The 53,189-nt window shown below is 40.4% G+C and carries 78 protein-coding genes, 2 tRNA genes and 1 pseudogene (1 of these 81 running past the window's edge); 27 read left to right on the top strand and 54 right to left on the bottom strand.

From position 1 onward, the window contains the following. The 6 genes from PR766_RS12465 to PR766_RS18460 form a co-directional block, all read right to left on the bottom strand. On the bottom strand, positions 1-151 hold a 151-nt coding region (locus tag PR766_RS12465; RefSeq protein WP_272518480.1), incomplete at its 3' end, for a phage tail protein. 38 nt (positions 152-189) lie between these two features. Beyond that, positions 190-3,195, bottom strand: coding sequence for a phage tail tape measure protein (locus PR766_RS12470; protein WP_154636531.1), 3,006 nt, complete (start codon positions 3,193-3,195; stop codon positions 190-192). 58 nt (positions 3,196-3,253) lie between these two features. Further along, positions 3,254-3,532, bottom strand: a complete 279-nt coding sequence (locus PR766_RS12475; RefSeq protein WP_154636530.1) for a hypothetical protein — start codon at positions 3,530-3,532, stop codon at positions 3,254-3,256. Between the two features lie 125 nt (positions 3,533-3,657). Beyond that, entirely contained in the window at positions 3,658-4,440 is a 783-nt protein-coding gene (locus tag PR766_RS12480) for an ORF6N domain-containing protein (RefSeq protein ID WP_154636529.1), read from the bottom strand. Between the two features lie 63 nt (positions 4,441-4,503). Continuing rightward, on the bottom strand, positions 4,504-5,319 hold the full coding sequence (locus PR766_RS18455; protein WP_230086848.1) for a BRO-N domain-containing protein: 816 nt from the start codon (positions 5,317-5,319) through the stop codon (positions 4,504-4,506). After that, entirely contained in the window at positions 5,309-5,440 is a 132-nt protein-coding gene (locus PR766_RS18460; protein WP_226693873.1) for an Arc family DNA-binding protein, read from the bottom strand. Before PR766_RS18460 ends, PR766_RS18455 begins: the two co-directional genes overlap by 11 nt. A gap of 166 nt (positions 5,441-5,606) precedes the next feature. Between PR766_RS18460 and PR766_RS12490 the strand changes: the two genes are divergently transcribed. Then, positions 5,607-6,005, top strand: coding sequence for an Arc family DNA-binding protein (locus tag PR766_RS12490; RefSeq protein ID WP_154636527.1), 399 nt, complete (start codon positions 5,607-5,609; stop codon positions 6,003-6,005). 114 nt (positions 6,006-6,119) lie between these two features. Here the strand turns inward: PR766_RS12490 and PR766_RS12495 are convergent, their stop codons facing one another. From PR766_RS12495 to umuD, 4 genes are all read right to left on the bottom strand, one after another. Further along, positions 6,120-7,649, bottom strand: coding sequence for a DUF4041 domain-containing protein (locus tag PR766_RS12495; protein WP_154636526.1), 1,530 nt, complete (start codon positions 7,647-7,649; stop codon positions 6,120-6,122). A gap of 187 nt (positions 7,650-7,836) precedes the next feature. Then, complete coding sequence (locus tag PR766_RS12500) at positions 7,837-8,274, bottom strand: hypothetical protein (protein WP_154636525.1); 438 nt, start codon at positions 8,272-8,274, stop codon at positions 7,837-7,839. 13 nt (positions 8,275-8,287) lie between these two features. After that, on the bottom strand, positions 8,288-9,244 hold the full coding sequence (locus PR766_RS12505; RefSeq protein WP_154636524.1) for a hypothetical protein: 957 nt from the start codon (positions 9,242-9,244) through the stop codon (positions 8,288-8,290). Between the two features lie 186 nt (positions 9,245-9,430). After that, positions 9,431-9,844: a translesion error-prone DNA polymerase V autoproteolytic subunit gene (umuD, locus tag PR766_RS12510; RefSeq protein WP_154636523.1), complete on the bottom strand. Its 414-nt coding sequence runs from the start codon at positions 9,842-9,844 to the stop codon at positions 9,431-9,433. 314 nt (positions 9,845-10,158) lie between these two features. Between umuD and PR766_RS12515 the strand changes: the two genes are divergently transcribed. Then, positions 10,159-10,491, top strand: coding sequence for a colicin E1 family microcin immunity protein (locus PR766_RS12515; protein ID WP_154636522.1), 333 nt, complete (start codon positions 10,159-10,161; stop codon positions 10,489-10,491). A gap of 14 nt (positions 10,492-10,505) precedes the next feature. Here PR766_RS12515 and PR766_RS12520 read toward each other — a convergent pair whose 3' ends face one another. From PR766_RS12520 to PR766_RS12690, 36 genes are all read right to left on the bottom strand, one after another. Continuing rightward, complete coding sequence (locus PR766_RS12520) at positions 10,506-12,350, bottom strand: colicin-like pore-forming protein (protein WP_154636521.1); 1,845 nt, start codon at positions 12,348-12,350, stop codon at positions 10,506-10,508. 114 nt (positions 12,351-12,464) lie between these two features. Further along, positions 12,465-12,767, bottom strand: a complete 303-nt coding sequence (locus tag PR766_RS12525; protein ID WP_154636520.1) for a DUF1799 domain-containing protein — start codon at positions 12,765-12,767, stop codon at positions 12,465-12,467. 17 nt (positions 12,768-12,784) lie between these two features. Next, entirely contained in the window at positions 12,785-13,087 is a 303-nt protein-coding gene (locus PR766_RS12530) for a phage tail assembly chaperone (protein ID WP_006660977.1), read from the bottom strand. A 38-nt stretch (positions 13,088-13,125) separates the two neighbouring features. Then, a complete protein-coding gene (locus tag PR766_RS12535; protein ID WP_039862503.1) occupies positions 13,126-13,779 on the bottom strand; it encodes a phage tail tube protein in 654 nt (217 codons plus the stop codon). 48 nt (positions 13,780-13,827) lie between these two features. Beyond that, the gene (locus tag PR766_RS12540) at positions 13,828-14,229 is read right to left on the bottom strand and encodes a phage tail terminator-like protein (protein WP_006660975.1); all 402 of its coding nucleotides are present in this window, start codon (positions 14,227-14,229) and stop codon (positions 13,828-13,830) included. Beyond that, positions 14,226-14,807, bottom strand: a complete 582-nt coding sequence (locus PR766_RS12545; protein WP_154636519.1) for a hypothetical protein — start codon at positions 14,805-14,807, stop codon at positions 14,226-14,228. The genes PR766_RS12540 and PR766_RS12545 overlap by 4 nt, the downstream gene beginning before the upstream one ends. Position 14,808: 1 nt before the next feature. Beyond that, complete coding sequence (locus tag PR766_RS12550; protein WP_154636518.1) at positions 14,809-15,162, bottom strand: hypothetical protein; 354 nt, start codon at positions 15,160-15,162, stop codon at positions 14,809-14,811. A gap of 2 nt (positions 15,163-15,164) precedes the next feature. Beyond that, positions 15,165-15,644, bottom strand: a complete 480-nt coding sequence (locus PR766_RS12555) for a DnaT-like ssDNA-binding protein (protein WP_154636517.1) — start codon at positions 15,642-15,644, stop codon at positions 15,165-15,167. A 47-nt stretch (positions 15,645-15,691) separates the two neighbouring features. Beyond that, positions 15,692-15,979: an Ig-like domain-containing protein gene (locus PR766_RS12560; RefSeq protein WP_117584532.1), complete on the bottom strand. Its 288-nt coding sequence runs from the start codon at positions 15,977-15,979 to the stop codon at positions 15,692-15,694. Between the two features lie 2 nt (positions 15,980-15,981). After that, the gene (locus PR766_RS12565; RefSeq protein ID WP_154636516.1) at positions 15,982-16,935 is read right to left on the bottom strand and encodes a major capsid protein; all 954 of its coding nucleotides are present in this window, start codon (positions 16,933-16,935) and stop codon (positions 15,982-15,984) included. A gap of 13 nt (positions 16,936-16,948) precedes the next feature. Continuing rightward, positions 16,949-17,722 carry a hypothetical protein gene (locus tag PR766_RS12570; RefSeq protein ID WP_154636515.1) on the bottom strand — a complete coding sequence of 258 codons (774 nt, stop codon included), beginning with the start codon at positions 17,720-17,722 and terminating at the stop codon, positions 16,949-16,951. Between the two features lie 115 nt (positions 17,723-17,837). Next, entirely contained in the window at positions 17,838-18,959 is a 1,122-nt protein-coding gene (locus PR766_RS12575) for a hypothetical protein (RefSeq protein WP_154636514.1), read from the bottom strand. Further along, positions 18,956-20,326 carry a DUF4055 domain-containing protein gene (locus PR766_RS12580; protein ID WP_154636513.1) on the bottom strand — a complete coding sequence of 457 codons (1,371 nt, stop codon included), beginning with the start codon at positions 20,324-20,326 and terminating at the stop codon, positions 18,956-18,958. Before PR766_RS12580 ends, PR766_RS12575 begins: the two co-directional genes overlap by 4 nt. After that, positions 20,326-21,813 carry a terminase gene (locus tag PR766_RS12585; RefSeq protein ID WP_154636512.1) on the bottom strand — a complete coding sequence of 496 codons (1,488 nt, stop codon included), beginning with the start codon at positions 21,811-21,813 and terminating at the stop codon, positions 20,326-20,328. Before PR766_RS12585 ends, PR766_RS12580 begins: the two co-directional genes overlap by 1 nt. A 2-nt stretch (positions 21,814-21,815) precedes the next feature. Beyond that, positions 21,816-22,418, bottom strand: a complete 603-nt coding sequence (locus PR766_RS12590; RefSeq protein WP_154636511.1) for a hypothetical protein — start codon at positions 22,416-22,418, stop codon at positions 21,816-21,818. 60 nt (positions 22,419-22,478) lie between these two features. Continuing rightward, complete coding sequence (locus PR766_RS12595) at positions 22,479-22,613, bottom strand: hypothetical protein (protein WP_268243984.1); 135 nt, start codon at positions 22,611-22,613, stop codon at positions 22,479-22,481. 90 nt (positions 22,614-22,703) lie between these two features. Then, a complete protein-coding gene (locus PR766_RS12600) occupies positions 22,704-22,976 on the bottom strand; it encodes a hypothetical protein (protein ID WP_006659518.1) in 273 nt (90 codons plus the stop codon). Between the two features lie 92 nt (positions 22,977-23,068). Continuing rightward, the gene (locus PR766_RS12605; RefSeq protein ID WP_006659517.1) at positions 23,069-23,425 is read right to left on the bottom strand and encodes a hypothetical protein; all 357 of its coding nucleotides are present in this window, start codon (positions 23,423-23,425) and stop codon (positions 23,069-23,071) included. Further along, positions 23,406-24,188: a KilA-N domain-containing protein gene (locus PR766_RS12610; protein ID WP_154636510.1), complete on the bottom strand. Its 783-nt coding sequence runs from the start codon at positions 24,186-24,188 to the stop codon at positions 23,406-23,408. The genes PR766_RS12605 and PR766_RS12610 overlap by 20 nt, the downstream gene beginning before the upstream one ends. Before the next feature lie 740 nt (positions 24,189-24,928). Then, the gene (locus tag PR766_RS12615; RefSeq protein ID WP_154636509.1) at positions 24,929-25,378 is read right to left on the bottom strand and encodes a lysis protein; all 450 of its coding nucleotides are present in this window, start codon (positions 25,376-25,378) and stop codon (positions 24,929-24,931) included. Next, positions 25,375-25,806: a M15 family metallopeptidase gene (locus PR766_RS12620; protein ID WP_154636508.1), complete on the bottom strand. Its 432-nt coding sequence runs from the start codon at positions 25,804-25,806 to the stop codon at positions 25,375-25,377. The genes PR766_RS12615 and PR766_RS12620 overlap by 4 nt, the downstream gene beginning before the upstream one ends. Further along, entirely contained in the window at positions 25,799-26,116 is a 318-nt protein-coding gene (locus tag PR766_RS12625) for a phage holin, lambda family (RefSeq protein ID WP_154636507.1), read from the bottom strand. The genes PR766_RS12620 and PR766_RS12625 overlap by 8 nt, the downstream gene beginning before the upstream one ends. A 100-nt stretch (positions 26,117-26,216) precedes the next feature. Beyond that, positions 26,217-26,292: transfer RNA gene (locus PR766_RS12630), tRNA-Ile, on the bottom strand. Between the two features lie 35 nt (positions 26,293-26,327). Beyond that, positions 26,328-26,402 (bottom strand) — tRNA-Asn (locus PR766_RS12635). Between the two features lie 110 nt (positions 26,403-26,512). Beyond that, positions 26,513-27,016: an antiterminator Q family protein gene (locus tag PR766_RS12640; RefSeq protein WP_154636506.1), complete on the bottom strand. Its 504-nt coding sequence runs from the start codon at positions 27,014-27,016 to the stop codon at positions 26,513-26,515. Further along, the gene (locus PR766_RS12645; protein WP_154636505.1) at positions 27,013-27,228 is read right to left on the bottom strand and encodes a protein ninH; all 216 of its coding nucleotides are present in this window, start codon (positions 27,226-27,228) and stop codon (positions 27,013-27,015) included. Before PR766_RS12645 ends, PR766_RS12640 begins: the two co-directional genes overlap by 4 nt. Next, on the bottom strand, positions 27,218-27,811 hold the full coding sequence (locus PR766_RS12650; protein ID WP_154636504.1) for a recombination protein NinG: 594 nt from the start codon (positions 27,809-27,811) through the stop codon (positions 27,218-27,220). The genes PR766_RS12645 and PR766_RS12650 overlap by 11 nt, the downstream gene beginning before the upstream one ends. Positions 27,812-27,871: 60 nt before the next feature. Continuing rightward, positions 27,872-28,246 carry a hypothetical protein gene (locus PR766_RS12655; protein ID WP_154636503.1) on the bottom strand — a complete coding sequence of 125 codons (375 nt, stop codon included), beginning with the start codon at positions 28,244-28,246 and terminating at the stop codon, positions 27,872-27,874. A 285-nt stretch (positions 28,247-28,531) separates the two neighbouring features. Further along, positions 28,532-28,975: a YbcN family protein gene (locus PR766_RS12660; RefSeq protein WP_154636502.1), complete on the bottom strand. Its 444-nt coding sequence runs from the start codon at positions 28,973-28,975 to the stop codon at positions 28,532-28,534. Positions 28,976-28,984: 9 nt separating this feature from the next. Then, positions 28,985-29,278, bottom strand: coding sequence for a DUF4752 family protein (locus tag PR766_RS12665; RefSeq protein WP_154636501.1), 294 nt, complete (start codon positions 29,276-29,278; stop codon positions 28,985-28,987). Next, a complete protein-coding gene (locus tag PR766_RS18465) occupies positions 29,247-29,420 on the bottom strand; it encodes a Lar family restriction alleviation protein (RefSeq protein WP_154636500.1) in 174 nt (57 codons plus the stop codon). The genes PR766_RS12665 and PR766_RS18465 overlap by 32 nt, the downstream gene beginning before the upstream one ends. Before the next feature lie 271 nt (positions 29,421-29,691). Further along, positions 29,692-30,420, bottom strand: coding sequence for an ATP-binding protein (locus PR766_RS12670; RefSeq protein WP_154636499.1), 729 nt, complete (start codon positions 30,418-30,420; stop codon positions 29,692-29,694). Further along, positions 30,420-31,205 carry a hypothetical protein gene (locus PR766_RS12675; protein ID WP_154636498.1) on the bottom strand — a complete coding sequence of 262 codons (786 nt, stop codon included), beginning with the start codon at positions 31,203-31,205 and terminating at the stop codon, positions 30,420-30,422. Before PR766_RS12675 ends, PR766_RS12670 begins: the two co-directional genes overlap by 1 nt. Beyond that, the gene (locus PR766_RS12680) at positions 31,206-31,889 is read right to left on the bottom strand and encodes a phage antirepressor KilAC domain-containing protein (protein WP_154636497.1); all 684 of its coding nucleotides are present in this window, start codon (positions 31,887-31,889) and stop codon (positions 31,206-31,208) included. It lies immediately after the preceding gene. A gap of 21 nt (positions 31,890-31,910) precedes the next feature. Further along, positions 31,911-32,255, bottom strand: coding sequence for a hypothetical protein (locus PR766_RS12685; RefSeq protein WP_154601191.1), 345 nt, complete (start codon positions 32,253-32,255; stop codon positions 31,911-31,913). Positions 32,256-32,410: 155 nt separating this feature from the next. Next, positions 32,411-32,602 (bottom strand): Cro/CI family transcriptional regulator, encoded by a 192-nt coding sequence (locus PR766_RS12690; protein ID WP_108479599.1) that lies wholly within the window; start codon positions 32,600-32,602, stop codon positions 32,411-32,413. Between the two features lie 95 nt (positions 32,603-32,697). On the opposite strand from PR766_RS12690, the gene PR766_RS12695 reads away from it, so the two are divergent. The 25 genes and pseudogenes from PR766_RS12695 (at position 32,698) to PR766_RS12815 (ending at position 45,764) form a co-directional block, all read left to right on the top strand. Then, complete coding sequence (locus PR766_RS12695) at positions 32,698-33,408, top strand: LexA family protein (protein ID WP_131680872.1); 711 nt, start codon at positions 32,698-32,700, stop codon at positions 33,406-33,408. 27 nt (positions 33,409-33,435) lie between these two features. Beyond that, the gene (locus PR766_RS12700; RefSeq protein WP_154636496.1) at positions 33,436-34,395 is read left to right on the top strand and encodes a P63C domain-containing protein; all 960 of its coding nucleotides are present in this window, start codon (positions 33,436-33,438) and stop codon (positions 34,393-34,395) included. 443 nt (positions 34,396-34,838) lie between these two features. Further along, complete coding sequence (locus tag PR766_RS12705; protein WP_154636495.1) at positions 34,839-35,114, top strand: hypothetical protein; 276 nt, start codon at positions 34,839-34,841, stop codon at positions 35,112-35,114. A gap of 2 nt (positions 35,115-35,116) precedes the next feature. After that, the gene (locus tag PR766_RS12710; RefSeq protein WP_154636494.1) at positions 35,117-35,323 is read left to right on the top strand and encodes a hypothetical protein; all 207 of its coding nucleotides are present in this window, start codon (positions 35,117-35,119) and stop codon (positions 35,321-35,323) included. A 55-nt stretch (positions 35,324-35,378) separates the two neighbouring features. Continuing rightward, a complete protein-coding gene (locus tag PR766_RS12715) occupies positions 35,379-35,618 on the top strand; it encodes a hypothetical protein (RefSeq protein ID WP_154636493.1) in 240 nt (79 codons plus the stop codon). A gap of 29 nt (positions 35,619-35,647) precedes the next feature. Then, a complete protein-coding gene (locus PR766_RS12720) occupies positions 35,648-35,887 on the top strand; it encodes a hypothetical protein (RefSeq protein WP_154636492.1) in 240 nt (79 codons plus the stop codon). 1 nt (position 35,888) lies between these two features. Beyond that, positions 35,889-36,173 carry a hypothetical protein gene (locus PR766_RS12725; RefSeq protein WP_154636491.1) on the top strand — a complete coding sequence of 95 codons (285 nt, stop codon included), beginning with the start codon at positions 35,889-35,891 and terminating at the stop codon, positions 36,171-36,173. 62 nt (positions 36,174-36,235) lie between these two features. Further along, positions 36,236-36,496 (top strand): hypothetical protein, encoded by a 261-nt coding sequence (locus PR766_RS12730; protein ID WP_154636490.1) that lies wholly within the window; start codon positions 36,236-36,238, stop codon positions 36,494-36,496. Positions 36,497-36,702: 206 nt separating this feature from the next. Beyond that, positions 36,703-36,879 (top strand): hypothetical protein, encoded by a 177-nt coding sequence (locus tag PR766_RS12735; protein ID WP_165568302.1) that lies wholly within the window; start codon positions 36,703-36,705, stop codon positions 36,877-36,879. 9 nt (positions 36,880-36,888) lie between these two features. Next, entirely contained in the window at positions 36,889-37,113 is a 225-nt protein-coding gene (locus tag PR766_RS12740; protein ID WP_154636489.1) for a hypothetical protein, read from the top strand. Further along, positions 37,113-37,637: a hypothetical protein gene (locus PR766_RS12745; RefSeq protein WP_154636488.1), complete on the top strand. Its 525-nt coding sequence runs from the start codon at positions 37,113-37,115 to the stop codon at positions 37,635-37,637. Before PR766_RS12740 ends, PR766_RS12745 begins: the two co-directional genes overlap by 1 nt. After that, complete coding sequence (locus PR766_RS12750) at positions 37,615-38,247, top strand: YqaJ viral recombinase family protein (protein WP_181937070.1); 633 nt, start codon at positions 37,615-37,617, stop codon at positions 38,245-38,247. The genes PR766_RS12745 and PR766_RS12750 overlap by 23 nt, the downstream gene beginning before the upstream one ends. After that, a complete protein-coding gene (locus PR766_RS12755; protein ID WP_154636487.1) occupies positions 38,240-38,689 on the top strand; it encodes a single-stranded DNA-binding protein in 450 nt (149 codons plus the stop codon). The genes PR766_RS12750 and PR766_RS12755 overlap by 8 nt, the downstream gene beginning before the upstream one ends. 75 nt (positions 38,690-38,764) lie before the next feature. Continuing rightward, the gene (locus PR766_RS12760) at positions 38,765-39,373 is read left to right on the top strand and encodes a hypothetical protein (RefSeq protein ID WP_154636486.1); all 609 of its coding nucleotides are present in this window, start codon (positions 38,765-38,767) and stop codon (positions 39,371-39,373) included. A 108-nt stretch (positions 39,374-39,481) separates the two neighbouring features. Then, the gene (locus PR766_RS12765) at positions 39,482-39,676 is read left to right on the top strand and encodes a hypothetical protein (RefSeq protein ID WP_154636485.1); all 195 of its coding nucleotides are present in this window, start codon (positions 39,482-39,484) and stop codon (positions 39,674-39,676) included. Between the two features lie 2 nt (positions 39,677-39,678). Continuing rightward, a complete protein-coding gene (locus PR766_RS12770) occupies positions 39,679-39,999 on the top strand; it encodes a hypothetical protein (protein WP_154636484.1) in 321 nt (106 codons plus the stop codon). After that, the gene (locus PR766_RS12775; protein WP_154636483.1) at positions 39,999-40,307 is read left to right on the top strand and encodes a hypothetical protein; all 309 of its coding nucleotides are present in this window, start codon (positions 39,999-40,001) and stop codon (positions 40,305-40,307) included. Before PR766_RS12770 ends, PR766_RS12775 begins: the two co-directional genes overlap by 1 nt. 153 nt (positions 40,308-40,460) lie before the next feature. Next, entirely contained in the window at positions 40,461-40,634 is a 174-nt protein-coding gene (locus tag PR766_RS12780) for a hypothetical protein (RefSeq protein ID WP_195848332.1), read from the top strand. Beyond that, a complete protein-coding gene (locus PR766_RS12785) occupies positions 40,627-40,968 on the top strand; it encodes a phage protein NinX family protein (RefSeq protein WP_154636482.1) in 342 nt (113 codons plus the stop codon). The genes PR766_RS12780 and PR766_RS12785 overlap by 8 nt, the downstream gene beginning before the upstream one ends. Then, on the top strand, positions 40,958-41,224 hold the full coding sequence (locus PR766_RS12790; protein ID WP_154636481.1) for a DUF5405 family protein: 267 nt from the start codon (positions 40,958-40,960) through the stop codon (positions 41,222-41,224). Before PR766_RS12785 ends, PR766_RS12790 begins: the two co-directional genes overlap by 11 nt. Before the next feature lie 232 nt (positions 41,225-41,456). Next, complete coding sequence (xisR, locus tag PR766_RS12795) at positions 41,457-41,693, top strand: excisionase family protein (RefSeq protein ID WP_006659470.1); 237 nt, start codon at positions 41,457-41,459, stop codon at positions 41,691-41,693. A 7-nt stretch (positions 41,694-41,700) separates the two neighbouring features. Continuing rightward, positions 41,701-42,984: a tyrosine-type recombinase/integrase gene (locus PR766_RS12800; RefSeq protein WP_154636480.1), complete on the top strand. Its 1,284-nt coding sequence runs from the start codon at positions 41,701-41,703 to the stop codon at positions 42,982-42,984. 32 nt (positions 42,985-43,016) lie between these two features. Continuing rightward, positions 43,017-43,184: pseudogene (locus PR766_RS12805) on the top strand (TonB-dependent receptor plug domain-containing protein); the annotation flags it as partial. Between the two features lie 360 nt (positions 43,185-43,544). Continuing rightward, a complete protein-coding gene (locus tag PR766_RS12810; protein ID WP_268243985.1) occupies positions 43,545-44,861 on the top strand; it encodes a TonB-dependent receptor domain-containing protein in 1,317 nt (438 codons plus the stop codon). Positions 44,862-45,392: 531 nt separating this feature from the next. Further along, entirely contained in the window at positions 45,393-45,764 is a 372-nt protein-coding gene (locus tag PR766_RS12815) for a helix-turn-helix domain-containing protein (RefSeq protein WP_006659467.1), read from the top strand. An 85-nt stretch (positions 45,765-45,849) separates the two neighbouring features. On the opposite strand, the gene PR766_RS12820 is transcribed toward PR766_RS12815, so the two are convergent. From PR766_RS12820 to arnC, 8 genes are all read right to left on the bottom strand, one after another. Continuing rightward, complete coding sequence (locus PR766_RS12820) at positions 45,850-46,866, bottom strand: lipoate--protein ligase A (protein WP_006659466.1); 1,017 nt, start codon at positions 46,864-46,866, stop codon at positions 45,850-45,852. Positions 46,867-46,940: 74 nt separating this feature from the next. After that, entirely contained in the window at positions 46,941-47,426 is a 486-nt protein-coding gene (locus PR766_RS12825) for a C40 family peptidase (RefSeq protein WP_036950443.1), read from the bottom strand. 110 nt (positions 47,427-47,536) lie between these two features. Further along, on the bottom strand, positions 47,537-47,944 hold the full coding sequence (arnF, locus tag PR766_RS12830; protein ID WP_006659464.1) for a 4-amino-4-deoxy-L-arabinose-phosphoundecaprenol flippase subunit ArnF: 408 nt from the start codon (positions 47,942-47,944) through the stop codon (positions 47,537-47,539). Further along, entirely contained in the window at positions 47,941-48,288 is a 348-nt protein-coding gene (gene arnE / locus PR766_RS12835; RefSeq protein WP_006659463.1) for a 4-amino-4-deoxy-L-arabinose-phosphoundecaprenol flippase subunit ArnE, read from the bottom strand. Before arnE ends, arnF begins: the two co-directional genes overlap by 4 nt. Next, positions 48,285-49,943: a lipid IV(A) 4-amino-4-deoxy-L-arabinosyltransferase gene (gene arnT, locus PR766_RS12840; protein WP_006659462.1), complete on the bottom strand. Its 1,659-nt coding sequence runs from the start codon at positions 49,941-49,943 to the stop codon at positions 48,285-48,287. Before arnT ends, arnE begins: the two co-directional genes overlap by 4 nt. Before the next feature lie 7 nt (positions 49,944-49,950). After that, entirely contained in the window at positions 49,951-50,844 is an 894-nt protein-coding gene (gene arnD / locus PR766_RS12845) for a 4-deoxy-4-formamido-L-arabinose-phosphoundecaprenol deformylase (RefSeq protein ID WP_006659461.1), read from the bottom strand. Beyond that, a complete protein-coding gene (gene arnA, locus PR766_RS12850) occupies positions 50,844-52,829 on the bottom strand; it encodes a bifunctional UDP-4-amino-4-deoxy-L-arabinose formyltransferase/UDP-glucuronic acid oxidase ArnA (RefSeq protein ID WP_036978035.1) in 1,986 nt (661 codons plus the stop codon). The genes arnD and arnA overlap by 1 nt, the downstream gene beginning before the upstream one ends. Further along, positions 52,829-53,189 carry the 3' end of an undecaprenyl-phosphate 4-deoxy-4-formamido-L-arabinose transferase gene (gene arnC / locus PR766_RS12855; protein WP_006659459.1) on the bottom strand. The gene runs 632 nt beyond the window's last position, so 361 of the gene's 993 nt are visible here — the last part of the coding sequence; its start codon lies beyond the right edge, outside the window; its stop codon occupies positions 52,829-52,831. The genes arnA and arnC overlap by 1 nt, the downstream gene beginning before the upstream one ends.

Below are 53,189 nucleotides of genomic sequence, written 5' to 3' on the forward strand. Positions count from 1 at the left end.
AAACAAATGACCATGATTGAGATTCCGTGTTAATGCCATCGCCGGCGACTTGCTTATAGCCATCACCAAACTCAACCTCTTTTATTCGGTGTTTGAACTCACCCACTGGTGACTCCTGCGTTTGAGTTCGCCACTTAAACTCTTCAATCATGCTCACCTCAAATAAAAAAGCCACCAATGCGGTGGCTGTTAGTTGCCTTTAATTGCCCTTGATAGTGCCGATGCAGGATTGAGTAAAAGTTTATTAACTACTCCCTCCATTTCTTGATTTAGCTCTCGCTTTACTGCGGAATGATTAATTTGCCCCGAGGATGGCTGCTGCTGATTATTGCCAAAGTTTAAATCCCCAATAGATATGTTAACTTGAGCCCCTACAGCAGATTGAGCGCCATAAATTTGAACTCTTGATTGATTAACTGACATTGGCTGAGAGCCACCAACATAACCACCCGATGCATAGCCTTTCTTACCTGCATCCATCAAGCGATAAAGATTGTCTTTTCCTAACTTAGCCGTGCTGTCTTTATCAAATACGAACTCCCCTTTATGTACAACACCAGCTGCGTCATATTTGCCACCATCCCCGGTGTACCCACCACCAGCAAACCCAAGAAAACCACCTACCGCTGTTCCACCAAATGCTGCTTTCATAGAATTAAGCATAGCCATCTGCATTAGCATCTTAGTGGTCATTTCTAAGAATGAACGAGTAAAGTCACCGAAACTAGCTTTACCCGTGATGACAAAGTCTGAAAGGCTGTTGCTCATACCTTGGAAAAACGACTGACTGATTTGAGCTACGTTGCCGTAGACGTTTGTCGCTTGGTCTTGGAATTCTGCAAAGCCCTTTTTAACACCGGCTTCCCAATTAGCGCGTAAAGAATCCTCTTTGCTGTAATAATCCTCTAGTGCTTTTCTCTCTGCTGGTGACTTAGCCTGCTCAAGTGCAATGTCACGCTGGTACATACGGTCAGACTTACCTGCTCCCATATCCAACGCACGACTTCTGGCATTGATTTCATCAACTCGTTTGAGTTGCCTGTCTAGTTCTCGGTTATGTTGCTTCTGAAGCTCTACAGCATCCCCAGCAACCGCTAATGCTTTTTGTGATTCAAGGACGCTTTCTTTCTTCGCTAGTAACGCTTGCTCATCATTAGTGAGTTTGCGTGTTGCACTTGCTTCTTCTAGCACAGAGATTTTTGCTTCCATATCCCAAAGCTTTTTACGCTCAGCGCTAATCACATCAGCAACAGTTTTGTGCTCCTTTAATACCTTAAGTTGAGACTGGAGAGAGACTAGCGCTTCGTTGGCTGACTCATCAGCACGAGTGCCGTAGTCAGGGCGGTATTCTTTGCCTTTCTTAGTTACTTCTGGCTTATATTTTTTGTTAATATTTTTTACAGCTGCTTCTCTATCTTCTCTTGACCATAAATCAGGAGCATCAGCTACTTTCCTCCATAGATCCGCTAATTCTAGAGCTCTCTTCTTCTCATTTGTTGCCCACTCATTAACTGATTTTTTCCTATACTCAAGCGATGCTATTCTTTTCTCTTCCCTTTTTTGAGCCTTATCTGCTTGAGCGGCAGATGAATCCTCAGTTTCAACTTGTTTTTGTAAATCTGACACATCTTTTCTTAGATTCTGTACAAGCGTCCGTCTTGCTTCTAGGTTCCTAGTTGCATTTTGGTTCATGAAAGATTCTGATTGCCGCCCATACCCATACCCTGATGTGTCTGGAACAATTGATTTTTCGGCTTGTTCTAACTCCTTTACTGCAATTTCCAATTGCTTGGTTTTCTGATTTAATCTTTCATGCAGCGGAACCTCTCTGCCAACACTTAGCATTTGATCCCAAGCATCTTTTGCGGCATCGCTAACAGCTTTCCACGCACGCTCTAATGTACCTAAGTTAGCCTTTACTTTATTAGCCATATCTAATGACGCCTTAGATAGCAAAGTCATGCTTTCCGCTGCTGCTTGATCCTTATGCCCCATTTCTTCTAACCGCATGATTCTTTCTAGTTCAGAAGACTTCAAAAAATGCATTGTTTTGTTAAGTTCTAAAATAGCTGAAACAGGCTCATTCTTTAATCTACTGAATTGTTTAATTGTTTCATCAACCGATTGCCCAGTAGCTTCCTCCATCTTCGCTGCCGTATTTGCTATCATCTCAACCGCATTTCCAGTAAACAACCCTGAACCAACTACTTTAGATAATGCATCAGCCATTCTATACTGAGTTATGCCATTACCAGACAGCTGCCTTGACAACATGTCTAATTGCGATGCTGTTTTGCCAGCGTAACCGCCTGTTAAAATGAGTTGACGGTTGTACTCACCAAATTCCATAGACCCTTTATAAGCAGCAATAGCTACAGCAGAAGCTGCACCAACAAGACCTACCATTGCTATTTTTGTGGGGGTAATTAGTGATGCCATAGCTTTTAGCGAGTTTCCAATCCCACCAAATGAGTCTTTGATCTGACCACCTTGTTGGATCATTACAAGCCATACTGGCATTCCAGAAGCTAGTGACGTTACTACATCTGTCATCTGCATTGGCAGTTGTCGCATGGCTTGCTTGTACTGCCCGATTGTTATTGAGCCATTTAAGAATGCTTTTTCTTGTTCTTTTAGTTTAGCAATCATAGGAGCAGCTTGTTGCGAAACCCCCATTTGCGCTGCTTTTAGTTCAAGAATTTCAGTCCTTGTCTTTCCAAGAATGTCAGTCTGGTTTTTTAATGAGTTAAGGAAGTCATCTGCTGCCTGTTTAGCTCTATTTGTCGCAGCTTCTTGCGCCAGTAGTGCCTGTCCTTCAACGGTTAAGGACATGTGCATTTTCTGCAATTTGTCTCTCGTCTGCTCCAGAATATTGTTGTAGTCATGGAACTGGTCTGTTGGCAACATTCCTTTCTTGCTGGCTGATGACAGTTTTTCTTGCCACTCGTCTAATCGTTCAAATGCTTTATTAGTGGGGTTGAGTTGATTCAATAACTCATGAAGCTCTTTACGCTGTTTCTCTGCTGCTTGAGTGGCTTTTTTCTGATTATCAACACCCCGTTTAAATTGTTCATTTAAATCTTGTGCGGAATCATTCACCTTTTCGGCCGCACTACCAAACTCTTTCAGTTTCTGCGTACCACGCTCTAAATCTGAGGTATCAGCCTTGAGCGAAATCGTTGCTATATCTGTCATTTACTTTTCTCCAGACGAAAAAAAACCACCCGAGGGTGGTCATGTAGAATATTCAAATTTACTTGCTAGTTAGTTCTTCAACTCTCTCTCTTGCTCTTTCGCAGTTTTCTTTTTCTTCGTCACTGAGCTTTTCTTCATAGATTATTGAAATGTCACAAGCACCTTTCACGACTCCTGCCTTGGCGGCTTCACTTAGCATCGAAGACAACGATTTCACACACTGCTCTTTTGCAGGGCTTCCTTTGCATATCAATTCTTTTTCTATCTCTAACTGACTGGCAGCAACCCCGAACCCAACAGAACAAAGCAGTAGTCCTAGTAATATTTTTTTCATCATCAATACCTTTTCATTATCAATGATTGAATATTAGCAAATAGTTTCAGCAATTGAACGCAAAAGACCTCAATCAAGAGGCGTAATATGTGATCTGAATTACAAGCCCGTCCTTGGGCTATGTGTGGCTAGAACAGTTTGGCTAATTCTACATCATGAACAGCTTTCCAAGCCTCGGCAGGCCATGATTTTACTGACCCGTATCTGTCGTCATGCACTTCCATTGGTATGACGTTATTTTCTAAACACCATTTACGCAATGGATGCCATTTAAACTTTTTGTCTAGCTTCTTCTCTACAGATAAAACAGTGGCATGTTTTTTACTTTCGCCAATCTTAGCCGCTAAAGCGTTCTTTTCACGCACTGCCTTTGATGCGGTAGCCATTGCCGTTGCTTCACGTTTTTTGCCAATCCATGCTTTTGTTTCTACTGCATGGTCACGCTCAGCCGCAATTACCGCTTTCTCTTTCTCTGATTGGAGAAGGCTTTCCAATGCCTCAATATAGTTAACAGGCAAGCCAGAATTTTTACGTGATGTAAAATAGGTTTCTTCCAGTAATTCGAAATAATCCCACGCTTGATCTGTCTCTAACATTTTAGCGTGGCGTGATGCTCCGCGCTCAGTCCATAATGTCAACTTTGGTGTGCGCTTATCAACTAACCCTCTTAAAGATGGTAAGTCCTTTAGCTCTTTTAATTCATCGCCTTGTACAAGGAAATAATGTTTCCCTTCAATAAAACGACTGTCATTTCTAATGAAGTTATTTTGAATGTTCTTAATTTCAGCACCATAACCAATAGCCAGTGATTCAGTAGTAATCACCTTCTGTTGACGGTAGTAAACCTCCGGCACCTGAAAATAGTTCGACGTGACAACTGAATTATTATTTGCTAATCTAATTTGACTCATGAAACTTTTCCTTCTGGTTTAGTTTGGGATTAGCCAATAGTTGCAGCTATTGGCTTTTCTGTTTTAATGGCATCCAATACGCCTCTTTTTATATCCACCATATGGTAGCCCTTTTCCTTCTCCTTCATAACTAAAGTTCAAACCTCCCGTTTTTTCAGCCCATTTGAAATTATCGTTTAATCTTTGTATCATTTTTCTAGATTGATTAAACATATCCTCCATCTCTACTGTTGTTTCTGCAACATCATGCAGCGCATAAATACGGGCTTTCACTCCAGAAACATCAAACCCGTCTTTTTGCAATTGCTCAATAAGTTCTAACTCTGGTGCTGGATTTCTCTCATCAACTAAGCGTCTAGCGTTTAGCACTACATTTCCATATGAGCGGTCATGTACATCTGCCGACTCCATAGGATAGTGATAATTAAACATTGGTGAGTTATTACTTAACTCAACCTCGCGATCTAAAATATCTAACACCCATTTACGGAACTTTTTGGCTTCACTCCCTGTTGCAAACATAGCAATCAAATGGGCGCCGCGAAGTGAATAAACTCTAACCAATTTGTTACGTAAGCTATTGTTTATTCCGTTGACACTCAAACTGAGGGTCATTGTCATTGAGTCAGTAAACTCATCTGCGTTACGTGCATAAATTTGGCTAATAGCATCTGTCTTTTTGTATTTCAGAACCTTTGCAATTTCAGTTGATGTTAACCATACCTGACCATCGTCAATGATTGGGCTGAATGTGAAGTTCTGGAAAGTTAAGTCTGTTTTGGTTACAATATTCATGTCACTTATTCCTGTCGCAAGGGTATTTGACGTTAAGGCCTCATTCGATTCGTTCGGATGGGGTCTTTTCTCTTTATTGAGCATTTTTCCTTTGCCCCTCTACTCTATTTTTCCTATCCGTTAATATTTTTACTATCTCTGCGTTTAATGATCTGGCATTGCTACCAGCCTCCAACTCATACCACTCTCTTACTTCGTCAGGCATTCTTAGCGGGTATGGAGATATTCTGCCATTTCTTTGATTCACATGGACTCCTATTTTATCACTGCGTATCACTAACCCTGCATAGATAGTGATCCATATGGATTCACTTGTCAAGAAAGTATTAGCGCATTAGACTTATAAATATGAATCATTAGGAGTCACAAAGATGGCACGAATAGCACCATACCCTTTACGGATGCCGCCAGAAATGAGGGAAAGGCTTGAGAAGCAAGCTGAAGGTAATCATAGAAGCTTACAACAGGAAATTATTTACCAGTTAGATACTATGCATCATATAAATGCAGTCCTAGCTAGCACCGCAATTAAAGGTGATAGTTATTATCAAGTTATGGAACTTTTAAAAGAATACAAAAGTGCCTCCAAATTAAAATTGGATATTGAAACTTTAAAAGCTAAATTAGCATTACTTGGCAATGACGTAACAACGCCCGACTCTGATAAGTTCATAGAAATTGAAACTCAAGCAAATATCATTAAAGAGTCGGTAGATAAGATACTAAAACAGATTCCCTTCAGAGTATCGGGGATTTCGAAAAAAAAATAACCACCCAGCCCAAGGACGGGCTAGATTCCCACCGAGCGGGAGTGCAAATTGAAGCAAACAAAAAAAACTGCCGAGGCAGGTTGGATATATTAATAAATTATTCAAAGTAAATACCTAAACCATCAATGGATACTCATCCTCAATCTTCTCAGCTAACCTATCATCTCTGTCATTCTTTTTATTCACTATTGATAATAGACTTTGTGTTTCTCTATATTCTTTTGCAATGGCGAACTCATCAAAACTAGCATCAAACCCTAACTCTCTGACTTTCTTCTCTATTGATGATAACGGAACATTAAAGAATTCTTTTCTATTGTTCACCATGTTAACGCGATGATTTATAAACTCCTGGTGTAAGCTGGTTTCCAATGCTGGCGCATCATCAGAGTATATTAACGCATGTATATCGAATTTAAATGGAACTGAAGCCGATCCTAACTCATTTACCCTTTCTTCAGGTTCCAATCTACGAGTTAAGCCAATTTTATAGATATTCTCACCGAAAGCACCAATATTAGATATAACATAAACGTGCCCACTCCTAGTAAGTTGAGCTTGTGATTTTGCTCTTTCTGATAACGCTTGAGCTTCAGCTAACTTACTTTCTAATTCTGCTATTTTAGACTCGATCCTTTCTTTTTCTTCAGCGTTAGCTTTTTCGAGTTCTTTTCTCGCTTTTTCCATTGCCTTTTGGAAATCTTTTTCTGCTTTCTGTTCTTCTTTTATAGCTTTTTCATATTCGCGCTGAGCCTTTTCCTCTTCTCTCTGAAGCTCTCTCTCCTCACGTAAGATATCTTTTTCATCTTGAATTTTTTGTTCTTTTTCATGAGTTAACAGAATTTCTTCAAGTCTGAGAGCAAGGTATTCACCAGTGATTCTAATTCCAACTGTTTGCCCAAATTTGTTTAATGACTCAAATGCATTTTCAACGCGCTTAATTAATTGCTCAACATTGCCAGCCCTAACCTTTGCCAACGCTGCATCACATTCACTATTGAAAGCCCTAACTAGCAATTTTACATATTGCTTTGTCATTCTCTTACCTTCAGACTCACTTCCATTAACAGTCCAGCCAGAAGGCGTGTAGCATGCATCATTACTTCTAATTAATCCTTTTTGTTGTTCTTTATTTCTTAATATTGCTTCTTGATAAGCTATAGAGTCATGGTAATCAAAACGAGGCTTATAGATTCCAAAGTCAAGCATTTCAGCACTATCATTAACCAAAGCTAGCTTTTCGGTTAGTGCAATCAATTGCTTACGCTTTTCATTGTAGTTTTCCTTCAAAATCACTAGTTCTTGTTTTTGGTTATCAATTTCTACTTGTGATTTATACTCCCTACTTTCTATTTCGTTAATTTTTTCTTTGACCTCCTCATCAATAGCTCTTCTTTTTTCTGCCACCTCAGCATTAATCTCATCTCTAGCTATCAGTTCATCAGCTTCAATTTTTTCTAGCCTTTCTTTTTCTTCTTTTAAGGCAGCATCTAAAATCTTCCTAGCCTCTTCCTCGGCATCATCTATTGGCTTAAAACGCAATAATTTTAATTCATAATTTTTCTTTTCTTTGTGTTTAAGTGCAATAACAATAATAAGCACAATAAACAAAAGCACTGCAATACCTATTGGTACTAAATTCATTAGCGCATCCTCTATAATTAGTTAGCTACATTTAACCATTTGTTTTAGGGAAGGCGTTACTGATCTTATTTACAGCAAGGAGGAATATAACAACTCGAAGGGTTCATGTGTTCTAAATTGTGACCCGCTACAACCCACCAGCTGGTGGAGAGTAAAATTAGAGCAATAAAAAACCCACCGGAGTGGGTTACATATGAGGGAATATCCAGCTAAGTTTTCTCCAGCATAGCATGAAGGTCACTATTGATATCAATATATAATAAAGGCCTACAAGCAGAAATATTACATCAGAAAATACTATATTATTGTTAGGCAGAAACATTGAAATCAGAGTAAATAGACATGCAGTTATAAGGGTTATCCCAGTGCTCAGCAGTCCATTTACTAGTGCTTTGAACGCATTGTTTTTTTTCAGCGCATCTACTATACCGTTTGGATTATTTGAACTGCTCAAGATAGATATAGCTGCAAGAACAAATCCAAACAATATGCCAGATATTGTTGAAACAACTCCAGCTACAGATACCATGGCGTTATGATCCATGGCAATCATGTAATCTTTGCTAAAAAATACAAGTATCACCACCGCAATAGATTTTAAAATAAAAACCACTGGTGCGTTCATACTCCCCTCACATTCATTGGTCTGTATTTACTTCATATTGAGATAAATATTGTAGATTATCAATCTTTGCTTGAATTAATGCCAGCTTCACATCTTCATCCTTTGGGTACCCATCATTCTGAATATAAACGTTTTTAGTATGCCTTAAAAACTGGTCCAAAAGGCTAGTTTTCCTATTGCTACCCTTCCTGATTACATCTGCACGCTGCACTATGGCTTTGTTTTTACCACCTTTAAATTTTTCAAGCATTTCTTTTATACTTTGCTTGACATCTTCAGATAGATATTCATAACCTTTACTTGTCGTTGTTGACTTGCCTCTAAGAATTAGATCCAAATGTGATGTCCCTGAGCCCGCTAACATATCAGCTATCTGCGATGATAAATTATGCTCCAAATCATAATCTGTTTTATTAAAGTCTCTAGGCGCAGCAATTGTTACTTCACATGTTTTTAGTATAGTACCAGTTTCAAATAGCTCTCTAATACTCTCTTTTTTCCATATAGCTGAAAAGCTCACGTGAGACTCTCTACCTAGTGATGTGAACAATGCATAAGATAGATCATTTGTTTTTGGACCTAAATGATTCTCTGAAAGTAGCAATAGGTCTGTCTTGTAGTAGTATAGAAAGTATGAACGCTCTGCTAAACTTTGTGATGGAGTTAATGGAATTTTTTCCTCAGAGAATGTTTCATTATCAGATATATAAGCCAAGTGAGCACTATTTCTATGTGTGGTCATAAATCCATAAAAAAAGCCAGCTTCAGTATCCTTTTCTAGGAATGTTATTTTTAACTTTCTATCTTGACTGCCTATTATCTTAAAATTAATAAGAGTTGATGTGCAATCATTGTACAATGAGTTAAACGCTAATCCAGTTAGAGATGCATTTTTGTTTTTTGTTACATCGCTACTGGTATAAAAACCAATCCTTAATTTTTTAACCCGCTTTGCTAATGGCTTACTCATAATGGTCAATACCGATTCAGATTTAGATGCTGTTTTTACACCGAGTAATATTTACGGTGCTCGTTAACAAATATCTAGATATAATATCAATATTACTTATGCATCGTTATCTGGTAATTTGATCAGGGATTAACACATAATCACACGAAACTCATCGAAATTTGTCGCGTAAGCAGGCGGCAACACTCACACAGCTTTGTGAATAATGTAGGTTACGACTCCAAATATCTGAAGGTCTTGCATATCACCTATCAAAATCGGTGAATATTCAGGGTTCATCGGCATTAGCATAGGTGGATGAGACTTTAGTCTCTTTACTGTGAATTCACCATCAACGCTAGCTATCACAATATCCCCATCCTTTGCCGCCAGTGCACTATCGACAATAACAACGTCACCATCGTTAATGTTTGCATCAATCATCGAGTTACCTTCCACGCGCAGCATATACGTACTATCAGGATGCTTAATCAGCGTACTGTTGAGGTTTATTCTCTCTTCCATATAGTCAGCCGCAGGTGATGGAAACCCGGCGGGTACACGGTCTAGGAATAACGGGATATTGATAATTGACTCGGAATCGATAAGTTCTAGCTTCATGACGCACCAAAATACAACTGTTTTTATATACAGTATATTCCATGCTTTTTAGTTGTAAAGATCATTTTCACTCACCAAAACACGGTATACATACACAATGATACCCTACATCCTATTATTCGCTTTAGCTTGTGTAATTCGGCGATTTCTACTTTCTAATTAATCATCAACGGCAAAATCTTTTCCCTCTTAGAGGTAAAATTATATTTTTTAGCAAAATTTTCATAGCGTTATACTTATGAAATATAAACTAGCCAATCAAACATTAAATGATTATATTTATCATTTAGACTAATAACCTTAGAGATGAAATAATGTGCAAAGAGTACTATCTAAAAAATATAGGCTGGGGTGTGTTTGGTTGCATACTTTTTTTATGGTTATGCAGGGGTGAACCAACTCAGAGTTACATTCTAATTTCTGTTTTTCTAATTGCTAGTGCGCTGTTTTACCCATTTTCAAAAAAAGCAATTGAGTTAGTTGCTTTAACATTTACAGGTAAAAACTTTTGGAATACTGGCATTTTTGCAAATACCGCGCTAAAAAGTGGTATTTATGCCATCTATTATATGTTTTGTTTTATTTTTTCTATTCCAATAGGATTAATATTCATCATTTTTTCACTCTCAAAAAAAAGCCGCATATAGCGGCTCAATTTAAACTAAATACCCAGAGTTTTATTTATATTCTCTACAAATTGTTCATCCACTAAAGCGCCCACTGCAGCCATAATCAACGCAAATCCAATGATACCTACAGGCCCTCCCAATACAATACTAAACGCAAATGCTGTTGCAGCTCCAGCCATACTACCTGCAATCAATGTTTCTGCTTTCACAAAAAATGGTCGCCAATTATCAGTTTTAATAGCCTTGACTAGCTCATTCCCTAAATCGGCATAATCCATAACTTTCCCAGCCTTGAAAAAGACTTTACTCATTTTGTTAAGACGTTCTGCAGCGAGCTTTGTGTCTCGTGCTTCTAAGGCCTTAGCTATAACTTCTCTGTCTTTTACTCCATATTTTTTACCTAGAGAGTTTTTATACTTCTCAAAAGCTTTCAGCGCATCCTCTGCATTCCTGATCCTTTTCCCTTTCGAACTTGCAGCTAAATTTTCAGCGAGTATTTCAGCTTTTAGACCTAACTGTTCGGTCACTTCTTTGTAAAAATCTAATGTTGCTTTGATACCTGTTTTTAATTGGTCATATTCTGCTTCTTGTTTTTTTCTTTCGTTATTTTTCAATTCATCTACATATTGACTTTTCGGATAACCATAATAAACATAGATGGGATTCATATTACTACCATCAGGGAATACTATAATTGCATCGTTCACCTGATATTCATAAGGAAGCCGAATATCTTCTAACTGCAATTTATTGTTTAGCTGGATTTTTTCTGGTAATACAAGGTTTTTTGCTTTTATCGTTTTATCTTTAATAAGATGAGAAAACCCCATATCATTTGGATTTTGTAGGAAAACCCTACCAACACTAATTTTTTCATCGGCTAGTTCATAATGAAAAACTGTAGACTCCTTGACGTATGTTGCTTTTATAATAGGGATATTCTTACTAACCGCAACTCCGTCAGCATTAATTAAGTATGCTGTGCTTTTATTTCCATTTACATCCTTAATCAAAGCAACTCGATTGTTTACTTCTATCGTCACACCCTTATCTGCTAATTTAGATAATTTAATACCATCATAATTCCCTTCAAGAAAAGGCTCTGCAGGCAATGTATTTAGCATATCTAATTCAGATACTTCAAATGCATTTGGTTTGATACCAATAAACTCACAAAGCTTAATACCTTTAAGGTAATATTCATTATTTTTTGTAATTAAATCATCCTTAATTTTATTAAGAATTCCCAATGAATCTCTCAAGTTATTTTCTATCTCACTCTCAACTTTATTTGTAATGCCAAATGATAAACCTCCTGGCATATTCACAAATGCAGTATCTCTAACATAGTAACCTTTTTCTTTAGAAACTTGACTCTTTGTTCCATTCAAATACTCATTCGTAAAGCTATCTATCAATTTTCTTGTATTATCTGGTAGAGGATATTTCTTACTCATTTCCCGTAAGGAATATGATTTTCTAAATGCAGTCTCCGCAATTTCTTTTACATTTTTTTCAATTTCGTCTTTAGAAATATTTTTTTTTGCATAAGCAACTTCTTTTTTAAATTTAACTACTGTAGCTCGTCCATTTTTGTCCACCTCAATATCATAAACGTGCCCCTCATAATTAGCCTCATACGTACCCTCACCCAGTGACGTATTCTTAGGGGAGATAACTTTTCCTGAGCCATTATATGGTTTAACTGGTCTTGGTCGAGTTTCATCAACGTAACCATCCCCCCACCATTCAATGAATGGACTCTCACTATTAGTTACAGGCGGAGCAGTCACAATCATTACATCTGGTGGTGATTCTGGTTGAAATTTTCCATCTAAAAAATCGTTAATATCCACGTATATTGGCTTACTTGTCATTATTTTTACCTATCCTTAATATTTTACTGTATATAAACACAGTAATAATACCCGCAAGTGGCTCAAACGCAAATAAAAATAATTACCATTTACATTTAATTTACAGAGTTGTATTTACACATGAGAATAATGATTTTTGTTATTCATCAGCTCTAGGGCTTTTGATTCCATAACCCGTAGATCATCAAATACGGTCGCTTTATCTTCAATGTTGAGCAATTTCATAACTTCATTTAGCGATTGATAATCCAGCCCAGTAGCTCCATTCATGCCCACTCGCCACTGAGTTCCCATTGCCGAAAATACCTGAAAGGAATCCCAAACATCAGGGAAGACTTCAATATCATCAATGTCAGGAGGAAATCCAAAAGCTCGCTCAAAACTTGCAGCCTCTTGCTTTGTCATTCCTCCATACATTGCCTCTGCGACCGCAATTAGTTTTTTTCGCGATTACCTAGCAATTCGCTGTAATACGTTGAGGTAATTGCCCCAGCTGATGACGGGTAGTTATCAAACAACAATTTCAGATTTTCTTCGCTATAAGGTTCTTCAATTGCCCAATCAGCAATAATCACCTTGAGAAAATCATCAATCGAGTTATCACGTAACTCTTCCAGCTTACTCATAGACATATGATTAAACGTGAATGTCACCACTTCAGGCTTTTCCTTGCCGGCAATAGGAATTTTCACATCAGCTTTAAACTTCGGATTTGGTTGTAGCGTAAACTTTGCCATTCATTGACCTTATTATTTAATCCAGTAGAGGGTTGTATTTATGCAGTGGTGTAAATCTGCATATCAGATTTCAGTGAGAAACGAGCTGAAACATTTTCAACTTCGTTAATAGCAGTGTTCGGTACGCGCTGAAATGACACACTTGCTGAGTAATAACGATCTTCGCTTGCGCGTTTATTATGAAAACGGATAGCGGTTAATTGCTTATTGTCATCCAATTTCATTAGTAGTGGTCGGATGGGTAGTGTTGCATCGTGAGCGAACGTATAAACCTGCACGATACCGGATTTATAAGTATCAACGGTTTCAGCTTGTTCATCTTCTAAAAATTGAATCTCTTGCGTTTGCTGTTCACCGCCTTCTGTGGATAAAGTCATGACTTGAGGCATAACCTCCCATTCTTGGATGGTTTTCAATGTGCCTTTACCACCACCAATAGGAAAACGATCAATATCTGATGTATCAACACTATCCAGTGTAACGCTGGTATCATCAGCCGTTTTTACTTTGAATACGCCAGACATGCGCTTCCACCCAGAAACCACCTGAATAACATCACCCGCCTTAATGCTGCTTGACGCATCTACTGTTAATACAGCTTCGGTGGCATTACTAGCTGCAGAGAATTCAATTTCATTGCCGTATTTACTCGCAACATATACGCGCGAGCCATTAGGAATGTTATAAGCCATATGGACCTCTTTATTTGTGCATAAAAAAACCGCCATTTAGGCGGTCGATTATCGAACAGAATCACATCGATAAGATGTGCGTATAGGGATGATGTAGTTAGCATCGTTCGTGATAGGGGGGAATTGGCTTGGCTCTCCGTTGAAGTAAAGTGTGTTCGTCAGAGACAATCCGTTTTCTAGCTGATCTTTAATGTTGTCAGCAATAAGCGTCAATTGCTCATCACCGGTACCCACCTTACCGACGATATTGATTTGAATAACACCCTTTAAGATAGGCATATCCAAACTAAGACCTATATTTTCGGTTTGCGCAGGCATAATGTGCATCTGTAAATAGGGCGAATTAATATCATCAAACGTTATATTAGACCACGCAACCTTTAGCCCTTCTTGCTTAGCAATTTTAGCCACCAACGCACGAATAGACTGATTGATTTCAGATTGCTTCATGATTTTACCTCAGCGATAGCGTCTCTAAAGAACTGGCTAACATTTTCAGCGGTAATCGCTACCATGCCATTTGGTGCTTGCTTAGAGTGCCCCATTTCCAATGGGTAGGCATAAGGAACGTTATTCGTAAAATAAATAGCATTCATCCCCACCTTAAACTGCTCAAGCACATAGTTACCAACCGCTTTTGTCATGTTACCTGATTTATCGACTCGCCCTGTTTCACCATCTGCTGGCACATCAAAGGTGACTTGCCAATTACCACGGAATCGCCCTCCTGTATAACCGGGGGGTGCTTTGATATCCATAGAATCATTAACACGAGCACGTTTCTTTAATTGGCGCTTCTTCGGCGTGAGATTATTAGGGTCTTTCCTGAGCTCTTCATTGTGTTCATATACCGCCTGGTTATAGCCCACTGCGGTCTGGTTAATTTCCCATAATTCTGGATTACCCACCGGCGACATTTGAACGAGTTGAGCCAAAATCTTAAACCCTGTTTTTTTTACCACCGCCTCCATATCAGCTTGAGCGTGTTCAACAAAAAGGTTAACCGACTTCATGAAAGCCTGTGACATGTCACGCCCTTAGTTGTGATTGATAACAAATAACAAGTTCGGCAGGTTTAATGGGGTTGGGTTCATGCACACGCAACCAAACGTCATCAACCAAGACATGATCGCCTTTCTGAATGGCGACCTCTGGCGAAAAAACCATTTTAATATCCGTAGAAAGGATGAGTGTCCCGTCGATATCTCTGGGTTTATACTGCACCTTAACGCCAGTAGCTGTAAAAAGAGTTTCCGGTTCATGGTGTTCTTTGCCAGTTTCATCATCAACCCAATGTCTGCCATCGCGTTTCATTTGATATGAAGCGCCATACTTTTTCAGCATTCGTAACGCTGTTTGGTAACCGCGCTGATAAATATTCATGGCTACCTCATTGCAAACGTATTAACGGCAAACCCATCAGATATATCAATCAAGCCGGATAGTAGACCTTTCAACCATGCAAAATTAGGAGCCCCTGTATTAGTACCTTCTGCATACTTCAAGTCAATTGCCCCCTCAATACGCTCTGCAATGATTTCCCCGCCTAGAGTGGGTTGTAGGTCGTTTTCTTGGGATTCAATTGCTAAGCGGCATTGAGCTTGAATTACTTGCTGAGGGATAACCTCACTTGAAACAGCAATACCATCACGAATTAATCCCGTACGTGGAAAAGATAGCAACTGATGAGTATCGGCTCGCTTACCTAACCACTTTTGGGATTCGAGATAATCCATGGCTACAATGAGCAATCCTTCTAATCCCTCATAAGGGAGCGTTAACTGCCTAGCTAAGGCATACGCCTTTAAATCAACCACACTGGCATAGCTGTTAAAGGTGGGTGAGGTTTTGTCTGAATCAATCATAAGCCCCTCAAAATAAGAAAGGGGCAAATGCCCCCTTAGATCTTGGATTATTCACCACTTTCAGGTGGTTTAGCCGTAAAGGTAATTTCATCCGTTGACTGAATTAATCCATCGACTGTTGCCGTGACAACAAATTGCCCAGCAGTATCAGAGGTTAATTTCACTGTAGCGCCACCAGCCTTGCCCGTTTTAGAAGATGTCACACTCAAATTACCACCAGTTGTTGACCAGTTAACGGTAGCTCCCTCAACGGGAGAACTACCTTGGGTATAATTGAGTGATACCGTGACTGCATCTGTACTGTCAGCGATAACGGACGTTTTATCCGCTGACAGAGTTACTTTCCCGCTTCAGCAGTCAACTTAATCATTACACCAGCGGTCATCTTGTCGCTCTTGAAGTGTTTCTTCCAGTTACCCTCGGTACCAAGCTTAGTTAAGTCAGGATTCTTGCCTTTCGCTTCATCCCAGCTATAACCCAACACGCCAACGTTAACCACGCCCTCGCCACGATAGCCAATTTCCAAGTTCTCTTTGTCATTGATATCGAAAGAGCGAAAGGTTGGTTCTTGCGATTCAGTAATCGTCACTGCACCAGGAACAAGACCAAAGATAGCATCTACTGGTGCAGTATCGGTTACCAGCACTGGTTTACCTAACGTACCTGGCTGACCGCCATAGATAACTACGCCAGCTTCTTCATACACCTTGTTATCAATTGCCTGATCAACGATATCGAAGTAGGTGGTCGAGTGCATGACAAATAGATTTACACGGTTAAATTTATCACCGTATTTGCGCAATCCCTTGGTGAGTGTTTTCTTGCCATCAGTTGCGATGTCAGCAGTAACAACCATTTCTTTGTTATTGCCAATCGCAGCACCTAAAGCTGCTAAGGAGTATTTAATGTAACCCTCTAACGAAGCATCTGCTGCATCCGTCCCCACAAGTTCAGAGAACTCAGATACATCACGACCTCGGCGTTTAAATGCCTCCTCAGTTGTTGCGTATGGACCGTATTTCCACGGTGCTTTTACATCAACTGACTCACCAGCTCCGATTTTTTTGCTTTCAACCGTGTCAGTTGAGTCAACATCACGGTGTTCAATAGAACCGCCAATTTGATAAAAGGCTCGTTTGCGGAAGTCACCTTCAATAAACAGGTTATCCAACACAATGGCACCATTCGATGCCTGGTTGAATACCGCTAAATTATCTTGGCGACGCTCTAAGAACGCGGTTTGCGCCAAGTCATTATAAATCACTAGATCGCTATTAGTCGTAGTTGACATTGATTATATTTCCTTACTCTTTTGGAAGTTTTAAATATGCGTCACGCCCGTAACGTCGCTGATAGTCAGCTTTTTGCTGTGCGGACATTTGTGAGCGTTTTAGATGTGCGCCACCTTGTTTATGCATTCCAGCATCGGTACCTGAAGCAGAAGGAAATAAGTGAGGCGCGCTTTCTTTAAGTGATTCAATCCATTCAACAGGTGACAATGGCGTTCGACCATCTTTGCCCATGACTGGATTGCCATCTTCATCAACAGCGACAGCCTGACCCTCGTCGTTGATTTGAAAAATGCCCTTGGCACGTAAAATTAAGTCTTCTTGCGCACTGCTTAATGCGCCCGCTTTCCCTGCAGCAGAGCGAATCTCATCGCCCAATACACGAGCACGGAATTTATTTGCAAACGCCTCAGACTTTTCGACTTTGGCATTAGCTTCTTTCAATTGCTTATCAACATCACCACGCAAACGCTCAGTACGTTTATTAATGACTTCATCAATCTTCCCATCTGCAATGAGCTTGGCTTCTTCATCATTTTCAAAGCGTTTAAGCATCCCTTTCACCGTGTCAGGATCAATGCCTTCAAAACGTTTTAAGTTATCGCCTTGCTCTTTGAGTTTGCCGAGTAACTCATCGCGTTTAGCTTTTAATCCTGATACTTGCTCATTGACTGTTTTATCAATAATGGCTTGGATTTCAGGTGTTATTTCGGTTGTTCCACCACCGCCACCTTGTGAACCATCATCAGCATGTGAGTAGTATTTGCGTTCGATATTCATAAATAACATGTTGTTCCCCTTGGGATTGAATGCGCCTAGCGCGTTGGGATAATCCAGCTCTTAGCCGAATTTAGGTAATAAAAAAGACCCCGTAAGGAGTCTTTATTTTGTTACGAGATACCGGTTATGAATAACCAGCGTCTATAAATGCTTGCTCATCTAATTGCTTAAGCTGATCCAGTGAAATAAACTCTCCTTTATCAGTATAAAAATCAGAGGGGTTCATCCCTCCGTCTTTCATAAGTCTAAACCGTACCTCACCGAATACCTGCCTTTGTCGCCATTCAGGCTGTCGCTGAATCCAGTCAAGAAATGTCGTATTCACCGGAACTTGACCATTCATTGATGCCCGTGTCCCTTCATCCATTTCATCAATATCAATTCCTAGCTCTCGCCAAGATTTAAGTATGAATGTTTCTGTCGAACGGCATCCCCAATGAATTTTTCCGGGTCCTTGTTTGTATGGTATTTTGTGACCAATTGGCTTACCCCCAAGCGAGTATTTCAATCTATCCCTTACAATACAGTCGTTTGAAGTTTTACTATCTAAAGTAGATAGCCATTGCCGGCAATCAATAAGATCGTCATTGGCTTCTATGAATTGATTTCTCGCGGTAGCCTGTAAGTGGTTGATGGCTGTTTTAGCGATACTAATTGCGTTTGTACGGCTAATCTGTAAAGCACCATCTTTATAACCTTGCTTGCTGTGCCCGCGAATCTGCCGTCCGATATCAACCGCGCTATCACCATTCAAATAACCTGCTCTGACGACATTATTAATGCGAGTCATACGATCTTTTTCTAATCCATCAAACCACTCAGACAATAATTTGCCTTGAAATGGCTTGGCAATAACTGATGCATACAACATTTGCTCAGTAATGCCCATAAGCGGATATTTACGCAAGACCGCATCAGGAAGTAAGGCTTCAAACAGTGATGGGTAATAGCCTAACTCATAGACTGCATAGGATTTCAATTCATCCAATAAAAGAAGCTGCGCACTTTCTACAGCCTTTTTGTTGATGCTGCGAACGCTAGCAAGAAGAGACTCCAACCGCCTAGCGGTGAAGCTATCAGGGTTAATTTTGGCATCATCCAGCGAGATAACGAGAGCGGCGGTGAGCTCAGCATCAAAACTATTTAGCGCATTGAACATACGCTTAGCAACACCTGTAGAATAACGGCCAGAAAACAAAGAGTGAGCTATCAACTCATCGGCTAATAGCTCATTGATGGTGCTCATACACCACCCGCCATCGATGGTGCTTGATTGTTTAGCTCATCCACAACCATATCAACATCATCAGCAGGATTAATAACATCATACTTCTGTAGGTTACGTACCAGATCAGACTTACGTATTGCGCTGGATTGCCATGCTGCGACAATTTCACGGATCATCGCACTGTCCGCGATGTGATTAACGAGGTCTTTATTAATCTCAAACGAGGTATCTTTCGTGTCTAAACCAAGATATTCAGCACACCACGTTAGCGCTTTGCTGAACGCATCAGAGACATTCGAACAGCAAATACTAAGGATAGAAGTTTGGGCGTTCTGCTCACCGACAGACTGAATAACCGTTTTGACTTTACTGTCAGCGGAAACCAATTGAGCACCCAGTGCTATCATATAATCGCGCTTACTGTCCATCGCCTCTTTTGCTAGCATATTAGGCTGGGCTTGCTCGTAACCAAAGAATCCCTCTTTAGGTAGCATTAAAGGTGAACGAGACCCGACCATAATGCCTGTTTTTTCTAAGTGGTCTCGCCACTCTATATCTAACCCGCCTAGATATGGCTGAACTTGCCCACAGAAAAACACGGAATCTTCATAATCAGCAGAATTTCGATAATGCCCTAGATTGATTTTTGCCAAACCTAACAATGGCGCCTCATCAATGGTGTGGTCATTGTTTTGAGCACCAATAAACGTAAATGGAATCTCATTCCAAGCCCCTTTACCTGCACGCTCTGGAATATATTCAGAATCAATCTGAAACACACCACTCCCGCTTGGCTTGCGATAGACCCGACAAATAAACTTACCATCTTCTATCACCAGTACACGGTATTGAATGGCATCTTTAAATCCAAACCCGTCCTCTTCTTCCACCGCTTCACGCAATACCACCAGCGTTAACATCGTGCGCCCATTAATACGCGCTGTGCGCCAGTTAATAATATCTTCAGCTTGATATTGAAATATGTATGGGAGTTTAGAGCCGCTGTTGTAATCAACATATAATCCGTGACGCCCTACTTCCAATACCGATTCAAGAGAGGATTGAGCTAATTGGTAAATGCTTGAACCTGCGCCATCTGCATCATCTTTTAAACAAGACAGTTTTTCAGTAACCGCAACTAATGGGTCTTTCTTGAATGCCATCCCTATCATACCGTTACGAGTGTTACCTGTTATTGGGTAAAACACCGCACGGTCTTGATAGTCCTTATTACGTTTCTTTTTACGCTTGTTGTCTTGTTCTTCAAGTTCAGGAAGATAATTTTTTATGTCATCGCCACCCCGACAAACAGCGCGAACTAACTCCCACTGAGGAGCAGCCGTTTTATACTCCGGTCGAGTAAAATCAACATTATTTATACTCATCAGAAGGTTGTTCCTAAGTTAATTTCGAATGCTGGTCGTTTAACGTTCCGTCTACTTACAGCAAAATATCTAAACCCATCAGCATCATGTGATGTGTAATCGTGAAGTGGTTTATCTTTCCAGCAACCTCGTTTGTCATCCCACTCTTTTCGATATGCTTCGAGATGAGCAATGCCTTCACCACATTTATGTTCGTCAAAGACACACAGAGGAAGAATTTCACGTACAGCCTCAATACCTTCATCAATAGAAAGCTTTGGCACTACGTCAAATTGAATCGAGTAAATTTGCCCGTCAATTTCATACCCTTCACGAGCTAGTTCTCTACGCGATTTCGCATCTGAACCAAATTCACGGTTATCAATATCATGAGGTCCATTATGACTTGCGTATGTGTAGCCTTTATCTTTCAGCACTTTCATATAATGTCTTAGACCTTCACCACTGTTTGAGTAATGGTCTATCACGTGGAATTCATTACCGACTTCACGAATAAACCAGATTGACGTTGAATCACCAACGCCGATATCCCAATACGTATGCACAGGTAGGTGTGAATTATCAGGAAGCGTGCCAATACGTTTATTTTCGTACAGAAAGCGGAATTGTTTGGCGTAATAAGCACCTTCAACAGATTGTTGAAATGCCTCAGACGGTATTGACGGATATTCCCGCTTCATATCGTCGCCAAGTGTTTTCTCTTTGGCGTAATACCATGCTTTCTGGCGCTCATTTAATTGAACACCGTGCTTACTGGCTATCTCATCGAAGTAATCGACTAACCGTTGCGGTAATTGCTCGACAGGGTCAATGGCGTATTCGGGATTCTTCCACCATGAGAAGAAAAAGAATTTCCAATCTAGGTTAGAGAGAGCCTTACTCTGAATTTGCGCTTTCTCAGCAGACTGGCAGTAATCATAGAAATAACCTGCTCGACCTTCCGCTGTACTTTCAATCGTCGTGAAACAATCGCTTGATACTGCCTCAAACGCACCAGTAACAATCTCACGAGCCTTTTCTGGATACTTGGCACATATCTTGCCGAACTCAGATACATGTAAATATCGGAGTGTGCCGCCACGAAATGACGTGCTGATATAAAGCGACCCACCTTTACTAAAAACCAATTCACCAGCCGCATCATTGCTCGCTGGATTTGCTGCCTTAATTTCATCAGGTAGTTTTTCATAGGCATACTTTATCTTTTCCCTGAATAGCCGCTTAGCATCATTTAGCGTATGAGCTATCAATGCACATTTAGCCGCCTCAAATAACGCCGCGTCTAATTGGATGATGCAGACCTCAGTCGTGAAGCCAAGTTGCCTAGCCTTTAAGATAATGTTTCGCGTGTGCATCCCTTCAAAGTATTCAAGCTGCTCAGGCGTCATTTTAAATCGAACTGGCTTACCTTCTTTGTTGGTGATCCAGTAAAGATGATTCAATCGCCAGAGCTTATCTCTCAATAATGCAAGATGTTCTGGCTTCATGATTATTCCTTAGATAAGTCGTCCATTAGTTCTGATAGCTGACTAGCTGTCTTATTCGGCTGTGCTTCATCTAGCCCGTAAGCTTGTCGCTCAAGGCCAACTAGATTTTTAAGTGTTTCGCTTAATGCTTTGACTGACTTAACGCGCTCAGGGAGAGAAATGATTGAATGATAAATTTCACTTAGCTTGTCACGTCCGTTATCATCAGGACTAAACATTAGCTCGCCCAATTTACTTAAAGCTGGTACATCGGCACATTCAGCCGATAGCTCATCAAATAAGTTATTGGTTAACTCTCTAGCCCTGCGAATATCGCCTCTATGCTCCATACGAACAGTGGCAATAACCTCGGCGGTTGCTTCAATAAGTACGCGCTCTGAAAGTACTGTTTCGCTGCGTACCTGCTTGCGTACTTCTTCTTTGCGTACCAAATCATCTGCACGGGATTTTATCTTTGCGTTAAGGTCTCGCGACCAATCATCCTTCTTTGCTCTTTTGCGTATAGCTCCTTCAGATATGCCATGCTGTGAAGCTATTTCTCGAAGTGACATCACGCCAGCTCGGTAAGCCGACTCGATGGCCTCCCAATCTGGTCTTTTATCCATATATTCATATCCTCATAACAAATTAAAAAGCCAGTTCAAGTGGGCTGGCTTTGTGATTGGTTATTCTGCTACTTCAACCACAGGCACATATTCAACGCTGCTAATCTCGTCGGGTGAGATGTATATCCATGCTCCGTTCGACTGAGCAATTGCGATTAGCCCATTCGTCACTCGAGGCTCTTTAGTTGTCATCATGCCTTCGTATGTAGTTCCGTCTTTCTTTGTTGCGATTACTGTGTATTTCTTCATATTTCACCCAATAAAAAACCCGCACTTGGCGGGTCGCTATCTAAACAGGAAATATAGAACTGGTATCAATAATGCAACAGAACATATCCTGTACCAGATTATCTTTGCTGTTATTTCTTTCTTTATCTTCTTTGCTTGCGCTCCATCACTAGACTCTTTAATTTCATTTTTGTGAGCTTCTAATGCTTCATTTTTTACTTGCTCACTTTTTTCTAACATCTTATGGCTCCCTATTGCCATCTTCACAACTACAATCAATATCACTATTGGTATGGCAAGTAGAGCCATAACATCGAACCATGAAATCATTAGTTACCTCCTATTGGAGGAATGCTAACACTAACTAAATGTAATAAATAACACATATTTGACTTATGCTTAAAAAAGGCCGCATTAGCGACCTATTGAATTTGATTTGAGAACTCCATTTCCGCGAAGTCTTCAAGCAAGCCAGATATTTTATGTATTGCATCATCGGTTAGCTCTTCATTCATACACCAAGAAACTAGCACTGTAGGATCTGGTAGGTATTCTCTTTTCAGCATATTGAAGAACAGCATGCTTAATTCGAGGTCACTTTTATAATCTTCCCGATAGTATGATTTTAAGAAGTTAGCCAGCGACTCAACACTAAACTTAATATCTCCTAGCGATGAACGAAAAACAGGCCGCTTATGCATGGCGACCTGTCTAATCAAAAATAACTCGCTGACGACCAGTGAAAAGATTTCTACTTGCTTATTGCAATCTTGCTGCATGCTGCTCTCCATGCGCTGAAGGATAAAGCAATTGCATTTGCCCTTTAACATCAAAAGCAGCCATACATCGAGCATCAAAGTCTTTGTAATCAACAGAACTATTAGCAATATTTGTTACTGCCACCATTTGCTGTTCTACCGCATGCAAGGCATCACCTTTCAGGTACTGATGGATTTTCTCTCTATTGCCCTTATTTTCTTTGACTGATTCATAAACATAATCAGGCAATGCAACGCCATAAATCCATTTAGCCGTGATACCAGCGAACAATAATGGACAACCGCCAACATGACCAAAATAAGGAGTCCCTGACATCTTTGATAGCGCTCTGTAATAGGGTTCTTGAAATCGCTTTTCCCATTCAGTAGCCTCTTTATATGTTAGTAACCCAATAACCTGACCTTCGGTCAATGTCATACTCTGTGACATCAACATGTTTTTAATGTGCCGGTCACAAGCGCGAGCAAATTTAGGGGATAACCATCTTGCGAACTCAATTACTAATTCAGGATGGATCCAAGTACCGCCATGTCGTCCTTTTTCTACTCGAACTAAAAGGGGAGAAATCTCCTCTTTAGAATTATACGCTTCAATATCAAGCTCTTTTCCTACCTCATAGATATACTCTTTAGTTGATGAGACCCTTAACCAGTCTTTGGTTAGTTTTCCAAAGTGCCTAGCTGCTGCTGTGGCATTAACCCAACAATCGCCATTAAACGGGATCAGAGTTTCGTCATACTTCATAGGTATGATTTTAATCATTGCATATTTCCTATAGAAAGGGAGCCTGTTAGCACAGAAAAGCCGCCCCAAGAGAGCTTGCCAGCTATAACGGCAGTTCTCAGGCTCACTTTCTGTAGACTCTTGGTGTTTTAGATGTGCGTGCTATGCACAGGGTGAAATGCGTACTACTGATTACAAAACTTGAATAAATGTAACTTTCTTTTAACTTTACTTTCGTAACATCACGTTGATAGGGGTATGGTTATTACATCGCTAAGTTATTACCCTCAAATATATTCCTATGAACCATCCCCTTTAAGCCCCAGCATCGGGGCTATTTTTTTGTCATTAAAAAGCCCCGCATTTAGCGAGGCTCAGATTTGTAATATCCGCTTGAGACTACTACCTTTTTCAGATTGTGGTCATTAACGATTAACGTATAGTGACGTCACATTCATAAACTATTATTCTCTACTTTGCCCCGATATCTGGGGCATTTCTTTGTTGTTCAATTTCCCGCATTGCTTTCCTGTTAAAAATATACTTAACTAATTGGTTAATTTTTCATTGCATAAGAGGGAGTATCAATATATGTATACTAATCCTATTACTCTCTTAGTCATATTTCTTCCTATCCTTGTCTGTATCTTATTCATTATTACTCAAGATAAAAAACCATCAGACGTAATGACTATTTTTTTGAAGTTCTCTATCTACTTGTTAAGCGCTCTTACCTTCATAAATTTAATTTTTTTTGCAAGAGCATTTACTGGTTGGTATTAAGGTAAACACTCAGTTCTAATGTAATCTTGCAAGCCAAGTATCATTTGCTTGGACTCTGCGATTCGTTGTCTGAGTAACCAATAATTTCCGATAGCGGAGTCAGTAGGTCTGGCGGCTGTTCCATCATCCACGCTGGAGGTTGAATTGGTTTCGCCTTTCGGACAACTGGCTCTGATGTACACCCGATCAGGATTACGCTCAGCAGCAATACGCAACTGGTCAATTTCAGCTTTTGCATTTGTGAGTTCCGTTGTGTGTTTGGTGTCGAGTTCGTGAAGGGAGTTGATGCGCTTTTCGTAGTCTGCAGTGATAGCGACTTGCTCGCTGAATTTATCCTTCAATGTTGAGTAATCACCTTTCAGGTCACCGTAACTACCCATTACCCACCAAAGCCAGAAAGCGAGGATAGCGCAAGCACCACCCAAGACTTTAGTTAGCGTTGTCATGGTGGAATCTCAACATGAGGCGCATCAATGAATTTAGTTTCGATTGGTAGTGATGGATCATTCTTCCAGTTGATACCGAAACGCAATTTAACTCCTAACTCATCTGCAGCCTGCTTGATTGCATTAAGTACCGGAATGAAATATTTCAATTCCCAGTTCATACCAGCCTTTATTGATGTTGGAAGAATGTCCACAGCATTCCCCTCGCACACACCATCAATAGGGCATTGTTCTAAATGCCGAGAGTTCATTGTCTGCGATACGCCTTTAGCGACATTTTTACGCTGCTCTTCCTTGCTGCGAACACCTTGTATAACAGCAAAATCAGCAGGTGTGATTTCTAGCGCCCTATTAAGAACTTTAACTAACTTGGGATTCACGCCAACCAAATTATTCTTACTGCGCTGCCCGAAAACAAATTTAGTCATTATTCACTCCAGCTTTACCTTTAATAATATTGCTGACTTTCTCGACGCCCCAGTAACCAATCATGACGCTAGTGATATAGGAAAGGTCAGGGTTCATTCCGAAGAACGCTAGCAAGTCCTTTGCAAACCAGCCGAGGAATGCGCACAAGAAACCATCAAGTAACGTTTTCCACCAACCTCCGCCGTTGTACATCCCTCGCAATATGGCGACAGACCCAGCTAGACCAGCAAAAACACCTTGCTCTTTGTACTGAGACAGATAGCTAAATACCTGATCCCAAAATTCAGGGGTTTCTTTCATATGTTTCATACTCACCCCCTACGTTGGAGGAATTTAGTTAATAGATAGCCGCGCACAATCTCTATGCGTCAATTAAGTGTGTGTGATTAGAATTCTGTGGCGGCGTATTTGGTGCACCGAGACGGGATTCGAACCCATAACAAAGCAATTATGAGTTGCCTGCTCTACCGTTGAGCTACTGGTGCAAATAAAAAAGCCGCACTAGGCGACTTATTGAAATTGGCGGGATAGCGTGGAATCGAACCACGATAAGAAGGTTAACAGCCTTCCGTAATAACCTTTATACGACTAACCCTAAAATGCAAAAAGCCCCTACCGGAGTAGAGGCTCTAAAATCTGGTTAAGCCAACCTAAGAACAGTTAAGGCAGCTTACCTGATAAGTATTGTCCATTTGGCCACTACTGTCAATAGCAAAGTTCAGTTATTTTCCTAACTTTAACTACACGTTTACGACTGTTCATTGCATTTCGTAGTGGTTCGTACAATAACCACTGACAAGCTTTCAGTTTTTCGTCAACTTCGCGTCGGCATGTTCGCAATGATGGAACTTTTATCTTTCCTCCTGATCGCGTGTTCATTTTGCGAGGATTTGCAACCGAGTGATAGTAAGATGCTATCGAAAGCTTTGAAGCGCCATGAGCGTAATAGCTGAGTAATATTTTATAAGCCTGCTCGTCAGTGGCGATGATTGAATCTACGACCTGAGAAATCAACATTCCGTCATCGTCACTGCACATAGGTCTTGATGGTGTACTGTTTGGCTCGACTGTTCGCATGAACTTGTAAATCATGTTTATCATGCGTACATTCAATCGCCCTGAGTGAACCCACGCTCCCCACAATTCAAGCCAACCATTAAGCCAGTCGAATTGTTCCTTTGTTAGTTCTTTCTCTCCTATGTAGCTCATTTAGCCTCCTGAGATTCTTTGCATTTCCATCTATCACCACCTCTGTGCCTGACCATCAATCTACCGTTGATAACAATGTGGCTTTCAGCGCTAGCATCACGAACATACTTCCTAATAGTCCCTCTATTCGCACCGATTAACCGCCCTATTTCAGTCATATTCCCGTAATGCTTTATAAGCAGCTCAGGGATGGTCGTGATTTCAGCCTGCATCTTTCAGCTCCTTCAATTTCCTCCTGAAAACCTCTTTGATGGTTTTGCATTCATCAATAGTCCACTTGTGACGTTCATGATCACACTCGATAGACTCAACGGCTTGCTGCCCTATTCGATTAATAAGCTCTACGCGATACGGAACTAGATTCCCCGACTTATGCTGATTACAAACAACACATTGCCGATGGATGTTGCGCTCATCGAATCTCAGTTGTGGAGCCGCAGCGGTAGTCCGATAATGACCAGCATCCCACTGAGCAGATTGAAACGTTCCGCATGATATGCATGGAAAATCACGGTCTCTTTGTCTGATGTATGCGTTGACGGCTTGTTGTGCTTGTTTAATCCAATAACTGCGGGGTTTTACTGCTAACTTGCGGGCTTTGAGTTTATCGCGGGCTTTTACTTCTTTTTCTCGTTGCTGTTTTTCAAATGATTTTTGCTTCTTCTCCCTGTCCGTTCTGTAAATCCGTATTGCTAACTCTTCCTTGTGTTCTTGACTGCACCATTTTTCAAAATCCTTTTCTGGCAAAAACCACTCATTGCATATCTTGCATTTACGCCGTCGAAGCTTAGCCATACATAAACCCCATCGCTAAAGTAACAATCGAAAAGAATAGAATTACGTGTCGGGTTCTAATCACACTCTCACCCCGCTCAGCAATGAATCTAACCATTTCAACAATGGGCTTCCCATCCCTTTCACATTGGCTCTATCAACAATAACCATGCCAGTTCCAAGTGGCTCATTACCTCTTACGCAGTGACTTTGCTTAAATATCTCAGTGAAGTTATTTTCGATAATCTGAATTGCATTGCGTGATACTTGATATTTAACAGTACCGCCGATTTTACCGACCACAGTTATTGCTCCAAACTTATGCATTAACCCGAGGATGAAGCTTACATATGACCGCGACATACCTGTTAGGCTTGTGGCTTTCTTTGCTGTGAAATATTCGAGTCCACTTACAGCGTTAATAACATCGATTGCTCTTTCTCCTTGCTGAGTCATGATTTCTCCTTGTTTAAATCGTGGCGATTGATGTGCTCTCTGCGCATGTTTTGCAGTGAAATAACCAATGCATGAGCTTCGTCTAACTTCTTGTCGATTTCTTTTAGTTTTTCTATTGGATTCACTTTCTCGCCCTCCGCTTCTTGGCTGCTCGGTTTATCTTTGCGTGACCTGTGATGCGCTTAGTTGATGTTTGGTAACTACGTTGATGCTTGAAGTTGTTAGTCCACTGAGCGTTATGCATTGACAGTGACGCAAGAAATTGTGCTATTTTTGATATGATGTTCATCTCTCTTGCTGCTCCTTGAGTTTCATATATTCCGAATTATTTGGGATTGTCACGAGACAACCTATACCCGCCGCCCAGCATTCAACCTGCTCCATGAAGTGGAACATTTCACCCGTATCTAACTTTGATGTTTTTCGTAGCGTCCTGACGCGCTCTATATCTTGCGTGGTAGCATCTATCATTTCGGCAACCTCATAACCTAGGAATGTATGCTTTAGCATCTCCTTGACGGTCTCAGGCGTGAAATTAGACTTGTTCTTACATAGATATTTGCTTATCTCACCGCACCACAAATGGAAAGTGGAATTTTGAGATAGTGAACGCTTGTTCTTCCAAGGCTTGATAATGATTCGGTGTGGTTGATTTGTTGCTAGAACTTCTTTGAGGTGTTGCCATGCTGCGGTTTTGGTTGATTCGTGGAAGAGGAAATCTGCTTCCAAGTTAGCCTCCTACTCGTCATTGCTTTTTGGTTCGCGGTAGATTGCAATAACAAGCCCGTATTTTGTTGCAACTCTAACCATCTGGTTTTCTTTTATTTTATCAAGCTTATACGCCTCATAAAATTCAGATATTGCTGCCAGCTTACGGTCTTTCTCTTTTCGTTTGATTAGCTTTCCGAAAGCCAGTCCAGTAAAGTATTCAAAGGCTCTAATTAATATCCATAAATACCCTATGGCAGATAGCAACCCAACGACCAATTTGTATGTTTCATCACTCACTGTTAGCTCTCCTGTTCCATGCATATATAGCCTCTTCCCTTTCCTTTGGTGGCAAAGAAGCTCTGCACTTTCTACACTTAGCTTCCATTAGGAAGTAACCAACTAATTTTGCTTCTCCGCCGCAAAACGGGCATTTATTCAGCTCTGTTAACGTTGTTCCTTTCATCACTCAACACCTCGCTTAATTGCCCGCCATAAACTCACGCTTGCTAACACGCATGTATGCCTTGCCTCTTGGAAAGCACTTGTCCATTTTTCTATTTAGTCGAGTGGTTTTCTTTTTTATTGGATTGGATGAAATATCTACGAGTAGTTGATTTACCCATTGCCTGCTATCAACTAACAGCTCAAAATTTTTGTAGCAGTTATCTAAATCTGAATATGGGTAATCCTTGTGAAATAATATGCTCATCTAGAAGTCCTTATGATTTGGTGTGTTACTTAACTTGGCTGCGGTAACTATCCCACCCGAAATTAATCGTTGTCGGGCTACCCATTCTTAAACGGTCGATAACTCGCTCACCCAGCACCTTTGAAAGCTCTGCGAATGCTAGGTTTGTTAGCACTCCAACTGGCTTTTTGTTTGCTAATCGACGGTCTACAACTTGGAAGATAATCAAATCCTCGTTGAGGTTTCCACGCTGCACGCCAACGTCATCAAGCACTAGTAAATCAACTTCGCACAGGTCATCGATTAGCTTCGATTCTGAGGTCTTGGCGTCCTTCTGGTATGTTTCGCGCACTCGCATCATTAGGTCTGGCAATGTAGCGATTAGGATGCTCTTACCGTGCTGTATGAGGTGATTTCCAATTGCTGCCGCTAGGTGATTCTTGCCAGTTCCTGCATTGCCGCTGAAGATGAACCCGCCAAAATTTTTGCCAAAGTTCTCAGCATAATTCTTGGCTTTGCGTAATGCGGTTTGCTGCTCAGGTGTGGTGGTTTGATAGTTATCGAATGTGCAATCTAGGTGAAGCGGGTTAATTCCAGATCGACCCATGATTTTATTCAGTCGAGTAACACGATTTGCATCGGTGATCCGCTTTGAATCAATTTCACCCTGCTCTCGTTGCCATGCCATGATTTCTTCAGGTGTTTCAAACTTTGGCTTGATGTGTTCCGGCATCAGTTTTCTAAACCGAGCCAGTGCTTGCATTCCTGTACTCATCAGAAGTTCTCCGGTATGAATTCTTGGGTTCGACTAGGCGGCATAACCCGCTTAGATGGCGTCCAAGCTGGCTTAGTGTTTTTGTTCTGGTAATTCAATTTCTGACTAGCAGTGATAAACCAGTTTTTTGGCTTATCGGCTCTAAACTCAATATCCAGTCGTCTCAACTCGTGTTCGAGGTCGATGTTTGAATACAGGCTTTGCCACTCAGTAAAATCTTTTTTGTTTAATCGGATCACCTCACCTTCGAATGCGTACTTGCTAGACATCTGGTGAACACTTGCCGATTTATTTTCAGGCTCATCAGAACAAGCCGTGTTTTCGGCTTGGGTGTTTATAGGGTTAAGGGAATCAGGAATCAGGTTAAGGGAATCAGCAGGGATAGTTTGATTCTCTTCTGGTTCTTGCACTGTACTTGTATGGTGCTTTTCTGGCACTTCTTTAATATCAGTAGGTTGCGTAACTTGTTCGGGTATTTCACTAGCCGCTTCTTTCATGTGTGGGTTCTGGTGTTTCTTCCAGTTATTAATCTGGATAAACTCATTCCCATCTACTACATATCTAGTGATAAAGTTTTTACCATGTAATTGAGTGAGCAACTTGTCACAATCAACATCGTCATATGGCAAAACCATAGCTTTAATTTTTCGTGGTTTATCTTCTAGTCGACCTTCGCGATCAGCAACTGTCCATAGCCCCACAAAAAGAATACGAGCCAATGGCTCGCACTCTGCTAAATCATCATTAGTAAAAAAGCCCGGTTTAATATTTCTTGCTCTGGCCATTTATGCCGCCTCCAGTTGTTTCATTGCCAGCAATCCAGCGATCCACTGAATTCCTTTAGGAGTGAATTTAACTTGTGTGTATGCGTGACCATTGTGAGGATTCTCGCCTGTTTTAACTTCAAATCTGTTGCAATCTAAGTGCTCAGAATAAGGGGCGAGTTTTCCAGCTAATGGATACATAATTCTTTTAGCCAACAAGAAATTACGAAAGAAGTTCTCTTTGACTTTTAATAGTTTGCAGACCTCACGAAAACCTAGTGAGCCAGTAGCTTGAACGTAGCGATCAACAAACTCAGCCTTAGGCGCTGCGATAGCTAATTGCTGCTCAACGATTTGTTTCTGTTCTGCTAGGTCTGCCGCCAGACGTAAAGCTTCTGGCAGCGTTTGAGGGATGAGAGGTTTTTGAGATTCAAGTTCTTGCCAGCGTTTAATAATCGCCATTCTTAACTTGATGCTGTAGCCAGAAATCAAACATAGGCATTCTTCTTTGTTGAGTAGAAGCATTTGCTGCGTTCGGTTTTTGGTGTCCGTGTAATCTCCTAACTTTTCAGGAGATTGAATTTCAACCAACATCTTGCGAATATCAGCCATTACATTGTCGTGTCTCTTTCCTGTTAGGTCTGAAATCTCCCGACTGCTCATGGTTAATTCACCACTGTTTACTAAAGTAGTTATTTGATTCATAATTACCTCTGTAGTTTCTATTTAAATAAGTTCTATTTGAGCCTCACTATGTCCCACATTTGAGGCTTTTCTTTTTACTTTCCCTTTTCCTTCTAGAACCTGAATTAATCGCTCTGCATAGTCACCTTCAATCACTACGCTTCTAGACTTCTCAGGCATTGATACAGCTTCAGTAGGCAATCCATAACGAGCTATAGCCTTACAAGCCAAGCTGAATATGCGACTCTTCTCTCTACTAGCTGAACTCGGGTGAATACCCATTGCTTTAGCGAACCCGTCATTTCCATCTTTAAACATCATTTGAAAGAAATAGGTTTCGAGTGTTTCTGGTTTACATGTGATTTTGATATTTTTTGCTGTGTCCATTTGTTAAATTCCTTTTGACGTAGTTAGTCCGTTGCTCACGATCCTGTGAGTGTGTTGCTCTGAGAAGTTCCTCTGAGCGATTCCAAAGAATATAGACACCCTAGAATTACCCTAGGGAAAGCAAATCTATATTCAGATGTTAAAGAGCGATTTATCTATTCGTTTTTGCCAGATGGGAATGCTTTTACTTCTTCAGCTTCAACGCTTCCATCTTGTTTTTTAATTACATAAATATTTCGTTTTTTTAAGATTGCTTTGCTAATAGCGCTTTGTCTTACACCAAGCAATTCCGCTGCTTTGTTTTGACCTAGCTCTGTAGCAAATGCTGTTAATGGGATTCTTTCCATGCTTCCTCCTTTTTTATTTATTATCACCGCAAGTGATAAAATAGTCAACACCTGCGGTGATTGGTAAATATTCCATTTGGTAATAAAATAAACATATGAAAAAGAAACCAATCACTGACGAACAAAAAGCCGATGCAGTGCGGCTAAAAGCCATTTTTGAGGCAAAAAAGAAAGAGCTTGGCTTATCCCAAGAGTCTCTAGGTGATGCTATTGGCATGGGGCAGAGTGCGGTTGCACAGCTATTAAATGGCGTTAATGCAATTAACGTAGAGAATGCAGTTAAACTAGCAGAAGCCTTGGAGGTTTCTGTAGATGATTTCAGCCCGTTATTGGCTAAAGAGATCAGGAGAATGTTCAACTCAGTATCTGAGCAAAAGATAGTATCTAATGGAGATAGATACATGTATCCATTGCTTACTAAAGTGCAAGCAGGAACGTTCACCGAAAACAGTAATTCATATACAGAAAAAGATGCTTACGCATGGATACCAACAGCCAAGAAGGCAAGTGATAGCGCATTCTGGCTAGAAGTTGAAGGTCATTCAATGACAGCCCCTCAAGGTGGACGTCCTAGCTTCCCTGAAGGTATGCTGATACTTGTTGACCCTGAGCAGGATGTTAACTTTGGTGACTTCTGTATAGCTCGCATGATGAACAATGAGTTCACATTTAAACGACTTATCAGAGAAGGTGAAACAGAATACCTTGAGCCATTAAACCCACGGTTCGAGATGATACCGATTAATGGCAACTGCCAGATTATAGGCAAAGTGGTTAAGTCTCAGTGGCCTGACGACACGTTTTAGGGTGTGGGGAAAATAAAGGATTGAACAATGAGCAAAAAATTAAAAGATATTAATGAAATAGATACAGAGTTAGCAAGCAAGGAGTCCGCTAACAATAAACCACTACCCATTGCATTGTATAGTAGTAAAGATTTGCCTATTGGAGATGTTGTTTTAGAATGCGCCGTTCTTGACAATGGAATGCGTATTTTAACAGCAACATCTGTTTTCAAGGTTTTTGGGCGCTCCAGAAAAGGCGTGAATTCTAGACTGGAAATAAACGGGACCAAACTACCTCCATTCATAGCAGCAAAGAATCTAAAAAACTTTATAAATGATGATGTTATTAGGTGGACCACTCCAGTTGAGTATATGGATGGTAGTACGAAAAAAACAGGATATGAAGCTAATATCATCCCTAAGATGTGCGAGGTCTACCTAACTGCTCGTAGGAATAACGCCTTAGTAGAATCACAGCAAAAGCTGGCAATAACATCTGAAATTTTACTGACATCATTAGCTCAGGTTGGTATAGATGCGTTAGTTGATGAAGCAACTGGTTTTCAACATGATAGAAAATATGATGCTTTACGGTTATTACTTTCAAAATATATCGCAGAAGGTTTACAGAATTGGCTCAAAACGTTCAGGGATGATTTTTTCTCTGAATTAGACCGCTTATATGGAAATAACCCAACATCATCCAGAAAACGCCCTGCATATTATGGGAAGTTTATAAATAAATACATATACGAACCATTAGAAAATGGATATGTTAAAGAAAAATTAAACGAACTAAATATACTCCCTAACGGAAAAAGAAAAGCAAGATTTCACCAATGGCTAAATAGTGATGGAAGAGAGATGTTAATAAATCAAATAGGTAGAACGCAAGGTCTCATGGAGACCTGCTCAAATATTGAATCATTTAAAAGAAAAGCAGCTAAAAGAAAAATGGTTTCAATTGCACCGTTTTTATTTGATGAAATGAACAATATCGACGAATAAGCAAAAACACCAGCCCTCCCAGCGAGGGCTTTTTTGTGCCCGCAATTCCCCGCCAGTGTGATTTTCCTCGCAAGATAAATAATTTTTGAAAATAAATATCATTTAAATTCAATAAAGTATCACCGCCAATAATATTATTATCACCTGCGGTGTTGACATCAAAATCACCGCTGGTTATATTTAACCACATCGAAGGCACACACCCTGAGATAAATGCTCTTTAACATCTTGCCGATTACGTGTGGTTTATACAGTACGGCATAGCGGAACGCTCAGAGGAACTTCTCAGAGCAACCACTGAGTGGTTTTTGGGGTGTAGTGCAAATCATCCGGAAGAGTCAAGCCCACAGACAAAATCGAGGGTAGCACCGGCAGCCGCAGGTAAAGCTGACTGAAACAATTGACACAGCACTACACCACCAAAGATCACTTAGGAGGCAAATATGACAGCAATTACTTTTTTACCAGCGAAAGAAAACTCAAAGATGCGCAGATATAAACGTAACAGAGAGTACTACAAGCAACGTAACGAGTTAAAAGCTAAACAGAAAAGCCGCTCAGTGGAAGAAATATGGGATTCGATATTTAAACCAGTAGACGAAACCGATGTACTGGCAAGCTTAATTATCGGGATAAAAGACATGCCCGATGTACAACACAAGCAACCACGGCTACGCAAGCCGATTATGAGTGACAGTTCAGTCACAGCAAGGGGATAGATATGAGTTTTCATGACTTATCAAAAGAATCGAAGCAGATAGCAAGAGAAACTCTTGCTGAACTTCTGAAACTTGAGAGAGCGCAGGCATTTAACCTAAGTGATGGCGCAAGTATTGAGCTGGCAAAGTTTGTGAAAGATGCCTTTATTGAATTAGAAACAGAAATAAGCTGCGTTGGGCAATCATTTCAATTGCCAAGAATGGCTTGATTAATAGATAGGAGATAGAGATATGTGTGATTGCTTTACGAAATTAGGCGATGACATGGAAAGTCGCATCAAAGCAAAACTACCTGAAGGCGCAAGCCTACGGTCTTCTGGCTGGAAACAATCAGGCTTGTTTATGTCTGGTGGAGTCATGTCAGTTAATTATTTCATTGAATACAACGCCAGTTATCAGGAAGTCAAAAAGGACGGTACACCGAAAGCCCGCCTAACAAAGCAGGATTTCCCCGTTACGTTCTCATTCTGCCCTTTCTGTGGCGTGAAATGTGAAAGCAACTAGCATCGTGTTTAGTTAATAACGGAGGGAGTATGACAGATAAGTATTTGTGCTTTTCCTGCAACAAAGAATTAGGCGAACAAGATAAAGCATTCATTTTTGATGTTGATTATAGCGATAACCCATGCGCTGAAAATTCAGGTCATTGCAGTGAAGAATGCTTTTATCATTCAACTGGCAGGTTTGATGAATATCGTGATTTGCTGGATAGAAGAGAATTTATTATCAATAACTCCATCACGGCAGATGCAATGTTAAAGGCTAGGGGGTGATATGGAATTTAAGGGTAGTAAATCACCGTGGAATTATAATGGCAATATCCGTGGCGCCGTAGAAGGCTCTATTGATGATTTAGTCGCGTCCGTTTATCCAATGCACTATGAAAATGTAGAAGAGATGAAGGCTAACGCCCATCTAATCGCAGCGGCACCAGAGTTATTATATGCTTTGATTGAACTAACTGAAAGCGCCAAAGAGGCTATTGATGGCCTAGGTGACTTAGCAGACGCAATAGACACAGCCAAAGCAGCAATCGCAAAAGCCCTCGGTCAGCAGTAACCCACCACTTAATCATTCATATCGCTATTAATAGTGAGGAATACGCACATAAGGAATTAATTATGGGTGATGTAGGAGATGATTTTCGCGCATACAAGGAAATGGTAAAAGAGCGAAAATCAGCACGACTAAAAAATAATACGGAGCAACTAAAGGATATAGATATTCCGTACACGAGAGATTCAAGTGGAACTATTCACTTTCAAACAAAGAAAGGCAAGGTTCTATTTTATCCGACAACAAACAAATATCAGCACAAGCGAAGCGTCAAACAAGGCGGATTAAATAAAGCTGTTGAATTAGCCAAAAGCCTCGGAATCTAACCCACCGCACCAACACCAGAACACTTTCAATAACAATCGCTATCAATCGATAAGTGAGGGTTTCGCACATCCAGAGGTAAGCATGAATATTGATAAATACAAACTTTGTTTAGCTCAACAGCAAGCTGGAATTGCTCGTTATCTCAAGGATGAGAACGGATGGAGCGAAGCAAACGAAACATTAAAAACAGCATACGGAGTACAACATGAATGCAAAGCAGAAACACGCAAAGCAACAGATATTCACCCTACTTCGCGAGTCTGAAATGACTGAGCAACAAGTCGAGTTGTTATTTGCTGATTGGAAATTTAAACAGCAATGCGAAAAGACAAATCGCATCTTACATCAAGTTAATGCTCGTGGAACGTACGCATTCACGTAAGGACGCAGCATGAGAATTTCAGAGTATGAAAATTTCGTCACCATTCCAGACCGTGAGCACATAGCAAATCAGGATGATGAGCTAACTAATGAAATGGCTCAGGTTATATGGGATTCAGTAACGAATGCGTCACCAACAATAATTCAGTCACTAACTGAATCTCAACTTGCAGGTATTTGGGATGGAGCCTTTAACGCCGCGAAAAACATAAGAAATGAAATACGGAGGCAATAATGGAAACTCAAAAAAACCATTATAGAAAAGCGTTTGATTCCCCTTATTTAAGCAGTGCTGACATCGTTGATAGAGTTGACTTAACGATAGCTCGTGTTGTTTTGGAGGGTGATAAAACTAAAAAAACAAAAGATTTATTTAATACCGCTTATTTTGCAGAAAAAGAACTTAGACCAGGCGAAGCATTAAAGCCAATGATACTTAATGCCACAAACTCAAAAATGCTTCGTCGCTTGACAGGTTCGCCATTCATTGAAGATTGGTGTAATCAGCGCGTTACTGTCTATGTTGATACCAACGTGAAGTTTGGTCGTGAAGTTATGGAGGGGTTAAGGATATCCCCTAACGCACCTAGAGCCTTAGTTCAGGAATTAACTCCGAACATGGAAAAGGCTTGGAATAATGCAAAAGAAGCATACAAAAGAGATGGAAATCTGAATGCTGTTACTGCCCGTTTAAGTATATCACCTGAAAACGAGCAAAAACTAATTTCGGAGTGTAATGATGAAGCCAATATTTCATGATGTTGAGCAAAACTCTGATGATTGGGAATCGTTACGGGTAGGAAAAGTAACATCTTCAAACGCCCCGCTGTTCATGGCTAATTATGGTAAGGCATTTGGAGACCCTGCAAAAAAGTATGCACTACAAATTGCGCTGGAAAGGATAACTGGCGCTAAAGCTGAATATAATTATTCAAATAAACACATGGAACGCGGTCACGAACAAGAGCCCATAGCAAGGATGCTATATGAAGATACTACATTTTCATATGTTTTAAACGGAGGGTTCTTTGACTGCGGTGATTATGGTGATAGCCCTGACGGTATCGTCGAAAATTCAAAAGGCATTATTGAAATTAAGTCAGTAATCGCTTCAGTTCATTATGCCACCCTAACCAGAAACAGCTTCGACCCATCTTACAAATGGCAATTAATTAGCCACTTAGATTGCACTCAAATGGATTGGGTAGACTTTGTTAGCTACTGCGCTGATTTTCCAGAGGGTAAGCAATTAATAATTCACAGACTGAACAAGGATGATTTTCAGGATGAAATTTCACAGCTACAGGAACGTAGAAATCAGTTTTTAGAATTAATTAAAACAACTCAGGAGATAATATTAAATGGCTGACATGAACCAATGTAACTTTACTGGCAGGATCGGAAATTTGGAGTTGCGCTACATTCCCAATGGCTCGGCAATGATGCAATTTTCAGTAGCTATTGGCGAATCTCGAAAGGATGAAAACGGACAGTGGATTGATAAAACAACTTGGGTTCGCTGTGAAGCTTGGGGAGGTTCAGCGGAATACATGGACAGAAACGCACAGAAAGGAACTCAAGTGCGTATCACTGCCAAAGTTGAAGTTAAGGAGTGGGAAGATAAGCAAACAGGGCAAAAGCGTAGTTCTACTATCTTTAAAACAAAAGAAATCCAAATTCTAGGCAATAGAAAAGAAAGCAACAATAATCAGGCAGGAAGCCAACAACCAGCGCGACAGCCTCAACAGTCACAGCAAGCGCCGCAGAATGAGCCTCCGATGGATTGGGATGATCAAGAAATCCCCTTCTGACCCCCATCAAATCCAGCAGTAAATACACTCCAAAGAATAATTTAGAACATCTACTTTTCTAAAAGGTTGGTGGATATGAAGAATTGTTTTAAATGCAACAAAGAAAAGCCATTGAATGAATTTTATAAGCATAAAGACACAATTGATGGGCATCTAAATAAATGCAAAGAATGCACAAGATTAGATGTAAAAAGAAACTCAGAAAAAGTTGGAAATAAATATGACTTCTCAATAAAAGGAGTTTTTAGGGTTTTATATAAAACTCAAAAAAGACACCAAAAATTAAGAGGTCATGGTGATATGCCTTACACCAAAGATGAATTAATTGAATGGTGTATGAACAACGGATTTATTGATCTATATAGAACTTGGGAAAATTCAGGTTTTAAAACAAGCCTGAAGCCAAGCGTAGACAGACTAAATGACCTTAAAGGTTACAGTTTTGACAATATAAGACTTTGCACTTGGAGGGAAAATAGAGAGCACCAGTGTAACGATATAAAAATGGGGATAGGAACGGGAGGTAAACGATGTAAAAAACTCCTGAAGATGGAAAGCTCAGGAAAAGTAATTTGCAGTTATGTTTCCTACAACTCCGCAGTTAGGGAGGTTGGTCATAAGTTAGAATATCAAATAAGAAATAAAGTTAAGTGTAGAGATGGGTTTTATTGGAAATACGCTTAATCCCTTTGCCCCTATCGGACTCCCCTACCCACGCCACGCTATTTATGTGATTTAACCAAAGGATATAACCATGGACTCATTGCAAGGATGCAAACAGGAGATAGATATATGAAGCTGGAGGTAACTAAAGCTCAACTCGAAGCTATCAAGGCGCTTACTGATGATTGTGCAGGGATGATTGGCGGAGGAAGTGAGGAAGCCGATAGAATTTGGAGTAAACATATTCAGCTAATAGATAGAATGCTGCGCAAAAACGGACATGAGCGATATTTTAACTCGCAGGGATGCAATGAAAAGGAATGAATATGAACGATTTTATGTACCAAGGACAAATTATGAAATTTATTGTACCAGAGCCAGACCCTAAAAATGTTTGCAATCTTTGTGGAGGGAATGTCGGCAAAGACAATTTAATCCAAGGTCAGGCAGCAAATATTTGTTTTGACTGTTCGGATTTAGCAAAGGAAATAGCAGATAAGGAACGCGAAAGATTATCGAAAAAAGAGATAGAACGCATAGTGGCTGTTATTTCTACTGACGATAAAGGTTTAGTTGATATGGGCATGGCTAATGCTTATGCGTATGCCGAGCGCTTATATAAAGCTGGATATAGAAAGGTGGAGTGATGGATAAATCAAGGAAGCAATTTGAAGAGTATTTTTTGAAGAAACCGCAGAATCATATTGACCCGCTAAAGAAAGACCAATTTGGCTATTACTATTACCTTGTGACAAGAGCCGCATGGGAGGCATGGCAAGCATCACGCGAGAGTTTAATTAATAACTTGGAGCCTGTTGCTTGGATGTGGCCAGTTTATCACAGTGAGAATAATCAATTAACTGATGACCCTGTCGTCTCAGAGAATATTGAAATGCATCTTCAATCTCATGGCTCACCATTAAAAGTAATTCCACTCTACCGCCTAGACAAATAACCATGCAAATAATCGGATATGTATTACTCATGCTAATACAGGGCTCTGCTGTGCCTGTTACAGAGCAAATATACACACAGCAAGAATGCGAGAGCCGTGCTATGCAGATAATGCAGGTGCGGAATGTTGAGATTGAATGTGGTGAGGTATGGAATGAAAGATAAATATAGTGTGAAGTTACAAGGCTACGAAGAAGAAAGTTTTGAGATTGAGCCAACAATAAAAGATAAGTTTAATTTAAAATCTCCATCGTGGGATATACCGATAACAAAGCAGGACTTAGTTAATATTAAACTCATGATAGAGGAAATATTAGAAAATGAATAAATACACCGAACTTTCTGACTTCGAGATTAATAAAAAGGTTGCTAGTCATTATTTGCCATGTGATTACAATCTCAACGAACATACAAAAACGGTAGAACTAATTGGCTTTTTAGGTGATACCGATGAGTACAATGTGTATGGCATATTCGACCCATGTAACAATCCAGCCGACGCAATGCCGATTATTATTGAGAATAAGATAGCAATGAATCACCCATATGATATCTGGCAATGCGGGTCAGGCTGGAATGTAGCTGAAAATAAAAACCCACTGCGCGCGTGTATGGAATCTTATTTATTAATGAAGGATGCGGAGAATAACAATGGAAATTAAATTAGGTAAATACGTAATAACATCTGACAAGTATCAATTCATTCTTAATGAAATTAAAACGATAAAAGAAGGTGAAAACGCAGGCAAAGAAACAATGGTTACTATTAGCTATCATCCAAGAATGGAGATGCTAATTAAAAAATTATTAACGCTTGAAGTTAAATCTGATGATATTAAATCACTTCAAGATATGAATGAAAAAATTAACCAACTTAGCATCACCCTATCAAGTCAAATATCGGAATTAATTAAATAGCATAGGTGGCCTATGACACCATAGGAGCATGAAAACGGATTGCGAGCAGTGGCAAGGAAATGCCACACGGAACTGAAGAATTACGACAAAATAACCAACGAAATATCAACCAAAACTCTACTCAAACACCTTCCAGAATTCACTAAATACTTACCATCCGACAAGAAACTAAAGTACACACCTAACATGTGGCTCAATCACTACGTCATGACGATAGATAGGGAGATTAATAATGGATAATGTTGTTCTTCTAAATCCGAGTAAGTGGGTTACTGAAGATGTGCTTATGATGATTACTGGCATGCGATCAGGGACAATCAAATCAGCACGGAAAAAGTCTTGGGCTGCTGGCAGGGAATATCTTCACATTTCACCGGACGGAAGCCCTAAAGAAAATTCAGAATGCATGTACAATCATGAGGCGATCATAAACTGGATCGAGAAGCAAAGAAATTCACAACCTCAATAGGTGCATTATGAAAATAAAATACCCAACGGGTGTTGAAGTGCATGGTAAAAGCCTTCGTATATCATTTACATACAAAGGAAAGAGAGTGAGGGAAACTCTTGGGATACCTGATACACCCAAAAACAGAAAGTTAGCAGGCGAGCTAAGGACGGCCATCTGCTACAAAATAAAAACTGGCGCTTTTGATTACTCGGTTGAATTCCCTGAATCAAAAAATTGCAATGAAAAATCAATTAGCAATAAAAATGTGACATTTGGATATGTTGCTAATAAGTGGGTCGAGCTTAAAAGAATAGAGGTTGCAGTCAGTACGTTTGAAGCTTACAAATCAATAGTGAATGTTTTGTTTTTCTTTATTGATAAAAATAAAATGATAAATCTATTTAATTTGGAGGATATATTATCAGTAAGAAATAAAATGCTCACCTCGCCAACCATAGAACCAGTAAATAGAGTGAGTAAAATTGGCAGAAGCGTATCTACAGTTAATAACTATATGAAGATACTTAATTGTATTTTTTGTTTCGCAGCTGAGAATAAATATATTGAAACCAATGTTCTATCATCAATAAAAAACCTTAAAAAATCAAGAGCTGTACCAGACCCAATTACAAAAGAAGAGTTCCCTAGGTTGCTTAACGCTACAAGAAACATTCAAGCAAAAAATATGTTAATTGTATCTGTTTACACAGGATTAAGACCGGGGGAACTCTGCGCTCTAGCATATGAGGACATAGACTTTATAGAGCGAACTATTACAGTAAAAAGAAATATTTCTAATATAGGTGACTTTTCATTGCCAAAAACCCCTTCAAGCACAGATAGAGTAATTCATATGCTGGATCCAGTATATGAGAGCCTAAGAGAGCAGATGACATTAACACGTATGACCTCACCAGAAATAGTAAACGTAGAGATGCGCGAGTATGGTAAATATAGAGAAGACTCATGCACATTCGTTTTTCAGCCTAGTGTTGTCGCCAGAAACGGTCTTGAAACGAAGCACTACTCTCCCGGTGGATTTAACGGAATATGGGGTGCTTTAATTAAAAGGTCAGGAGTCAGGCATAGAAAATCCTATCAGACACGGCATACCTATGCATGTTGGATGTTGTCTGCTGGAGCAAATCCTGCATTCATAGCTACACAAATGGGGCATTCATCAGCAAAGATGATCTATGACGTTTATGGAGCTTGGATGAAAGAAAACGACAAAGACCAAATTGCAATTATGAACAGAAATGCCCCACACATGCCCCAACCCATCGAAAGCAAAGTAATTAATTCTTAAAAATCAATTAACTTACGACATCAAACGGGCAATCCGTACAAATGCGCGGATATGACTCTCGTGGTGTAAAAATCATGGTCGATAATGTCACCCATGATTTTAACTCCGGTCTATTTGATGCCACATTAATTGATCCTTCATTAATCAGTAAAGCGTACGTACATAAAGGCTCATCCTCAGTGCAACATGGCAGTGGTGCAATGGGCGGTGTTATCTCGCTAAAAACACTCAGTGCTTCTGAGGTCTTGGAGCCTGAACAGCGACTTGGCGGACGTTTATTTAGCGGAATAAATCGTAATGGTCATGGTTATTATGCAGGAGGAACATTGCTTGGGCGTAGTGATTCTGTGGATGCCTTATTCAGTTATAGCCAACGTAAAAAATATTTAGTGTCATCAATTGAATCGGTTCCTTTTGATAACCAAGAAAAAATTCACAATTGGATGTTTAAAACCGTCTGGATGGCTAATCCCGCATATCATGTTGGTTTACAGTTAAGGGAATACCGTAATGACGGTTTGAGTTTGAGACAACCTGCACTCATTAATACCCAAAAAAACATGTTCAAGAATACCCCGACTGAACGTCATGCACATCAGCGCGATATTCTAATCAATCAAATATTTAAGCCTGAAAATAGATTTCAATGGGAGGCTGAGTGGGATATTTATTACACCGACCTAAGCTTAAACCAACTCGACCTAGTTAAAGCTCAAAAAAAACCAACCGAATATGGTAATGAAAGGCGTAACCAATATACCTATGGTTCTAAGTTTTCAAATCACTTTACACTGCCTGTATCAAACTGGGCATTCAGTCGTATTCAAAGCGGTATTGAACATTGCCAACAAGCGCAAACGTCGAATGAATATGCTATCAGCTACCCGCCGACTGAGTTGTCAAATACCTCCGGCTGGCTGAATAATGACTTCACATTCGCTCACATCCCTGTGACATTATCAGCAGGAACGCGGTTTACTCAATATCATGTCAACCGAGAAGGTTTTGCAAAAAATAAACATACTAATTGGTCTTCTCGCGTTGCTATCAGTGCAACACCAACCCATTGGTTGAGCCTTCACTCTTCCTATGCAGAAGGTTATCGCACGCCAAGAATGGCTGAGCTGTATAATAATTCACTTCACTTTTCCACGCCGTTTAGCGGTTCTTCCATCTTTAAAACATCCCCTGATTTAAAGCCAGAAACTAATAAAACTGCAGAGGCAGGGTTAAAGCTGAGTTTTGATGATTTCGTGGTAACAGGTGATACACTCAGCTTTGGATCAACCTACTTCCATACAAAAGCGCGTAATTATATTGCAATGAATAGCCAATATAAGCGGAAAATTGGGCCAGACCTCTATTATGTTTGGTTCCCTGAAACCATTTATTACATCAATGTGCCTTCCGCAACAATTACTGGATTCGATAGTTTTGTTCACTATCAATCCCAATGGTTTGATTTAAGCTTTAATCATAATCTGACCACAGCTAAAGAAGATTTAGAAAATCACGCGCTATCCTCCATTCGCCCTGAATCACTGATAATCAAATTCAATGCACCAGTATCAAATACAGGGATCAACGTTGGGTGGAGTGGCGAATTTGCTGCAAGAACGAAAATAACAGGCGACAGCACCCATAAACTGCCTGATAGAAAAAACTCGAAAGATTTGGATCGCTATCGTCGAGAAATATTCCAACAAGCAGGCTATGGTATTCATGACTTTTACATTAACTACCAAGCCGATCAATTCGTGAAAGGACTAAATACCACCCTAACGCTAAAAAATGCCTTTGATAAAGAATATGTTTCCCCCATTGGGGTACCACAGGAAGGGCGTAACGTTTATTGGAACGTCAACTATCGCTGGTAATTCACACATAAGTCATTATTGAACAAGTAGGCTCATTTCTCTGACTCATTGAATTTACGGATAAATGAGCCTGCTATATTACTATTTTTGTGTCTGCCAAAACTGATAAAATCAATGGCTTCTACTCCATAAGAAGAACACAATTTACTTCGGAATTTCCTGTCAATTGTTATACCCTACTCGTCAATTTGTTCATTATTAAACCAAATAAAAATTCAATAATTTACTTGGTTAATAAAATCGAACAGTATCAACAATAAAATTGAATGAGTATCTAGCCCCTTCCAAAAGCACACCTTTAATGTCATTAATTTAAATTTATCTTATTGTATTTAATGATATTTTAACATTCATTTGTGTATGTTTAGTTTTTCGCATTTTAATAGAAACTATCGTAGCAATAGCTATTCTCATTCAAAAACCGCACGATTAGCCTATCGATATATCGGAAAAAAAGGAAGAATAGACCATAATTTCATGAGTTATTATTAGTTATTAATGAACAATAGCCTACTAGAGTAGGAGGTAGATATGTCAGAAAGTGTAGTCAATGAAATTGTTAGATGGCTTGAAAGCCAATTACAACGCAATGAAGGCATCAAAATCGATACTATCGCAGATAAAAGTGGGTATTCGAAATGGCATTTGCAGCGCGTCTTTAAAGAGCTTAAAGGATGTACTCTTGGTGAATATGTCCGTAAACGTCGCCTGCTAGAAGCTGCTAAATCATTACGTGAAGGCAACTTACCTATTCTAGACATTGCGCTACAATATGGCTTTAGTTCACAAGCAACATTTACACGCATATTCAAAAAACACTTTGATACTACGCCTGCAAAATTCCGTCAAGTAGGTGAATTACCAGAATGCAAAACCTTTATGACCTGCAATTGTCATCATTAATAGTACATTAGATTTTCGTTACACCCTCAAACACCCATTCCAACGAAATCTATATTTTGAGCCGATGCACTAATCGGCTCTTTTTTTATCTCAGTTCGTTAACTAACCAGCCTTCTAAATCAGCAAACTGCTCAATCAATGCTGGCCACCGTGTTTTCATTTGTGCCATTAACTGGTGGATAGTGTCTATCTGATACGTTTGCCCAACAAATTGTTCGCTCAACCATTCTAGCGGCGATGGATCTAAGCTATCCGTAAAAAATTGGCAGCGAGTGATCACCCCTTTTTCGATATCAAAATGAAACTCGATACCTCCCCATGGGAAACGAGTATCCGCCATATGACTAAAAGCTGGCGCTTGCCCAAAGTTCCATTCCCAACTACTTTGCTTTGCAAATGTCTCCGCAAAATTAGGTAAGTCAGGGAGTTTCTCCGGTGAAATATATTCAGCTTCGACGGTTTCACCATAATAACTAAAGAAGCTATTTATGATCCCTTCACACACTTTTTCATGAGAAATATCAGGGACTAATTCATTTAGATTGGCAACACGAGAACGAACTGATGTGATCCCTTTAGCTTGCAGCTTTTTAGGATCTGGATTGAGGTAGTTTGCTAAGCGACTTAAATCTGTATTAATGAGCAAGGTACCGTGGTGAAAACCGCGATCTTTGGTTTCACGGTAAGCTGAACCTGAAATTTTTCGCGGACCATTTTCTGTTTCGAGAACCAAGTCATTACGTCCAGAAATTTCAGCGTGAATCCCCACGTTAGCGAGACCATTCACAATAATTTGGGTTGAGATAGTCTTATCATATTCAGGCTTACCCGCCATAAAGGTAAAGCAGGTATTGCCTAAATCTTGAAATACAGCCCCACCACCACTGCTACGACGCGCTAATCGAACATTATCTTGTTCCATTTTACGCGTGTTGCATTCTTTCCACGGATTTTGAGCGCGTCCGATAACCACAGTATCCGCATTCCGCCAAAGAAACATAACACGCTGATCAGCTGACATTTGACGAAAAATAGTTTCTTCAACCGCTAAGTTAAACCATGGGTCGAAGGATTCTGAGATAAATAAACGTAATGTAGACATTCGGCTACCCTAAAAACAAAACTTGCTCTTAAGATAGCATAATCACTGAAGAATTAATGGAGAATGAAGCGAAATTAGATACGGCGCGCTTGCCAAAACACTTTTCGCCAATAACTATTGTCCATTGATGAGCGCATAACGCCTTTGCTGGTAGAAGCATGGATAAACGTGTTGTCTGTATCATAAATTCCTACATGCAAACCGTTCTCTCCTGACCCTGTTTTGAAAAACACAAGGTCGCCAGGCATTAAATCTGATTTATCAATACGGGTGCCTAAGCGAGTTTGGTCAACCGTCGTGCGCGGAACCTCAATAGCAAAGCGATCACTAAAAGTACGATAGACAAACCCTGAGCAATCAACGCCATTTTGGCTCATTCCGCCATAGTGATACGGTGTGCCATACCATTGACTTAATTGATCTTTAAGTTGAGCGATCGTCATTATAGGGTCCGACAATTGGGTTTTCATTGGCGGTGCTGACGTCCGTTTTACGGATGAAGAGCAGCCAATCAACACGAGGCAACACAGCAATGGTAGGTATTTGAGATTCACTATCATAGCGTACCTTATAGATAACCCATGAATAATCACCTTAAGTGATATCTTTATACGCGAGACTATAATGTACAATGCGTGAAAAATAAACACTTAAGGCTAATTATCTGGAACTATTCCGCTTTTTTAGTTAACTGCTTGGAAGGGCGGCTAATCAGCCATACACCTAATAAGATAAATGCAATTCCTGCTGCTTTTAACCCTGTTGCTGGTTCATTAAACCATGGCAGCACTACCGCCAGTATATAGACAAATACATAGCTTAAACTGATCAGCGGATAGGCTTTATTTAATGCGATATATTTCAACGCAAATAGCCAACACAACATCGATAATGCATAACAAACTAGCCCAACAAAAATAATCCCTAAGCTTACCGCATTAGCCATCAGCCATTCTCGCTGTAGCCAGTGCCATCCTAAGGAAAAAGAAGGGAGTTCGACAACGCCGGCTTTTAAACTCAGTTGAGCGACAGTCACTAATAACGCACTACCAAGCACCCATAAGTAGCCTTTATTCATACGCTTATACTCATTAGTAATATCCCTACCATGATAGAAACAACCCCAAGCCAATGATTCAACCCAGTTTGCTCATGGTAGACAAATTGCCCTATCAGCGTGACTAACACAAAATTAATGCTGAGCATCGGATAAGCAATACTTAATGGCATCGTCTCCAATAACTTAAGCCAAAACAACATGCCCAGACCCAGCATAAAAACAGCCAGTACCAGCCAACGAATGGCGGATGCGGCTTTGTTCTGTTTTTCGCCTTGCCAAGTCACTACCGCTTGCTTTTGGGCAATTTGCCCCACACAAGTCAGAATACTGACAAGGAGTAATAAAAATAATTGCGCTATCATTGTTTATGATAAACCACTATCGCCATGCGAGAATTTTTGATCACTTCATCCGGTTTCGGAATATCTGGCAATCCTTCTTTCTTACCTAGCAAGAATACCACCGTAACCTGCCCTTCTTGACGAGCCTTCGCTAACCATGCGGCAAATTCATCGGGTTTTACTAAGCGATGCGCACTGTCAGGGTATTTCAAACCATAAGTCAATTCGCCACTACTGTTGTAGAGGTAAATGTTCGAATTTTTAGTTTCCCATGCCAAACCGGCTGCCACCCCAACATTACTCGCCATCAAATAGCGGCTATCCATCAGAAGGTCATGATTTTGGTGAATAAAATTCTGTGGTAATTTCGAATCAATCGTATTATTAGGTAATGCGCTACCAATACATAAACTGACAGCTAACGAGCAAGAAGCCGCCCATAACCAATATTTGGCATTCAGAACTGTACAGAGATACCCAATTATTGCCCAAATTGAAAACGCCACAACACCCAGCACCATTTTTGACCATTCATCATGCTCATATAATGGTTTTTTGATTACACTGCTGACGATAATCACCGCGATCACCGCCGCGATTCCAAGCACTATGTTGATAATTCCATTGGCTTTCAATGCCTTCATCGTGCCATTACGTACACAGTCGACACCATATTTCGCCATTAGCAGTGCCAATGGACCCATAAATGGCAGCATATAGGTTGGTAATTTTCCGCGTGAAATACTAAAGAAAATCACGGGGACCACGAACCAACATAATAAGAAGAACATATCTGGGCTTGATTTTCGCTCTTTCCACCCCTTAACCAAGGCACCAGGCAGTAAACCAGTCCACGGAATTGCACCTAGTAAAATGATAGGAATATAGTACCAAAATGGCTCAAGGTGTTGAGCATCATCAGCCGTGAAGCGTTTAATATGCTCAATCCAGAAGAAGTAATTCCAGTAGTCTGGTTCTTGTTTAGCGATGGCTAAAGCCCACGGCAAACTGATGATCACTGCAGTGATAATCGCCAGAGGACCATATTTCAGCATTTCAAGAAAACGTTTTTGATACAACGTAATAGGGAGCATCACGATAACGGGAATGGCTAAGGCTAAGAAGCCTTTGGTCATGAATGCCATTCCACAGGCTAAACCAAGTGCACTCCATGCTGCAAGTTTGGTTTTTACCTCTCGGGCTTTCATCGCCCATAAGCAGCAAAACATGCTAGCAGTAATCCATAAAGACAACATGGGATCGAGGACGCTGTAGGTTCCCACGGCAAATACGAGGAACATCGAGATATAAATGAAGCTTGCCACATAAGCCACATGACTATTACGCCACATCATTTTTGCCATGCGATACACAAGCAACGTACTCAATAAAATACAGAAAACTGAACCAAAGCGAACGGCAAAGTTAGTATCACCAAAAATCATTTGGCTAATATTGTTGATCCAATACCCTGCCACTGGTTTTTCAAAATAGCGAATGTCCAGCATATACGGCACGATCCAGTCACCGCGTTGCAACATTTCGCGACTGATTTCTGCGTAACGAGTCTCATCCGGCTGCCAAAGTAAACGGCTGTTCAACGGCAACAAATAGGTCAAGACAAAAAAAAGAGCCAGCAGAGAGGCTCCTACTTTGCTCGCTCGGTTATTCAACATGGGTATTTTATTCCTCTTCTTGGCAGCCCAGCCAACCTTCTCGTCCCGGGAATGGGGCGCGAACCACTCTTCCTTTTGGAAGCATATTGATGTCTTCAGGCAACAATTCACTTAATGTACAGAATTGGATTTCTTCTTGCTTAATTCGTTCCAATAATTGTGAAAATTGTTGTGACTTTGACATTCCTTCAACTTCCGTATGGATAGTGTAAACCGGAATACCTTGGTCATCTTTTATTGCTTGAAGAATAAAATCATTAAATTCTTCATCAGTGACTACCGTGCCGACGACTTCATCGTAGGTTGGTAATGTCACCGGAATTTGAACCGTACCCAAAGAACCATCACGCAAGATAGGTCTAAATGGGAATTTTCCACGACAGTCGCTGTTGTAGTCAAAATTAAACCCTTGTTTAACTTCGAGTACACGCTCGTCACCACGCCACCCTGCTACCGCTGAACAAGTGACTCGTTGACCTGTTGCGTTGTGCAGTGCGTCGACACCCAATTTCACTTGTTCAGTGAGTTGAGCCTCGCTCCATTTAGCCACCTTAGCTTGCCACCCTTGATGATCCCACGCATGTAAGCCGACTTCATGCCCAGCGTCCAAGGTTTGTTTCATCAAATAGCCTAGATCTTTGGCGATTTTTTTACCTGGCCACGCAGTACCCGCCAGTAAAATATCTAAACCATACAAAGATGCCGCATTCGACCGTAGCATTTTCCACAGAAATTTAGGACGCAAAAGGCGCCATAAATGGCGCCCCATATTATCGGGTCCTACACTGAAGAAAAAGCTGGCCTGAATATCATGCTCTTTGAGCACTTTAAGTAATTGAGGAACCCCTTTCAATGTACCTTGATAGGTGTCCACATCGATTCTCAAGCCAACTTTTTTCATTATTTTTTGCTTTCCAGCTCTTCTACAGCACCCTGTAAGAAGAAGTCTAATGTTTCTTCAATGGTATCTTTCATATCGATAGTCGGAACCCAGTCAAGTAAACGACGTGCGTTTTCAACACTTGGTTTACGATGCTCGACGTCTTGGTAACCTTGACCATAGTAGCTAGCACTTTCGATTTCACGGAAGCCAGCAAATGGAGGGAATTTTCCACGTGCAGGGTGTTTTTCGAAGCTTTCTAACAGCATTTCCGCTAACTGACGAATACTTGCTTCGTTAGTTGGGTTACCGATGTTGATGATTTGACCATCACATTTGCCGTCTTTGTTTTCAATGATGCGGAACAGTGCTTCGATACCATCTTTGATATCTGTAAAGCAGCGTTTTTGTGCACCACCGTCAACTAACTTGATTGGTGAACCTTCAACTAAGTTCAGGATCAACTGAGTAATCGCGCGTGAGCTACCAATACGTGCAGAGTTTAGGCTGTCTAAACGTGGTCCCATCCAGTTAAATGGACGGAATAAGGTGAATTTCAGGCCTTCTTTCGCACCGTATGCCCAGATCACTCGGTCAAGTAACTGTTTAGAAACCGAGTAAATCCAACGTTGTTTGTTGATTGGACCGACGATCAAACGAGATTCATCTTCATCAAATTCTTTATCATCACACATACCGTAAACTTCGGAAGTTGATGGGAAGATGATGCGTTTGTTGTATTTCACGCAGTAACGAACAACTTTCAGGTTTTCTTCGAAGTCTAATTCGAATACACGCAGTGGGTTACGGGTATATTCGATTGGCGTTGCAATAGCAACCAGTGGCAGAATAACGTCACATTTTTTAATGTGGTACTCAATCCACTCAGTGTGGATGCTCACGTCACCTTCAATGAAGTGGAAACGTGGGTTACCAATGAAACGTTCAATCGCAGATGAGCCAATATCCATACCATAGATATCGTAGTTGTCATCTTGTAACAGACGCTCAGTTAAGTGGTTACCGATAAAGCCGTTCACACCTAAGATCAGAACACGTTTACGACGCTTAACTTGCGCAGTTGGTTTAGCACCAACGCGAACGTCAGTTACGATGCCCATTTCGTTAGCCAGACGGTTGCCTTGCATGTACAGACCAGTTTCGCTTTGACCGCTAACGATTTCCAGTGCGCCTTGACCACATGCGATACGCAGTGGGTCGCTAGATAATACGGTACCTGCTGCTTTACCTTGGTTATCGTCTAATACACGCGCACGCCATATAATCATTTTACGCGCACCTAAATAGGTGAATGCGCCTGGGTATGGTTCTGTTACTGCACGAATCAAGCAGTTAATTTCTTTCGCGCTACGGTTCCAGTCGATTTGACCATCATCCGCACTACGGCGACCAAAGTAGCTCGCTTGGCTTTCATCTTGTGCCGTTGTTTTGTAGCTGCCTGCTTCGATTAATGGCAGGGTTTTATCCAACAGAACTTCCGCAGCTTCGCGGACTTTAGCGTGTAAAGTCAGTGCAGTATCGGTATCGGTGATAGCCACTTTCTCTTGAGCCACGATATCGCCAGCATCAGCTTTAGCAACCATCTTGTGCAACGTTACGCCTGTTTCGCTTTCGCCGTTTAACAGCGCCCAGTTGATTGGTGCACGACCACGGTATTTTGGCAGTAAAGAACCATGCAAGTTGAACGCGCCTTTCGGTGCTAATGCTAATAGTTCTTCGCTTAACATATCGCGATAGTAGAAAGAGAAAATCACATCAGGTTTCATCTCACGAATACGTTCAATCCACAGTGGGTGGTTAACGTTTTCTGGAGCGAAAACAGGAAGTTCCATATCTGCACTGACACGAGCTACAGAAGAGTAAAAGTGGTTTTCATTTGGATCATCAGTGTGAGTAAATACTGCCTGAATATCAAAACCCGCTTTCTCAAGCGCTTTTATCCCTACACAGCCAATATCATGATAGGCAAAAACAATAGCTTTCATTAGTTTTCTTCCTGATTTTTGTCGGATTTAAGGTCTGCTCCGACGACTTTTTGAATAAAATAACGAGGTCTCGCGCGCACATCATTATAGATCCTACCGATGTATTCGCCCAATAATCCCATAGCAACAAACTGCGCGCCGATAAACATAAAGAGTATCGCAAACAGTGTAAATACGCCGTCTGCAGCCCAGCTCGCGCCGAACAGTAGACGTAAAACAATTAACAGCACTGCCAGTACAAAACCACCCGCAGCGATAATGCTACCAACAACACTTAACAAACGCAGAGGTGCAGTGGTTAAGCACGTTAATAAGTCATACATTAAATTAATCAGCTTCATAAAGCTGTATTTTGAATCA

It is taken from the genome of Providencia sp. PROV208 (assembly GCF_028479465.1).
Taxonomy (GTDB): Bacteria; Pseudomonadota; Gammaproteobacteria; order Enterobacterales; family Enterobacteriaceae; genus Providencia; species Providencia alcalifaciens.

Bases quoted from the DNA above. Each gene is read 5' to 3' on its own strand.
- xisR (WP_006659470.1), top strand. From the start codon at position 41,457: ATGGATAATGTTGTTCTTCTAAATCCGAGTAAGTGGGTTACTGAAGAT.
- PR766_RS12775 (WP_154636483.1), top strand. From the start codon at position 39,999: ATGGATAAATCAAGGAAGCAATTTGAAGAGTATTTTTTGAAGAAACCG.
- PR766_RS12665 (WP_154636501.1), bottom strand. From the start codon at position 29,278: ATGCATGGAACAGGAGAGCTAACAGTGAGTGATGAAACATACAAATTG.
- PR766_RS12500 (WP_154636525.1), bottom strand. From the start codon at position 8,274: ATGAACGCACCAGTGGTTTTTATTTTAAAATCTATTGCGGTGGTGATA.
- PR766_RS12810 (WP_268243985.1), top strand. From the start codon at position 43,545: ATGTTCAAGAATACCCCGACTGAACGTCATGCACATCAGCGCGATATT.
- PR766_RS12480 (WP_154636529.1), bottom strand. From the start codon at position 4,440: ATGAGTCAAATTAGATTAGCAAATAATAATTCAGTTGTCACGTCGAAC.
- PR766_RS12605 (WP_006659517.1), bottom strand. From the start codon at position 23,425: ATGCAGCAAGATTGCAATAAGCAAGTAGAAATCTTTTCACTGGTCGTC.
- PR766_RS12580 (WP_154636513.1), bottom strand. From the start codon at position 20,326: ATGAGTATAAATAATGTTGATTTTACTCGACCGGAGTATAAAACGGCT.
- PR766_RS12615 (WP_154636509.1), bottom strand. From the start codon at position 25,378: ATGACAACGCTAACTAAAGTCTTGGGTGGTGCTTGCGCTATCCTCGCT.
- PR766_RS12685 (WP_154601191.1), bottom strand. From the start codon at position 32,255: ATGGACACAGCAAAAAATATCAAAATCACATGTAAACCAGAAACACTC.
- PR766_RS12670 (WP_154636499.1), bottom strand. From the start codon at position 30,420: ATGAGTACAGGAATGCAAGCACTGGCTCGGTTTAGAAAACTGATGCCG.
- PR766_RS12690 (WP_108479599.1), bottom strand. From the start codon at position 32,602: ATGGAAAGAATCCCATTAACAGCATTTGCTACAGAGCTAGGTCAAAAC.
- PR766_RS12725 (WP_154636491.1), top strand. From the start codon at position 35,889: ATGGAATTTAAGGGTAGTAAATCACCGTGGAATTATAATGGCAATATC.
- PR766_RS12640 (WP_154636506.1), bottom strand. From the start codon at position 27,016: ATGAGCTACATAGGAGAGAAAGAACTAACAAAGGAACAATTCGACTGG.
- PR766_RS12760 (WP_154636486.1), top strand. From the start codon at position 38,765: ATGAAGAATTGTTTTAAATGCAACAAAGAAAAGCCATTGAATGAATTT.
- PR766_RS12575 (WP_154636514.1), bottom strand. From the start codon at position 18,959: ATGAGCACCATCAATGAGCTATTAGCCGATGAGTTGATAGCTCACTCT.
- PR766_RS12740 (WP_154636489.1), top strand. From the start codon at position 36,889: ATGAGAATTTCAGAGTATGAAAATTTCGTCACCATTCCAGACCGTGAG.
- arnF (WP_006659464.1), bottom strand. From the start codon at position 47,944: ATGAATAAAGGCTACTTATGGGTGCTTGGTAGTGCGTTATTAGTGACT.
- PR766_RS18460 (WP_226693873.1), bottom strand. From the start codon at position 5,440: ATGCCTGACGAAGTAAGAGAGTGGTATGAGTTGGAGGCTGGTAGCAAT.
- PR766_RS12710 (WP_154636494.1), top strand. From the start codon at position 35,117: ATGAGTTTTCATGACTTATCAAAAGAATCGAAGCAGATAGCAAGAGAA.
- PR766_RS12780 (WP_195848332.1), top strand. From the start codon at position 40,461: ATGAAAGATAAATATAGTGTGAAGTTACAAGGCTACGAAGAAGAAAGT.
- PR766_RS12700 (WP_154636496.1), top strand. From the start codon at position 33,436: ATGAGCAAAAAATTAAAAGATATTAATGAAATAGATACAGAGTTAGCA.
- PR766_RS12825 (WP_036950443.1), bottom strand. From the start codon at position 47,426: ATGATAGTGAATCTCAAATACCTACCATTGCTGTGTTGCCTCGTGTTG.
- arnD (WP_006659461.1), bottom strand. From the start codon at position 50,844: ATGAAAAAAGTTGGCTTGAGAATCGATGTGGACACCTATCAAGGTACA.
- PR766_RS12590 (WP_154636511.1), bottom strand. From the start codon at position 22,418: ATGGATAAAAGACCAGATTGGGAGGCCATCGAGTCGGCTTACCGAGCT.
- PR766_RS12815 (WP_006659467.1), top strand. From the start codon at position 45,393: ATGTCAGAAAGTGTAGTCAATGAAATTGTTAGATGGCTTGAAAGCCAA.
- PR766_RS12515 (WP_154636522.1), top strand. From the start codon at position 10,159: ATGTGCAAAGAGTACTATCTAAAAAATATAGGCTGGGGTGTGTTTGGT.
- PR766_RS12530 (WP_006660977.1), bottom strand. From the start codon at position 13,087: ATGGCAAAGTTTACGCTACAACCAAATCCGAAGTTTAAAGCTGATGTG.
- PR766_RS12620 (WP_154636508.1), bottom strand. From the start codon at position 25,806: ATGACTAAATTTGTTTTCGGGCAGCGCAGTAAGAATAATTTGGTTGGC.
- PR766_RS12730 (WP_154636490.1), top strand. From the start codon at position 36,236: ATGGGTGATGTAGGAGATGATTTTCGCGCATACAAGGAAATGGTAAAA.
- PR766_RS12655 (WP_154636503.1), bottom strand. From the start codon at position 28,246: ATGACTCAGCAAGGAGAAAGAGCAATCGATGTTATTAACGCTGTAAGT.
- umuD (WP_154636523.1), bottom strand. From the start codon at position 9,844: ATGAAGCTAGAACTTATCGATTCCGAGTCAATTATCAATATCCCGTTA.
- PR766_RS12490 (WP_154636527.1), top strand. From the start codon at position 5,607: ATGGCACGAATAGCACCATACCCTTTACGGATGCCGCCAGAAATGAGG.
- PR766_RS12715 (WP_154636493.1), top strand. From the start codon at position 35,379: ATGGAAAGTCGCATCAAAGCAAAACTACCTGAAGGCGCAAGCCTACGG.
- PR766_RS12565 (WP_154636516.1), bottom strand. From the start codon at position 16,935: ATGTCAACTACGACTAATAGCGATCTAGTGATTTATAATGACTTGGCG.
- PR766_RS12555 (WP_154636517.1), bottom strand. From the start codon at position 15,644: ATGATTGATTCAGACAAAACCTCACCCACCTTTAACAGCTATGCCAGT.
- PR766_RS12695 (WP_131680872.1), top strand. From the start codon at position 32,698: ATGAAAAAGAAACCAATCACTGACGAACAAAAAGCCGATGCAGTGCGG.
- PR766_RS12505 (WP_154636524.1), bottom strand. From the start codon at position 9,244: ATGAGTAAGCCATTAGCAAAGCGGGTTAAAAAATTAAGGATTGGTTTT.
- PR766_RS12525 (WP_154636520.1), bottom strand. From the start codon at position 12,767: ATGTATGGAGGAATGACAAAGCAAGAGGCTGCAAGTTTTGAGCGAGCT.
- PR766_RS12545 (WP_154636519.1), bottom strand. From the start codon at position 14,807: ATGTCACAGGCTTTCATGAAGTCGGTTAACCTTTTTGTTGAACACGCT.
- PR766_RS12550 (WP_154636518.1), bottom strand. From the start codon at position 15,162: ATGAATATTTATCAGCGCGGTTACCAAACAGCGTTACGAATGCTGAAA.
- PR766_RS12475 (WP_154636530.1), bottom strand. From the start codon at position 3,532: ATGATGAAAAAAATATTACTAGGACTACTGCTTTGTTCTGTTGGGTTC.
- PR766_RS12540 (WP_006660975.1), bottom strand. From the start codon at position 14,229: ATGAAGCAATCTGAAATCAATCAGTCTATTCGTGCGTTGGTGGCTAAA.
- PR766_RS12820 (WP_006659466.1), bottom strand. From the start codon at position 46,866: ATGTCTACATTACGTTTATTTATCTCAGAATCCTTCGACCCATGGTTT.
- PR766_RS12570 (WP_154636515.1), bottom strand. From the start codon at position 17,722: ATGTTATTTATGAATATCGAACGCAAATACTACTCACATGCTGATGAT.
- PR766_RS12705 (WP_154636495.1), top strand. From the start codon at position 34,839: ATGACAGCAATTACTTTTTTACCAGCGAAAGAAAACTCAAAGATGCGC.
- PR766_RS12650 (WP_154636504.1), bottom strand. From the start codon at position 27,811: ATGGCTAAGCTTCGACGGCGTAAATGCAAGATATGCAATGAGTGGTTT.
- PR766_RS12595 (WP_268243984.1), bottom strand. From the start codon at position 22,613: ATGATGACAACTAAAGAGCCTCGAGTGACGAATGGGCTAATCGCAATT.
- PR766_RS12535 (WP_039862503.1), bottom strand. From the start codon at position 13,779: ATGGCTTATAACATTCCTAATGGCTCGCGCGTATATGTTGCGAGTAAA.
- PR766_RS12680 (WP_154636497.1), bottom strand. From the start codon at position 31,889: ATGAATCAAATAACTACTTTAGTAAACAGTGGTGAATTAACCATGAGC.
- PR766_RS12790 (WP_154636481.1), top strand. From the start codon at position 40,958: ATGGAAATTAAATTAGGTAAATACGTAATAACATCTGACAAGTATCAA.
- arnE (WP_006659463.1), bottom strand. From the start codon at position 48,288: ATGATAGCGCAATTATTTTTATTACTCCTTGTCAGTATTCTGACTTGT.
- PR766_RS12800 (WP_154636480.1), top strand. From the start codon at position 41,701: ATGAAAATAAAATACCCAACGGGTGTTGAAGTGCATGGTAAAAGCCTT.
- arnA (WP_036978035.1), bottom strand. From the start codon at position 52,829: ATGAAAGCTATTGTTTTTGCCTATCATGATATTGGCTGTGTAGGGATA.
- arnT (WP_006659462.1), bottom strand. From the start codon at position 49,943: ATGTTGAATAACCGAGCGAGCAAAGTAGGAGCCTCTCTGCTGGCTCTT.
- PR766_RS12750 (WP_181937070.1), top strand. From the start codon at position 37,615: ATGATGAAGCCAATATTTCATGATGTTGAGCAAAACTCTGATGATTGG.
- PR766_RS12585 (WP_154636512.1), bottom strand. From the start codon at position 21,813: ATGAAGCCAGAACATCTTGCATTATTGAGAGATAAGCTCTGGCGATTG.
- PR766_RS12765 (WP_154636485.1), top strand. From the start codon at position 39,482: ATGAAGCTGGAGGTAACTAAAGCTCAACTCGAAGCTATCAAGGCGCTT.
- PR766_RS12770 (WP_154636484.1), top strand. From the start codon at position 39,679: ATGAACGATTTTATGTACCAAGGACAAATTATGAAATTTATTGTACCA.
- PR766_RS12600 (WP_006659518.1), bottom strand. From the start codon at position 22,976: ATGATTTCATGGTTCGATGTTATGGCTCTACTTGCCATACCAATAGTG.
- PR766_RS12720 (WP_154636492.1), top strand. From the start codon at position 35,648: ATGACAGATAAGTATTTGTGCTTTTCCTGCAACAAAGAATTAGGCGAA.
- PR766_RS12470 (WP_154636531.1), bottom strand. From the start codon at position 3,195: ATGACAGATATAGCAACGATTTCGCTCAAGGCTGATACCTCAGATTTA.
- PR766_RS18465 (WP_154636500.1), bottom strand. From the start codon at position 29,420: ATGAAAGGAACAACGTTAACAGAGCTGAATAAATGCCCGTTTTGCGGC.
- PR766_RS12495 (WP_154636526.1), bottom strand. From the start codon at position 7,649: ATGAATTTAGTACCAATAGGTATTGCAGTGCTTTTGTTTATTGTGCTT.
- PR766_RS12735 (WP_165568302.1), top strand. From the start codon at position 36,703: ATGAATGCAAAGCAGAAACACGCAAAGCAACAGATATTCACCCTACTT.
- PR766_RS12785 (WP_154636482.1), top strand. From the start codon at position 40,627: ATGAATAAATACACCGAACTTTCTGACTTCGAGATTAATAAAAAGGTT.
- PR766_RS12745 (WP_154636488.1), top strand. From the start codon at position 37,113: ATGGAAACTCAAAAAAACCATTATAGAAAAGCGTTTGATTCCCCTTAT.
- PR766_RS12755 (WP_154636487.1), top strand. From the start codon at position 38,240: ATGGCTGACATGAACCAATGTAACTTTACTGGCAGGATCGGAAATTTG.
- PR766_RS12520 (WP_154636521.1), bottom strand. From the start codon at position 12,350: ATGACAAGTAAGCCAATATACGTGGATATTAACGATTTTTTAGATGGA.
- PR766_RS18455 (WP_230086848.1), bottom strand. From the start codon at position 5,319: ATGCTCAATAAAGAGAAAAGACCCCATCCGAACGAATCGAATGAGGCC.
- PR766_RS12625 (WP_154636507.1), bottom strand. From the start codon at position 26,116: ATGAAACATATGAAAGAAACCCCTGAATTTTGGGATCAGGTATTTAGC.
- PR766_RS12675 (WP_154636498.1), bottom strand. From the start codon at position 31,205: ATGGCCAGAGCAAGAAATATTAAACCGGGCTTTTTTACTAATGATGAT.
- PR766_RS12645 (WP_154636505.1), bottom strand. From the start codon at position 27,228: ATGCAGGCTGAAATCACGACCATCCCTGAGCTGCTTATAAAGCATTAC.
- PR766_RS12610 (WP_154636510.1), bottom strand. From the start codon at position 24,188: ATGATTAAAATCATACCTATGAAGTATGACGAAACTCTGATCCCGTTT.